Origin of the sequence: Streptomyces sp. NPDC006134 (assembly GCF_040628835.1) — a bacterium.
Taxonomy (GTDB): domain Bacteria; phylum Actinomycetota; class Actinomycetes; order Streptomycetales; family Streptomycetaceae; genus Streptomyces.
In genome coordinates this window covers 115,344-170,676 of the sequence record NZ_JBEXTV010000003.1, presented here as the reverse complement: position 1 = coordinate 170,676, position 55,333 = coordinate 115,344, and the positions used below count along the sequence as shown (strand labels likewise).

Below are 55,333 nucleotides of genomic sequence, written 5' to 3'. Positions count from 1 at the left end.
CACACGCCCATCGTACGAGCCGACACCGACACCGACACCGACGCCTCCGCGGAGGCCGAGGCAAATTCCGTACCCATGTGCTCTCGATGAGCCCCGGCGCGCCTGACGCCCCTCCCGGTCACGGAAAAGGGCGAGGCCCGAAGACCCCGCCCGCCACCGGAGAAACCCCTGAGGGAAACCCCTGCGGGGAAACCTCTGCGAGGGAACCTCGGCTCAGGGCCACACCAGGCAGTACGGCTGATGCCCCGCCTCGTGCAGCCGGTGCGAGAAGTCCTGCCACTCGTGCAGCAGCCGGTACACCGTGAACGCGTCCCGCGGCCCGCCCCGGTCCGGCACCGTCGACCAGATGAAGGCCGCCGCGCCCACCGTCTCCTCGCCGATGCCGCGCAGGGGGTCGACGACGGTCATGGGGAGTTTCACGACGGCGTAGTCGGGGTGCAGGACGACCAGCTCCAGCGGGGGCACCCGGTGCAGGGGGACGCCCTCGATGCCGGTGAGGACCATGGCAGCCATGGTCTCCGGCTTGATCTTGGTGAACATGCCGTTCATGCCGAGCTCGTCGCCGCCGAGTTCCTCGGGGCGCATCGAGATCGGGACGCGGGCCGCGGTCGCGCCGTCGGGCGCGCCGAAGTACTTGTAGGTCACCCCCACCCGGCCACCATTCCTGCTCTCCGCCCTCAGTCGGTCGGCCCCGTGATCGAGCCGGTCAGGCTCGACCGGTGTGCCGTGGGCCCGGCGTGCTTCGGTCGTTTCCTCCGCGTCGCGCCGGTGCCTTCCCCGCCGGGCGCGCCGAGGACCCAGGTCGCCGGTCCCCTCGCCCAGTCCGCCACCGCGATGCATATCTCCACCCGACTGCTTTTCTAGGACGCGTGGCCCCGGCCGCGCAACCCGATCATCGTGTCAGTGACCTCCCCCACGGCCGCGCGCCGAAACGTGCGGTGGAACATCTGTCCGCAGGAGGGCAGCCCCCGCACGCATGCCCGTGTGAACTCCGTGTATCGGCCTCCAGTCTTGCAGACGATGGGGCTCCGTGGCTGGTTGTCCGATCAGTGCCGCGACCACCGGTTCGCGGGCTCCCCGTCGCGCCGGTCCTCAGACCCCGTAGGCCCCGAATCCGTTCCCGTAGGCCCCGAGGCCGCTCCCGTACGCCACGAGGCCGCTCCCGTACGCCCCCGAAACCGTTCCCGTACGCCCCCGAAGCCGCCCCAAGCCGGGCCCGCGCCCCCCGCGCCCCGGTCCCGCCCGCCCCCCTGACCTACCCTGAGGAGGTCACTGGCAACCGGAACCCGAGAGGCCCGCGAAGCCCGAGACGCGCGAGAAGCCCGAGAAAGCAAGTCGGAGAAGGTCGGAGAAGTCGCAGGTCATGAGCGATCTGGCATATCCATACGAAGCCCCAGCCTCGCAGGCTCTGTTCGACCGCGCGGCGGCCGTCACGCCCGGCGGCGTGAACTCCCCGGTGCGGGCCTTCCGCGCCGTGGGCGGCACGCCCCGGTTCATGGTCTCCGGCACCGGGCCGTACCTGACCGACGCCGACGGGCGGGAGTACGTCGACCTGGTCTGCTCCTGGGGCCCGATGATCCTCGGGCACGCGCACCCCGAGGTGATCGCCGCCGTGCAGGACGCGGTCGCGCGCGGCACCTCCTTCGGCACGCCCGGTGAGGGCGAGGTCGCGCTCGCCGAGGAGATGGTGGCCCGGGTCGCGCCGCTGGAGCAGGTGCGGCTGGTGTCCAGCGGCACCGAGGCGACCATGTCGGCGATCCGGCTGGCCCGCGGCTTCACCCAGCGCTCCAAGGTGGTCAAGTTCGCCGGGTGCTACCACGGGCACGTCGACTCGCTGCTCGCCGCGGCCGGCAGCGGTGTGGCGACCTTCGCGCTGCCGGACACCCCGGGCGTCACCGGCGCCCAGGCCGGCGACACCATCGTCCTGCCCTACAACGACCTCGACGCGGTGCGCGCCGCCTTCGCCGCCCACCCCGGCGAGATCGCCTGCGTGATCACCGAGGCGTCGCCCGGCAACATGGGCGTCGTACCGCCGCTGCCCGGCTTCAACCAGGGGCTGAAGGACCTGTGCGCCGAGAACGGCGCGCTGTACATCTCCGACGAGGTGATGACCGGCTTCCGCACCAGCAAGGCGGGCTGGTTCGGCGTCGACGGCGTCGTCCCCGACCTGATGACCTTCGGCAAGGTGATGGGCGGCGGCTTCCCGGCCGCGGCCTTCGGCGGGCGCGCCGACGTCATGGCGCACCTCGCCCCGGCCGGCCCCGTCTACCAGGCGGGCACCCTCTCCGGGAACCCGGTCGCCACCGCCGCCGGCCTCGCCCAGCTGCGGCTGCTCGACGACGCGGCGTACGAGAAGGTGAACGCCGCCTCCGCGCAGATCCGGACCCTGGTGACCGAGGCGCTGAGCAAGGAGGGCGTGGCGCACACCCTGCAGACCGCCTCCAACATGTTCTCCGTCTTCTTCACCGACCGGCCGGTGCGCACCTACGAGGACGCCAAGACGCAGGAGGCGTTCCGCTTCAACGCCTTCTTCCACGCGATGCTCGCGCGCGGCGTCTACCTGCCGCCGTCGGCCTTCGAGTCCTGGTTCGTCTCCACCGCCCACGACGAGCGGGCGATCCAGCGGATCGCCGACGCGCTTCCGGCGGCGGCCCGGGCGGCGGCGGAGGCGACCGCGTGAGCACGGACGGCACCGGCTCCGGCGACAGCACCGGCACCGAGCGTGGCAAGGACATCACCGTCGTCCACCTGATGCGGCACGGGGAGGTCGAGAACCCCACCGGCATCCTGTACGGCCGCCTGCCCGGCTACCACCTGTCCGAGCTGGGCCGGCGCATGGCCGAGCGGGTCGCCGAGCACCTCGCCCCCCGCGACATCACGTACGTCGTCGCCTCCCCGCTGGAGCGGGCGCAGGAGACGGCGACGCCGATCGCCAAGGCGCACGGGCTGGACCTGGCCACCGACGAGCGGCTCATCGAGGCCGGCAACGTCTTCCAGGGCAAGACGTTCGGCGTCGGCGACGGCGCGCTGCGCCGCCCGGAGAACTGGAGGCACCTGGTCAACCCGTTCCGGCCGTCGTGGGGCGAGCCGTACGTCGACCAGGTGGTGCGCATGATGGGCGCGCTGGACGCGGCCAAGGACCGGGCGCGCGGCCACGAGGCGGTGCTGGTCAGCCACCAGCTCCCGATCTGGATCGTGCGCTCGTACGTCGAGCGGCGCCGCCTGTGGCACGACCCGCGCAAGCGGCAGTGCACGCTCGCGTCGCTGACGACGTTCACGTACCAGGGCGACCGGATCGTGTCCGTCGGCTACACCGAGCCGGCCCGCGACCTCGTCCCGGCCCACCTGCTGGCGGGCGCCAGGCCCGTCAAGGGGAAGGGCAAGGCGTACGGGGCGTAAGGAACGCGAGGGAGCTTAGTGAGCGCGGGGGAGCGCGGTGAGCGCGGCCGGGCCGCCCTGAACGCCGTATACGCACTGGTTTACGAGATTTCGTACTGATTTCCGGAACCTCCCCCTCCATCACGTCCTCTGACTGGGTGACCACCAGAGGACGTGACGAACGGGGATGCGATGCGCACTCTCTCCCGCAGGGGAATGCTCGGGCTCGGCGCGGGCGCCGCGGCCGCTGCCGGACTGGCCGGCTGCGGCTCCCACACGGTGACGGACGGGTCGCGGCACGCCGGCGGTTCCGGCGGCCGGCCGTCCGCGTCCGGCACCACCCCGCCGCCCGCCCGGCCCCTCGGCGACGGTTCCACGTCGTACACCGGCAAGCAGCCCCACCAGCCGGACGCGCCCGTGCCGCTGGAGCCGGGTCAGACCCCGCCGCAGTTCGTCGTCTTCTCCTGGGACGGGGCCGGCGAGGTCGGCAACGGCCTCTTCCCGCGCTTCCTCGACCTCGCCGGGGAGCACGGCGCGCACATGACCTTCTTCCTCTCGGGCCTGTACCTGCTGCCCGAGTCGAAGAAGCGCCTGTACGACCCGCCGAACAACCCGCGCGGCGCCTCCGACATCGGCTACCTCACCGACGCGCACATCAAGGAGACCCTGACGTACGTCCGCCGGGCCTGGCTGGAGGGCCACGAGATCGGCACCCACTTCAACGGGCACTTCTGCGGCGGTGCCGGCAGCGTCGCGCACTGGACGCCCGCGCAGTGGCGCAGCGAGATCGAGCAGGCGAAGTCCTTCGTGAAGGAGTGGCGGACCAACACCGGCTGGACCGGCCTGCCGTCCCTGCCCTTCGACTACGACAAGGAGCTCGTCGGCGGCCGTACGCCCTGCCTGCTCGGCCAGGAGAACCTGCTGCCCGTCGCCCGCGAGCTCGGCTGGCGCTACGACGCCTCCTCGCCCGGCGGCCGTCAGGTCTGGCCGGTCAAGCGGCGGGGGGTATGGGACCTGCCGTTGCAGCAGATACCTTTCCCCGGGCGTTCGTTCGAGGTCCTCTCGATGGACTACAACATGCTCGCCAACCAGTCGCTCAACTCCACCAAGGCGCCCGCCCACAACTACCCGGGCTGGCGCAGGCAGTCGGCGCAGGCGTACATCGCGGGCTTCAAGCGGGCGTACGAGACAAATCGGGCACCCTTCTTCATCGGCAACCACTTCGAGGAGTGGAACGGCGGCATCTACATGGACGCCGTGGAGGAGGCCCTGAAGCACATCGCGCGGGAGAGGGACAAGGGCGGGGACATCCGGCTGGTCTCCTTCCGGCAGTTCACCGACTGGCTGGACGTCCAGCGGCCGGAGACGCTGGCGAAGTGGCGCACCCTCGACGTGGGGCAGGCGCCGGCCGCGGGGTGGCGGCGGCTCTGACCGCCGTACGGGGGCGGCGGCCCTGGCGGCCGTACCGCGGAAACCGCTCTGAAATGCGGATTCCCGCCCGCGAGGGGGGTGCGAAAGATCCCCGGAACGGACATGCGAAACTTTTCACATGAGTGCCGCCAGCCGCGCCCCCCTGCGCTCGAACCGCGCCACCGCCCGCGTCCGCCGCCGCGCCGCCCTGGGCGCCGGTGCCGCCGTGGCCGCGCTGCTCGTCTCCGCGTGCGGGTCCGGTGGGACCTCCGGCGGAGGCGGTGACACCCACTTCATCACCGGCTCCGACGGCATCGCCACGGTCGGCAAGGGCGAGCGGGCCGACGCCCCCGACCTGTCCGGCGAGACCGTCGACGGCAAGCAGCTCGACGTCGGCGACTACAAGGGCAAGGTCGTCGTCCTCAACGTGTGGGGCTCCTGGTGTCCGCCCTGCCGTGCCGAGGCCAAGAACTTCCAGAAGGTCTACGAGGACGTCAAGGACCAGGGCGTCCAGTTCGTCGGCATCAACACCCGCGACACCTCCACCGGACCGGCCCGCGCCTTCGAGAAGGAGTACGGGGTCACCTACCCGAGCCTGTACGACCCGACGGGCAAGCTGATGCTCCGCTTCGAGAAGGGCACGCTCAACCCGCAGGCCATCCCGTCCACGCTCGTCATCGACCGGGACGGGAAGATCGCCGCGCGCACCCTCCAGGCACTCAGCGAGGAGAAGCTGCGCTCGATGATCGAACCGGTTCTGGCGGAGAAGTGACGTGAGCGCACTGTCCACGCTGGCCGTGGAGGGCCCCAACGGCACGGTGCTCAACGGCGCCCTGCTGGTGGCCCTGCCGATCGCGCTCCTCGGCGGTCTCGTCTCCTTCTTCTCGCCCTGCGTCCTGCCCCTGGTCCCCGGCTACCTCTCCTATGTGACCGGGGTCACCGGCACCGATCTGGCGGAGGCCCGGCGCGGCCGGATGGTCGCGGGCGCCTCGCTCTTCGTCCTCGGTTTCACCGCCGTGTTCGTCTCCAGCGGGGCGCTGTTCGGCTACTTCGGCGAGACTCTCCAGGACAACCGGGGCGTCCTCACCAAGGTGCTGGGCGTGTTCATGATCCTCATGGGCGTGTTCTTCATGGGCCTGATGCCCTGGCTCACCCAGCGCGAGTTCCGCTTCCACAAGAAGCCCGTGAGCGGGCTGATCGGTGCCCCCGTGCTGGGCGCCCTGTTCGGCATCGGCTGGACACCGTGCATCGGCCCGACCCTGTCGTCGGTGCTGATCCTCTCCTCCGAGCAGGGCACCGCCGGCCGCGGCGCCATACTGACCGTCGCCTACTGCCTCGGCCTCGGCGTGCCCTTCGTGCTCGCCGCGGTCGCCTTCCGCAAGGCTCTCGGGGCCTTCGGCTGGGTCAAACGCCACTACGTCTGGGTGATGCGCGCCGGCGGCACGATGATGATCGTGACCGGTCTGCTGCTGCTGACCGGCGCGTGGGACAGCATCGTGCAGTCCATGCAGACCTGGTCCAACGGCTTCACTGTGGGGATCTGATGAGCAAGACCACGACCGACACGTCCCCGGCCGGCAAGACTCCGCCCGGCGAGGCCCCGGACGCCGCCGAGGACCAGGTCCAGGACCAGGACCTGAGCGCCGCCGGTTCGCAGCTGTCCACGGCCCCCGGCGAGGACGCCCCGAACCTGCCCTCCCTGGGCGTCATCGGCTGGGCCCGCTGGTTCTGGCGGCAGCTCACCTCGATGCGGGTGGCGCTGCTGCTGCTCCTGCTGCTGTCGCTGGGCGCGATCCCCGGCTCGCTGATCCCGCAGTCCGGCATCGACGCCACCAAGGTCGAGGACTTCCGGCAGCGGCACGAGACCCTCGCCCCGATCTACGACAAGCTCGGCCTCTTCCACGTCTACAGCTCGGTGTGGTTCTCCGCGATCTACATCCTGCTGTTCGTCTCCCTCATCGGCTGCATCGTGCCGCGCACCTGGCAGTTCGTCGGCCAGCTGCGCGGCCGCCCGCCGAAGGCCCCCAAGCGCCTGACCCGGCTGCCCGCCTACACCACCTGGCGCACCGAGGCCGAGCCCGAGCAGGTCCGCGAGGCCGCGCTCGCCCTGCTGAAGAAGCGCCGCTTCCGCGCCCACGCCACCGGTGACGCCGTCGCCGCCGAGAAGGGCTACCTGCGCGAGGTGGGCAACCTCGTCTTCCACATCGCGCTGATCGTGATGCTGGTCGCGTTCGCCTGGGGGCAGCTGTTCAAGTTCGAGGGCAACAAGCTGATCCTGGAGGGCGACGGCTTCGCCAACACCCTCACCCAGTACGACGACAAGAAGTCCGGCACCCTGTTCACGCCGGACGACCTGGAGCCGTTCAGCTTCACCCTGAAGGACTTCAAGGGCACCTACGAGGCAACCGGCCCCAACCGCGGCACCCCGCGCACCTACGAGGCGGACCTCACCTACAGCGTCGGCGCCTACGGCAAGGAGCGGAAGACCACCGTCAAGGTCAACAAGCCGCTGGAGATCGACGGCTCGAAGGTCTACCTCGTCAGCCACGGCTACGCGCCCGTCCTCACCGTCAGGGACGGCAAGGGCAACGTCGTCATGGACCGCGAGGCCGTGCCCCTGCTGCCGCTGGACGCCAACGTCACCTCCTCCGGCGCCGTCAAGGTGATGGACGGCTACCGCAACGCCCAGGGCAAGAAGGAACAGCTCGGCTTCAACGCCTTCTTCCTGCCGACCTACGGCGGGAAGGGAACGACGATGGTGTCCCGGTTCCCGGCGCTGATCAACCCGATGCTGGCGCTGTCCGCCTACCACGGCGACCTCGGCGTCGACTCCGGCATCCCGCAGAGCGTGTACCAGCTCGACCGGAAGAACCTGAAGGAGTTCAAGGACACCGACGGCGAGCTGTTCAAGAAGCAGCTCGCGATCGGCCAGACCATGACCCTTCCCGACGGCGCCGGCTCGGTCACCTTCGAGGGCGTCAAGGAGTGGGCGGGCTTCCAGGTCACCCGCCAGCCCGCCAGCGGCTGGGCGCTCGCCGGTGCCGTCGCCGCCATCCTCGGCCTCGCCGGCTCCCTGTTCATCCAGCGCCGCCGGGTGTGGGTGCGGGCCGTCAAGGGGGCCGACGGCGTCACCGTCGTCGAGATGGCCGGCCTCGGCCGCAGCGAGTCCGCCAAGGTGCCCGAGGAGCTCGGCGACCTCGCCGGGAGCCTCTACGAGCGGGCGCCCGGCGCCCCCGAACCCGACCCGTCCGATCCCCCGGAAACCCCCGACCCCGCAGCCGCACCTGCCGAGAGGGCTGAGCAGAAGTGACTCTCGCCGCCGCCACCGATCCGGCCGCCGTGACCCACCTGGCCGCAGCGACCAACGAGAACCTCGCGAGCATCAGCAACGTGCTGATCTACTCCGCGATGGCCGTCTACACCCTGGCGTTCTTCGCCTACATCGCGGAGTGGCTCTTCGGCAGCCGCAGCAAGGTCGGCCGCACCGCCGCCGCGCTCACCGCGCAGACGCAGGCGCGGTCCAAGGCCCCGGCCGTGACCGTGAAGAAGGCGGGCTCCACCGCCGTACTGGAGCGGCCCGAGGTCGTCGTACGGGCCGCGTCCGGCTCCCGCGACGTACCCGACGGGCCGGGCGCGCACGGCGGCACGGAGAAGGGCGACCTCTACGGCCGTATCGCCGTCTCCCTCAGCGTGCTCGGCTTCCTCGTCGAGTTCGGCGGCGTGCTCGCCCGGGCCCTGTCGGTGCAGCGGGCGCCGTGGGGCAACATGTACGAGTTCAACATCACCTTCTCCACGGTCGCCGTCGGCGTGTACCTCGCGCTGCTCGCCCTGAAGAAGAACGTCCGGTGGCTCGGCCTGCCCCTGACCACCACGGTCCTGCTCGACCTGGGCCTGGCCGTCACCGTCCTGTACACCGCCAGCGACCAGCTCGTCCCCGCCCTGCACTCGTACTGGCTGTACATCCACGTCTCCACGGCGATCTTCTGCGGCGCGGTGTTCTACGTGGGCGCGGTCGCCACGATCCTGTACCTGTTCAAGGACTCCTACGAGAACAAGATCGCCTCCGGCGGCACCCCGGGCCGGTTCGCCGACTCCGTCCTGGACCGGCTGCCGTCCGCGGCCTCCCTCGACAAGTTCTCCTACCGCGTCAACGCCGCCGTCTTCCCGCTGTGGACGTTCACGATCATCGCGGGCGCGATCTGGGCCGGTGACGCCTGGGGCCGCTACTGGGGCTGGGACCCCAAGGAGACCTGGTCCTTCATCACCTGGGTCGCCTACGCCTGCTACCTGCACGCCCGCGCCACCGCCGGCTGGAAGGGCCGCAAGGCCGCCTACCTGGCGCTGCTCGCCTTCGCCTGCTGGCTGTTCAACTACTACGGCGTGAACATCTTCGTCTCCGGCAAGCACTCCTACGCCGACGTGGGCCTCGGGGCGCTCCAGACCGTCGGGTTCTGAACTCCCCCTTTCCGCCCGAAAGGCCGGTTCCCGTGACCTGGGTCACGGGAACCGGCCTTCGCCGTACGGACAGGCAAGAGGACGTGGACACGAATCTGCGGACACGCATCCGCGCGGGGGACCACGACGCCTTCGGTGAGCTCTTCGACGCGTACGCACGCTCCGTCTACAACCACGCGTTCCGGCTCACCGGCGACTGGGCCACCGCCGAGGACGTCGTCTCGCTCACCTTCCTGGACGCCTGGCGGCTGCGGGAGCGGCTGGAGGCGGAGGGCGGGTCGGTACGGCCCTGGCTGCTGGGCATCGCCACCAACGTCGCTCGCAACACCCGCCGCGCCACCCGAAGACACGCCGCCGCCGTCGCCCGGCTGCCCCGCGACACCGCCGTGCGCGACCACGCCGACGAGGTGGCCGGGCGGGTGGACGACGCCGCCCAGCTGGCCCTCGTCCGCACCGCCCTGGCGGCGCTGCGGCGCACCGAGCGGGAGGTGCTGGCGCTGTGCGTCTGGTCGGGCCTGGACTACAAGGCCGCCGCCGAGGCGCTCGGGGTGCCCGTCGGCACCGTACGGTCCCGGCTCTCCCGCGCCCGAGCGAAACTCGCGAAGGTCACAAACCATATGGAACTCCCCGAATCCCACGGACAGATGAGAGGTGACCGCACCACCGCGGTCAGGCCCATCACGGAGGGAAACCGATGAACCGCCTTCCCGAGAGAGACCTCCCGCCGGGCCGTCACCGACTCCTGAAGGAGCATCTGATGACCGAGATCCGGCACACCGACCGTCCCGCTCCCGCCCGGAAACCGTCCGGGTGGCTGCGCCCCGCGCTGGTGGCGGGCGCCGCCGCGGCCGTCGTCGCGACCCTGACCGTCGCCCTGCCGTCCGGCGAATCCGCCCCGGCCACGTCGAAGGAGGCGGTGGCCCTGCTGGAGGACATCGCGCTGGCGGCGGAGAAGGCCGACGCGCCGACGGACATCCGGGACGACCAGTTCGTGTACATCAAGAGCAAGGGCGGCTGGACCGTGCAGCGGGGCGACGACGCGCCCGCCGAGCTCGAACCCGTCCACCAGCGCGAGGTCTGGCTGTCGGTGGACGGCTCGCGGGAGGGCATGCTGCACGACCCCTACGCCAAGTCCGACCACGAGCCGCTGGAGAAGCCGACCCCCGGCATCCCGTCCAACACCGACTACCGCCACCTCCAGACGCTCCCCACCGACCCCGACGAGATGTTCGAGTGGCTGAACAGCGTCAGCGAGGGCAGTGACAGCAAGGACGAGGCCAACTTCGTCCTCGTCGGCGACCTCGCCCGCGAGTCCCTGATGCCACCGGCCCAGGCCGCCGCCCTCTACCGGGCCGCGGCGAAGATCCGGGGGGTCTTCGTCGTCGACGACGCGGTCGACGCGGCGGGCCGGCACGGGATCGCGGTCGCCCGGGTCGACGACGGGGAGCGCGTCGAGCTGATCTTCGACAAGAAGACCAAGGAGTTCCTGGGCGAGCGGGAGGTGGCCGTCGAGGACCTGCCCTGGGGCTTCGAGAAGGGCGACGTGACCGGCCGGTTCGCCGTCCTGGAGCGCGCCGTGGTGGACAAGGCGGGTCAGCGCCCCTGACCACGTGCACATTCCCCGGCCGGGGGCCACGCTGGTGACATGACCGGAATGGCAGGAATGGCCGGATCCATCGCACAGGGCACCAGCCAGACCCACGGGAACACGCACATCCTGCACTTCCTGGTGCGGCTCCCCCGGCCCATGGAGAAGGTCTGGCCCGCGCTGGCCACCGAGGTCGGGCTCGCGGCCTGGTACACCCCGGCCGACGAGCTCGAACCCCGGCTGGGCGGCGCTGTCGTCCTGCGCGGGGTCGGGGCCGGGCGGATCACCGCCTGGGACGTGGACCGGGTCGCCGAGTACACGGTCGAGGGCGGCGGGCGCATCCGCTTCCACCTGGAGCGGGACGGGGAGGAGGGCACGGCGCTCCGCTTCACCCACGAGTTCGAGGGCGAGCGGGAGTCCGAGCAGCGCTGGCGGGCACGGTTCGAGCGGCTCGTCGAGCTGCTCGAACCCGGTCCGTAGTGTCCTTCCCGCTCCCCGGGACCCGCCTCGGCCGACGGTGAGCGCGCGTCCGGCCTCGCCCGTGGGCGGGCGTGCGGGCCGACCCGCCCCGGCCGGGTCATACCGGTGACGGCCCCGGCCCGCTCGCGCCCCCATCCCCATCCCCGTCCCCGTCCCTGCCCGCGTCCGCCCGGTCCGCGCCTTCGCGACCGCCGTGACCACCGTGACCGCCGTGACCGCCGTGACCACCGTGACCGCCGAGGCCGCCGAGATGGTCGAGATGGCCGAGGTAGTCGTCCAGGTGTCCGGCTCCCGCCACCATGGCCCGCGTACGGGCCGTCAGCGCCTCGCCCCTCGCCGCCAGCGCCGCCCGCAGGGCCTCGCTGCTGCCCTCGCGGCGCAGCCCCTCCAGCACGGGCCGGATCCGGTCCAGGAGGTGGTGACTGCGGCGCAGGGCGTGGATCAGGCGGGCGTCGCGGACGTCGGCCGGGCCGTACACGCGGTACCCGGTGCCACGCTCGCGGCCGGGCGTGAGCAGCCCGGCCGCCTCCCACACCCGCAGCGCGGAGGTCCGTACGCCCAGCAGGCGGGCCACCTCCCCGATGCGCAGGCCGCCCGCGCGGGGCAGCGGTCCGGGCTCCTGCCGGGCCGGTGGTGCCTCCAGCGCCTCGCGCGCGGCCCGCAGCGACTGCCGCTCCTCGTGCAGGGCGGCGTGCGCGGCGTCCACGAGGGCGAGGGCGCCGGGGACGTCACCGGCGTGCACGGCCCGCATGATGTCCGCCGCGGGCACCGGCCCGTATCCCCGCAGCAGCGCCCGGAAGGTGAGCAGGGCACGGCGGTGCACCTCCCGGAAGGTGCGGTAGCCGGACGCGGTGCGGGCGGCCGGCGGGAGGACGCCGGCGTCCTCGTAGTTGCGGATCTGCTGCGTCGAGACGCCGGCCAGGCGGGCCAGGTCCACGGAGCGGAGGCGGGGTTCGCCGGTCATGGCTGCACGGGCCTCACACGTCTCGTAGACGGAGGAGTTGCCGGGGCGCGCCTCACGCGCGGAGGAGTCCCCGGGCCTCAGGGCTCGTCGCGCCTGCGGTCCTCGTCGTCCCGCCTCTCCTCGCCCAGCGACTTCAGGAACTCGGGGTTGTCGTCGGGCGCGACCCACTGCCGCGACCGGCCGGCGCCGCCGCGCACCCCGGACCAGCCCTCGGCGGCGGGGCTGCGGGTCTTGCCCGCGATGATCCAGGAGACCGAGCCGACCAGCGGGAAGAGCAGCACGAGGATCGCCCACAGCGGCTTGGGCATGTGACGTACGTCCTCGTCCTTCGTGCTGATGCAGTCGATGAACGCGTAGACGCTCAACGCCAGCGGCACGAGGAACATCAGCACCCGGAGCATGGGCCTCTCCAGCGAAGGTCGTCGGGGCCGGGGGCGCGGCCCCCGGGTACAGGGTCAGGGTAGCGGCTCGGGGATACTGGACCCCATGGCTTACGACGATCTTCGCTCCCTGCTCAGGGCACTGGAGCGCGAGGGAGACCTCAAGCGCATCAAGGCCGAGGTCGACCCGTATCTGGAGGTCGGGGAGATCGTCGACCGGGTCAACAAGGCCGGCGGCCCCGCCCTGCTCTTCGAGAACGTGAAGGGCTCGTCGATGCCGCTGGCGATGAACGTCTTCGGCACCGACCGGCGGCTGCTGAAGGCGCTCGGCCTGAAGTCGTACGACGACATCTCCGACAAGATCGGCGGGCTGCTGAAGCCGGAGCTGCCGCACGGGTTCGTCGGCGTGCGCGAGGCGTTCGGCAAGCTCGGCGCGATGGCGCACGTGCCGCCGAAGAAGGTCAAGCCCGACAACGCCCCCGTGCAGGAGGTCGTCCTCACCGGCGACGACGTGGACCTGGACCGGCTGCCCGCCCTGTTCACCTGGCCCAAGGACGGCGGCTCCTTCTTCAACCTGGGCCTGACCCACACCAAGGACCCGGAGACGGGCGTCCGCAACCTCGGGCTGTACCGCCTCCAGCGCCACGACAAGCGCACCATCGGCATGCACTGGCAGATCCACAAGGACAGCCGCAACCACTACCAGGTCGCCGCCCGGCGCGGCGAGCGCCTGCCGGTCGCCATCGCCTTCGGCTGCCCGCCCGCCGTGACGTACGCCTCCACCGCCCCGCTCCCCGGCGACATCGACGAGTACCTGTTCGCCGGGTTCGTCGCGGGCAAGCGGATCGAGATGGTCGACTGCAAGACGGTCCCGCTCCAGGTCCCGGCGCAGGCGGAGGTCGTGCTGGAGGGCTGGCTGGAGCCCGGCGAGATGCTGCCCGAGGGCCCCTTCGGCGACCACACCGGCTTCTACACCCCGCAGGAGCCCTTCCCGGCGCTGACCATCGACTGCGTGACCATGCGCAGGCGCCCGCTGCTCCAGTCGATCGTCGTCGGCCGCCCGCCGACGGAGGACGGCCCGCTGGGCCGCGCGACCGAGCGTTTCTTCCTCCCCCTCCTCAAGATCATCGTGCCGGACATCGTGGACTACCACCTGCCCGAGGCGGGCGGCTTCCACAACTGCGCGATCGTCTCGATCGACAAGAAGTACCCCAAGCACGCCCAGAAGGTCATGCACGCCATCTGGGGCGCCCACATGATGTCCCTGACCAAGCTGATCGTCGTCGTGGACAGCGACTGCGACGTGCACGACCTGCACGAAGTCGCCTGGCGCGCGCTCGGCAACACGGACTACGCCCGGGACCTCACCGTCGTCGAAGGCCCCGTCGACCACCTCGACCACGCCTCCTACCAGCAGTTCTGGGGCGGCAAGGCGGGCATCGACGCCACGAAGAAGTGGCCCGAGGAGGGCTACACGCGCGACGGCGGCTGGCCCGACATGGTGGAGTCCGACCCCGAGACGGCGGCCAAGGTCAGCCGCCGCTGGAAGGAGTACGGCCTGTGAGTTCGGCTTCCGCGGCGATCCCGCAGCCGGGTCGCACCAGGGCGTTCCTGCGCCTGGTCATGATCGAGCACTCGGTGTTCGCGCTGCCCTTCGCCTACATCGCCACCCTCACCGCGATGCACCGGTGGGACGGGAACATCCACTGGGGCAGGCTGCTGCTGGTCACCGTCTGCATGGTGGGCCTGCGCACCTTCGCCATGGCCGTCAACCGGATCATCGACCGCGAGATCGACGCCCGCAACCCGCGCACCGCCCACCGCGAACTGGTCACCGGCGCGATGTCGGTCAGGCACGCCTGGACGGGCGCCCTGATCGCGCTGGCCGTCTTCCTCGGCGCGGCGGCCCTGCTCAACCCGCTCTGCCTCGCCCTCGCCCCCGTCGCGGTGATCCCGATGGTGGTCTACCCCTACGGCAAGCGGTTCACGAACTTCCCCCAGGCCATCCTCGGCCTCGCCCAGGCCATGGGCCCCATCGGCGGCTGGCTCGCCGTCACCGGCGAGTGGTCCTGGGAGGCGGTGATCCTCGGCCTCGCGGTCGGCGTCTGGATCGGCGGCTTCGACCTGATCTACGCCTGCCAGGACGTGGAGACCGACCGGGAGATCGGCGTGAAGTCGGTCCCGGCCCGCTTCGGCATCCCCGCCGCGATCCGGGGCGCCCGCGCCTGCCACACCGTCACCACCGCCCTGTTCGTCTGGTACGCCCTCGCCACCGGCGCCGGCGCCTTCTTCTGGCTCGGCCTGCTGATCGTCGCGGGCGCCTTCGTCTACGAGCACACGATCGTCCGCCCGAACGACCTGTCCCGCCTGAACCGGGCGTTCTTCTCCGTCAACGGCTTCATCGGCATCGCCCTGTTCGTGTGCGCGCTGCTGGATCTGCTGGTCCGGGGCCTGACCGTCTGATCCGGCGGCGGGCCCGAGACGTGCGAAGGGGGCGGCCGGTCCTGAAGACCGAGCCCGCCACCGGTACGCTCAAGACGTGAACGCAGGGGAAACGCAGCGCACGCCTTGGATCGTGGGGGTCTCCGGAGCATCCGGCACCCCATACGCCGCCGCCGTCCTGCGCGCCCTGCTCGCCGCCGGCGAGAGCGTCGACCTCGTCGTCAGCCGGGCCTCGCGGCTCACCCTGCTCGACGAGATCGGCCTCTCCTACCGGGACGCCCACTGGCGGGACGATCTGCGGGAATGGCTGGCGCGGGGGGCGGACGGCAAGCCGGACGCCTTCGACGTGGACCTCGCGGACGTACGGCACTGGAGCGCGGGCGACCTCGCCGCCGGGCCGTCCTCGGGGTCGTACCCCGCCAAGGGCATGATCATCGTGCCGGCGTCGACGGCGTGCGTGGCCGGAGTCGCTCTCGGACTCTCCAAGGACCTGCTCCAGCGAGCGGCGAGCGTCACCCTGAAGGAGAGGCGCACGCTGGTCGTGGCCGTCCGGGAGACCCCGTTGGACGGCCGGACCCTGAGGCACCTGGTGGCGCTGGACGACGCGGGCGCGGCCGTGGTGCCCGCCTCGCCGGCCTTCTACGCGGGGGCCACGCACATCCAGGACCTCGTGGACTTCGTCGCCGGGCGGGTCCTCGACGCGGCGGGCGTCGAGCACACGCTCTACCGGCGCTGGCGAGGGGAACTCGGCGGCGGGGCGCGTACGTCGGACTGAGCACCACCCACTGAGCACCACCACACCGGACACCACGCACCGAGGACCCCTCACCGAGCACCACTCACTGGACCCCACTCCCCGAGCACGACTTCACCGAGAACGACTTCACCGAGCACCACCTCCCCCCCCCACACGTTTCAGGAACTCCTCAGGTCTCACAGACCTCTTCAGCGGAAGGCTTCGATCGCATGGACGCGGTGGACAGGCAGCTCATCCAGGCCCTGAGGGAGAACGGCCGGGCCTCCTACGCGGAGCTGGGACGCCTCGTCGGACTGTCGGGACCCAGCGTCACCGACCGCATCAACCGGCTGGAGGCGGCCGGCGTCATCACCGGCTACCGGGCCACCGTGGACTCCGCCTCGCTCGGCCTCGGCGTCACCGCCCTCATCGGCATCTCGCTCTCCGACGCCGCCGACCACGAGGACGTCGCGCGCCGGCTGAAGGACCTGCCGGAGATCGAGGACTGCTGGTTCATCGCCGGCGACGACTCCTACATGCTCAAGGTGCGTGCCACCGACGTGGACGGCCTGGAGAAGATCATCCGCCGGCTCAGCGGCACCCGGGGTGTCTCCCGCACCCGTACCACCATCGTGCTGTCCACCAAGTGGGAGAACCGGGTGGGAGAGCTGCCCGAGGAGATGTAGGGCGTGAGGCGTACGGTGGTGGAAGTCTGTCGGCAGGAAAAGAGGTAACGGCATGGACGTCGGGCTCAAGCGCGAGCTGGAGGAGAAGGTCCGCTCCGGTGAGCGGCTGTCCCGCGAGGACGGCATCGCGCTGTACGAGTCGGACGACCTGGCCTGGCTCGGCGGTCTCGCGCACGAGGTGCGGACGCGGAAGAACGGCGACGTCGTCCACTTCAACGTCAACCGCCACCTCAACATGACCAACGTCTGCACGGCCTCCTGCGCCTACTGCTCCTTCCAGCGCAAGCCGGGGGAGAAGGACGCGTACACGATGCGCATCGAGGAGGCCGTGAAGCTGGCCAAGGCGATGGAGTCGGAGAACCTCACCGAGCTGCACATCGTCAACGGGCTCCACCCCAACCTGCCGTGGCGCTACTACCCGCGCTCGCTGCGGGAGCTGAAGGCCGCCCTGCCGCACGTGTCCCTGAAGGCGTTCACCGCCACCGAGATCCACCACTTCGAGACGATCTCCGGGCTGAGCGCGAGCGAGATCCTCGACGAGCTGATCGACGCGGGGCTGGAGTCCCTCACCGGCGGCGGCGCGGAGATCTTCGACTGGGAGGTCCGGCAGCACATCGTGGACCACCGCACCCACTGGGAGGACTGGTCCCGCATCCACCGCCTGGCACACGAGAAGGGCCTGAAGACCCCGTGCACCATGCTGTACGGCCACATCGAGGAGCCCCGCCACCGCGTCGACCACGTGCTGCGCCTGCGTGAGCTCCAGGACGAGACCGGCGGCTTCCAGGTCTTCATCCCGCTGCGCTACCAGCACGACTTCGTCGACATGAAGGACGGCAAGATCCGCAACCGGCTCCAGGCCCGGACGCGGATGGCGACCGGGGCGGAGGCGCTGAAGACCTTCGCGGTCTCGCGGCTGCTGTTCGACAACGTCCCGCACGTCAAGGTCTTCTGGGTCATGCACGGCGTGCAGACCGCCCAGCTCGCCCTCCAGCACGGCGCCGACGACATGGACGGCTCGGTCGTCGAGTACAAGATCACGCACGACGCGGACAACTACGGCACGCCGAACAAGCTGACCCGCGAGGACCTGCTGGACCTGATCCGCGACGCCGGTTTCCGGCCGGTGGAGCGCAACACGCGCTACGAGATCATCCGGGAGTACGACGGTCCGGACCCGGCCCGCCGCGACTCCCCGCAGCCCATGCGGGTGTGAGCCCGGCCGGACGCGGGGGTACCCGGCGGCCATGAGCCCCCGCACCCCCGCGTCCCCGGCGGCTTCCTCGTCCTCCGAGGCTTCCGCGTCCGCGGCACCGGAGGACGCCTACACCGCCGAGCCCTTCGTCCCGGACCCGGACCACGCGGACCTCGCCGCCCTGCGCGAGGCCGCCGCCGGCTGCCGGGGCTGCCCCCTGCACCGGGACGCCACACAGACCGTGTTCGGCGCCGGGAGCGCCGACGCCCGCGTGATGCTGGTGGGCGAGCAGCCCGGCGACCAGGAGGACCGGCAGGGCCGGCCGTTCGTCGGCCCGGCGGGCAGGCTGCTGGACCGCGCCCTGGCCGAGGCGGGCATCGACCCGGGTGAGGCGTACGTCACCAACGCCGTCAAGCACTTCAAGTTCACCCAGGCCGGACCGGGCAAGCGCCGTCTCCACAAGGCGCCGACCCGGCGCGAGGCGACGGCGTGCGGGCCGTGGCTGGCCGCCGAGCTGGCGCTGCTGGAGCCCGAGCTGATCGTGGTGCTGGGCGCGACCGCCGGCAAGGCGCTGCTCGGGCCGTCGTTCCGGGTCACCCAGGTACGCGGCACGGTCCTCCAGGAGGAGATCCACGGCCGCCGGGAACGGCTGGTGCCGACCGTGCACCCGTCGGCGGTGCTGCGGGCGGAGGACCGGGAAGTGGCGTACCAGGGGCTGGTGTCGGATCTGCGGGTGGCGGCACAGGCCCTGGGGTGAACGGGCGCCCGAGACCCTTGAAGTAATGGTTACGATGGCTGCGTGTCCCTTACTTTCACTCTCGATCCCGCTGTCACGCCCGCCCTGCGCGAAGGCGTCCTCGACCTGTGGACCGACGTCTCCAACGCGGGCGGCTCCGTGGGGTTCGTACCGCCCGTGACGCGCGAGGAGGTACGACCGGAGCTGGTCAAGCACATGGTCGCCATGGCGGAGGGGCGGGCCCGGCTGCTCGTCGGCCACGACGAGGCGGGCGAGGTGGCCGCCACCGCGTTCCTCACCTTCAACACGCACCGGCTGATGGCCCACTGGGTGTGGCTCTACACGGTGATGGTGCACCCCCGTCACCAGGGCAGGGGATACGGCCGGGACCTGCTGGCCGCCGCCGAGGAGGCGGCCCGCGGCCTGGACGGCATCGAGGCGATCCGGCTGACCTGCCGGGGCGGACGCGGTCTGGAGCGGTTCTACGCCTCCTGCGGTTACAAGGAGGTCGGCCGGGTGCCCGGCGCGATCCGGGTCGCGCCCGGCGACGACCGCGACGACATCATCATGCTGCTGCCGCTGATCTGACCGCCGTACGTCTTCGTCTCACCGCCGTACGCCTCCGCCTCGTCCCCGCGCCGCCTTCGCCTCGTCGCCGGGCGGTCTCCGCGCACCACCCCTTTGCGTGATCGGGACGGCGGCGTGCTTCACTGGAGGCCGGGCGCCCCTTTGGGGACGTACGGACCTTACGGACCCTTCGGAACGGAAGAGTGGATTGAGATGCTCCGCTACACGCTGAAGCGCCTCGGGATCTTCGCGGGCTGCCTCGTGGTCGTCTGGGGCCTCGTCTACTCCGGTGTCTTCCCCCGCGGCCTCGGTGACTCCAACGGCATGTGGATCATCCTGCTCGCCCTGGTGATCTCGGCCCCGATCAGCTTCGTGGTCCTGCGCGGCGAACGGGACCGGGCCTCCGAGCAGGTGGTGCGCCGGGTGGACCGGATGAAGGCGAACCTGGAGGCCAACCGCAGCCAGGAGGACCTGGCCGACGACGCGGCCCGAAGGGCGGCGCAGGGACAGACCTCGTGAGGGCGGCCGATGGCCGCGTAAGGACCGCGTAAGGTCCGTCACACGTGACAGCGCCCCGGTTTCCGAAATCCCTGGAAACCGGGGCGCTTTGTGTTTAACGGGCGGCTTCGACCCCCAGCCTCTCAAAGAAAGGCTTTGGGGGTCTCAAAGTGCCGGTGTTAAAGTCTCATGCATGAACTCAGCAGCCGCGCCCTCCGCACCCCCGAGCGTCGCGCTCGTGGCGCGCCTGCACGTGGACCTCTGTCGGTGCGCGTCCGCGACCTGTCGTCCCTGACGTCGTTCCCCTCCCCGACCCGCCGTCCGCCACGTCAGTCTCTGCGCGTCCCCAACGGAGCTTGCCCGTGTCCACGAACACGAAGTCCTTCAAGGTGCCCTTCTGGGCCCAGATAATCGCCGGTCTCGTCCTCGGTGTCGCACTGGGCTGGATAGCCCGCAGCCAGGACGTGTCCTGGCTGGTCACCACCCTGGAGAAGATCGGCGACGTCTTCATCGGCCTGCTGAAGCTGGCCGTCGCCCCGCTCGTCTTCTTCGCGATCCTCGTCTCGATCACCAACCTGCGGAAGGTCAACAACGCGGCCCGCCTGGCGACCCGCACCCTCCTCTGGTTCATGATCACCTCGCTGATCGCGGTCGCCATCGGCCTCGCCATCGGCCTGGTCACCAACCCCGGCGCCGGCACCGGCCTCACCCCCAAGGACGGGGCGAAGCCGGAGCACACCGGCTCCTGGATCGACTTCCTCACCGGCATCGTGCCCAAGGACGTCATCACGCCGTTCACCGAGCTGAACGTGCTCCAGATCGTCTTCATGGCCGCCGTCGCCGGTATCGCCGCCCTCCAGCTCGGCGACAAGGCCAAGCCGATCCTGAACCTGAGCGAGTCCGTCCTCGAACTCCTCCAGAAGGCCCTGTGGTGGGTCATCCGCCTCGCCCCGCTCGGCACCGTCGGCCTCATCGGCAAGGCGATCGCCACCTACGGCTGGGACCTGATCGGCAAGTACGCCACCTTCACCGCCGACATCTACGTCGGCTGCGCCCTCGTGCTGTTCGTGGTCTACCCGGCGCTGCTCGCCGGTGTCGCCAAGGCCAACCCGCTCCAGTTCTTCAAGGGCGCCTGGCCCGCGATCCAGCTCGCCTTCGTCTCCCGCTCCTCCGTCGGCACCATGCCGCTGACCCAGAAGGTCACCGAGCGCCTGGGCGTCCCGAAGGAGTACGCGTCCTTCGCCGTGCCGTTCGGCGCGACGACCAAGATGGACGGCTGCGCCGCGATCTACCCGGCGATCGCCGCGATCTTCGTCGCGCAGATCTTCGACATCCCGCTCAACGTCGGCGACTACCTGCTGATCGCGTTCGTCTCGGTGGTCGGCTCCGCCGCCACGGCCGGCCTGACCGGCGCGACGGTCATGCTGACCCTCACCCTGTCCACGCTCGGCCTGCCCATGGAGGGCGTCGGTCTGCTGCTGGCGATCGACCCGATCCTGGACATGATGCGCACCGCGACCAACGTCGCCGGCCAGGCCCTGGTGCCGGTCATCGTCTCCGCCCGCGAGGGTCTGCTCGACCGCGAGGCGTACGACACCGCCCACAGCTCGCCGATCGACGAGCCGGAGCGGGAGCAGGTACGCGACCGGGAGCCGGTTCCGTCCGCCGCCTGACGGCCCGCCCGGCGGCCACCTGGCCGCCGTCCGGCGAAGCCCTGACGTCCGCCGCGAGGCGCAGGCGCTGACCGAGTCCGTCCGTGCCGGGATCGATCCCGGACTGCCCGCAGACCGCCGCCTCCGGGCCGGTCTGCGGGCCTTTTTCACGCACACCGCCCGGCACCCCCGCGGCTGGAAAGTGCTGCGCCCGCGGACCCGGCCCTCCTAGCCGTCGATGTCCAGCGCTGTTCCGTACAGACGGTCCACCTTCAACCGGATGACCACTCGGCGCTCGGCGACCAGCTGCTCCAGAAACGCATCTTCGTTCTCCGGCTTCGCGGCCTGCGGGATCATTCCGAGCAGTTCCCGGCCGACCGCATCGCCGGGAACCGTCGTGATCTCGGAGACCTCGGCCTCGCCTTCGGCGACGGCGAACGACCACACGTCGCCACCCTGCACGTGCAGCGCCGCACGCGGGTCGCGTCGCAGGTGCCCGACCTTGACGCGGTCGGCCGTCGTCGAGAACCGCACGATGCGGGCCTCGGGGTCCCAGCTGTACACCATGGTGGTCAGGTGGGGGTGGCCACTGCGCTTGACGGTGGCGAGCGTGCCGAACTGCTGCTTGCCGAGGAGGTCGGAGAGGGCTTCGTCGGACAGTGGGCGAGGCGCTGGTCCTTGTGTCATGATCCGATCAACGTCCGTGGCCACCCCGCAAGTTCCTGGACGCCGTGAGCCCGATCCCCGCTTTCGCACAGCGCCCTGGACCCGGCGATCAGGACTCCCTGGCCGCCCTGCCGGACAGCGCGGCTGGGCGGTCGCCGAGCTGGTGAACCCCGTACGGAGCGGGGACGCTTCGGGGCTCAGTGCTCGCCGCCGTCCGGCGCGGATTGGACTTTCGGCAGTGGTCGGGCAGCGCCCGATGTCCGTACCGTCGTCTCCGTGGACAGCACGATGATCAACGGTGAGACCGTGACCGGGACCGCTGTTTTACGGCGTGTTGTACGGCGGTCACGTGAGCCCGGGCCCCTCCTCACCGTGGCCACCGCGGTGGCCGCCGTTCTGAGCGTGACGAACCCGTGGTGGGCTGTCCCGACCGCCGTCGCCGCGTTCCTGGCAGGGCGGCGGCCGGGACGGACGGCGCCGACAGCGCTCGCCCTGGTCGCGGTTCTCGCGGCCGGTGTGGTGGCCTTGTCCGTCGTTCCCGCGTGGTTCCCGCTGGCCGGCCGGTTCGTGGCAGTGGTGGTCGCCGCCACGATGCTGCCCTGGTTCGCGGGCCGGTTCTGGTGCCAGTACCGGCAGCTTGTCCGGGCCGGGTGGGAACGTGCCGATCAGCTGGAACGCGAGCGCCGGCTGATCGCTGACCAAGCCCGGCTGCGCGAGCGGGCGCGCATCGCCCAGGACATGCACGACGTACTCGGCCACGACCTCAGCCTGATCGCCCTGTCGGCCGGCGCGCTCAAACTCGCGCCGGATCTCGAAGAGCACCACCGAAAGGCCGCGGGGGAGATCCGGGCCAGGGCCGCGGCCGCGGTGGAGCGTCTCGGCGAGGTGATCGGCGTCCTGCGCGAGGAGACCGGCACGACGCCCCTGGACTCCGGCGACTCCAGCCTCGCGGATCTGGTCTCCGAGGCTTCCGCGGCCGGCCTCACGGTGGAGTCGCGCATCGAGGGCGAGGAGGACGGCCCGCCGCCCGCGGTCGGACGGGCGGTCCACCGGGCCGTGCAGGAGGCTCTGACCAACGTGGCCAAGCACGCGCCCGGCGCGACCGCGACCGTCCGCGTGACGCATACGGCGGCGGAGACGGAGGTCGTCGTGGAGAACGGCCCGCCGTCGTCCGCGGCCAACCCGTGGCCCCGGCCCCGCAGCGGAGGGCGTGGCCTCATCGGTCTCGAGGAACGTGTGCGGCTGACCGGCGGTTCGTTCGACCACGGCCCGCGCGACGGGGGCTACGCGGTCGTCGCGCGTATCCCGCACACGCCCTCGCCGCCACCGCCCTCGCCACCGCCACCGCTCGCGCCCTCGGTCTCTCGCGGTCACCAGGTGCCGGAGGAACATCGCCGCGCCCGGCGCCGGGTCGGCCGGGCCCTGGTCGCCGCGGTCATGGTGCCCCTCGTGACGGGAGCTCTGCTGAGCGGAGCCCTCATGGTCTGGGAGATGCTGTCGGCGTCGCGGTCGGTCCTGGACCCACGCGACCATGCCCGGCTGCGTGTGGGGCAGGACCGTTCCGAGGTGGAGCGTCTCCTGCCGGACCGGCAGACGGACCATCGACCGCTGACCGCCGAACCGACGGGAGAGGGCACGACGTGCGAGTACTACGCGATGACGGCCGACCGGTTCGACGACCGGTCCGGCGACGCCTACCGGCTCTGCTTCCGGGAGGACACCCTGGTGTCCCTGGACACGGTCACCCCGTGAGCGCCCGATGATCCGGGTGCTGATCGCCGACGACGAGCCGATGATCCGGGCAGGGGTACGCGCCGTTCTCGCCACGGCCCCGGACATCGAGGTCGTCGCCGAGGCCGCCGACGGACACGACGCCGTGGAACTGGCCCGGCGCCACCGTCCCGCGGTGGCCGTACTCGACATCCGCATGCCGGGGCTCAACGGCATCGAGGCCGCCGCGGAGATCCGCACCGCGGTGCCGGCCACGGGCATCGTCATGCTGACGACCTTCGGCGAGGACGAGTACATCCTCAAGTCGCTCGGCGGCGGTGCGGCGGGCTTCCTGATCAAGTCGGGCGAGCCCGAGGAACTGATCACCGGAGTCCGCGCGGTGGCCGAAGGCGCCGCCTACCTCTCACCGAAAGTCGCGGCCCGGGTCGTCGCGCACCTCGCCGCGACGGGCGCGGGCACCCTGGCCGGCCGGCGCTCCGCCGCCCGCCACCGGGTCGCCGCCCTCACCGCCCGGGAAAGAGAGGTACTGGCCTTTCTCGGAAGCGGCCTGTCCAACGGGCAGATCGCCCGGCGGCTCCATGTGGTGGAGGGAACGGTCAAAGCCCACGTAAGCTCCATCCTGGCGAGACTGGGCGTCGACAACCGGGCCGCTGCCGCGGTCGTCGCCCACGAGGCCGGGATCGTCCCGCCCCCACTTTCCCAGCCGTGATGCCGCCCCCTGGGCCAAGGGCAGGAACGCGAGGAGCACCGCCGCCACGGCAGCGCCGCCGAGCACCGCGCCGGCGAGCACGTCGTGCGGGTAGTGAACCCCCACCAGCACGCGCAGCAGCGCGGCGGCCCCGGCCAGCGGCAGCGTGACCACGGCGAGGCGGGGCCGCAGCACGGCGAGGCCGACGGCCAGCCCGGCGGCCAGGGTGGCGTGGTTGCTCGGGAACGACCAGTCCCCCGCTGCGGGGCATTCCGCGACCAGTCCGGCGCCCGCGCGCAGCGCACGGCAAGGACGCTCCTCGTCCACCACGAGCTTCACCGCTTCGCTCACCGCGTAGGCCGCGACGGTGCCGAGGCCGGTCAGCACGGACCCGGCGGCCCCGCGCGCGTCCCTGCGGCGGATCGCCGCCCACCCCGTCCAGGCGAGCAGCATCCCGAGGATCACGAGAGTGCCCTCGGTGGCCACCTCCAGGAGAGGGCCCAGCCACGACGGCGCGTCCGCCACCACCCCGGTCACCGACCGGTACGCGGACGCCGAAGCCCCACCCGTGACCTCCACCGCACCGGCCTCGCCCAGCCCGCCGGGGGACAGCCGGGCGACGGCTCCCGCGCCCACGCCCAGGACGGCCGCCGCGCCGAGCAGCCGACCGGCTCGGGCTCTCGTCCGCGGTCCTCGCTGTTCTCGTTGATCTTGCCGTTCCCGCTGTTCTCGCTCCATGAGGCCCGACCGTAGAAGCGGGAACGGCCGGGAACCCGAGCCGAACGGCAACACCGGACCTTGCCGATCGTCAGGGTTGACGGCCGCGGGCACCTCCGTTTCCCGGAGATCGCCCCGCGCGTCCGGAGCAAACGTGACTTACTCGCCCGTAACCCCCGGAGCTGCACAGCTCCACCGCCGGACCGCCCCGCAATCCGCACGAACCCCCCACGACGGCACCGTACGATCCCGTTCCTGACGACCGCAGGTAACCCCTCACCTCCCCTCCTGCCGGTGACCGCCTCGCCGTACGAGGCACGTACGCCATGCAGCGCAGCCGTGCGCCGCTGCACATCCCAGGAGCCGCCCGTGACCACCCCGCTTCCCTCCTTCGCGCCCTCCGCGGCCTTCGACGACGCTCCCGGCCCCGTGCTGGTGGAGCCGGAGACCCGGCGGCTGGACGGGGTGGTGAGGGAGGCGTACGTACCACCGCTCGTGCCGCCCGTGCGCCACGGCTCCCTCGCCGACCTGCCCTTCGAGAACGCGACCGCGGTTCCCGGCGCGGTGGTGTTCAGCCGCAAGGCGGGGGACGGGCGCTGGGCGGACGTGACGGCGGCCGAGTTCGCCGCGCAGGTGCGGGCGGTGGCCAAGGGCCTGATCGCCGAGGGCCTGAAGCCGGGTGACCGCCTCGCCGTCATGGCGCGTACGACGTACGAGTGGACCCTGCTGGACTTCGCCGCGTGGGCGGCGGGCCTGGTGACCGTCCCCGTCTACCCCACCTCCTCCGCCTTCCAGACCCGCTGGATCCTCCAGGACTCGGGCGCGGTCGTCCTCGTCACCGAGACGAGTGAGCAGGCGGCGGCCCTCGGCCCGGAGCTCGACCGCCTCCCCGGCCTGCGCGGCGTGTGGGTGATGGAGGAGGGCCACGTGGAGCAGCTGGCCCGGCTGGGCGAGCACCTGCCGGACACCGAGGTGGACGTCCGCCGCGGCATGCTCGGCCCGGCCACCCTCGCGACCCTGGTCTACACCTCGGGCACGACCGGCCGCCCGAAGGGCTGCGCGCTCACCCACGGCAACTTCTTCGCCGAGGTCGACAACGCGATCGAACTCCTGTACCCGGTCTTCCGGGCGCAGGCCGGCGAGGAGCCCTCGGTCCTGCTCTTCCTCCCCCTCTCCCACATCTTCGGCCGGATGGTGGCCGTCGCCTGCGTCCGCGCCCGCGTCCGCCTGGGCCACGCGCCGAGCCTGAAGGCGGGCGACCTGCTGCCGGACCTGGCCGCCTTCAAGCCCACCTGCCTGCTGACCATCCCCTACCTGCTGGAGAAGGTCTTCAACACCGCCCGGGCCCAGGCCGAGGCGGCCGGCCGGCTGACCGCCTTCGACCGGGCGGCGTCCGTCGCCGTGCGCCACGGCGAGGCGGTGGAGGCCCGGCAGGCGGGCCGGGGCAGCGGACCGGGCGGCGCCCTGAAGACGGCCCGCGCCTTCTACGATCCCCTCGTCTACCGCCGCATCCGCGCCGCCCTGGGCGGCCGGGTCCGCTATGTGATCTGCGGCGGCTCCCCGCTCGGCCGCCGCCTGGCCGCCTTCTACGCCGGTGCCGGCATCCAGATCTTCGAGGGGTACGGCCTGACCGAGACGACCGGCGCGGCGACGGTGACCCCGCCGCTCCGCCCGCGCCTGGGCACGGTGGGCTGGCCGCTGCCCGGCACCCGCGTCCGCATAGCCGCCGACGGCGAGATCCTCGTCTCCGGCGACCAGGTGCTGCACGGCTACTGGGACCCGCAGGCCGGCCAGGTGGTCCCCGCCGCCCCCGACGGCTGGCTGCCCACCGGCGACCTCGGCAGCCTGGACGACGAGGGCTACCTGACGATCACCGGCCGCAAGAAGGAACTGCTGATCACGGCGGGCGGTACGACCGTGGCCCCGGCCCCCCCTGGAGAACTGGCTGCGCGCCCACCCCCTGATCTCCCAGTGCCTGGTCCTGGGCGACCACCGCCCCTACGTCAGCGCGCTGATCACCCTCGACCCGCACGGCGTCACCCACTGGCGCCGCATGAACGGCAAGCACCCGGTCCCGCCGGAGCTCCTGGTCGACGACCCGGAACTCCGGGCGGTCCTGCAACGCGCGGTCGACGAGGCGAACAAGCTCGTCTCCCGCCCCGAGTCCATCCGCCGCTTCGCCGTCCTCCCCCGCGACTTCACGGAGGAGGCGGGCCACCTGACCCCGTCGATGAAGCTGCGCCGGGACGCGGTGCTGCGGGACTTCGCGGACGTGGTGGAGGGCCTGTACGCGTAGGTCAGCGGGAGGCCGGCTCCCCGGCGAGGAAGGCCGACCAGGCGGTGGGGGAGAGGGTGAGGCGGGGGCCGGTGGGGTTCTTGGAGTCGCGGACGTGGACGGTGTGGGGGCAGGCGGCGACCTCGACGCATTCGCCGCCCTCGCCACCGCTGTGGCTGGACTTGCGCCAGGTGTAAGCGACTTCCAGGCAGTCGCCGCCTTCGCCGTCGCTGTAGCTGGACTTGAACCAGTCGAGTTTCTCGGCGGTCATAGTTCCCCCAGCTTCTTCTCGATCAGGGCTTGGGACTCCGTGGGAGGGAGTGCCATCGCCCGCATGATCCCATAGCGCTCGGCGATCTTCCGTACCTCTTCCAGATCGGTGACCAACCGGGGGTAACCCTGGATCTCCGTGTACGCCACGGCGGGATGTCGCTTGGGCGTCAGCAGGTTGAACGCCCCGTCCATGTTGGGGTGGTGGTCAGTGTCGGTCGGCATCACCTGGATCTCTACATTCCGCATACCGCCGATACGCAGGAGCTGCCGCAGTTGGTGCGCGTGGACTTCAGGACCGCCGATCGGGCGGTCAAGGACCACTTCCTCCAGCACGTAACTACAGACAGGTGCGGGCCACCTCTCGAACACTTGCTGACGCGCCAGGCGGTCCGCCACCCGCCTCTCGATGGTCTCCTCGTCCAGCAACGGTCGTCGGCGCGAGAACACGGCTCGCGCGTAGGCCTCCGTCTGCAACAGCCCTGGTACGCCCTGGTTGGCGTAGAAATGCAGCTCGACCGCCTCCGCCTCCAGCGCCGCGTACCCCCGGTACCACTCCGGATGCCGCGTCCGCGCCTTCGCCATCGCCTCCCGGAGTTCGGGGAGCGCGGCCTTCAGCAAGCCTCCCCCGTCCAGCAGTTCATCCGCTTTCTCCAGTACTTCCGGCCGGGGGACCCGCACCGCCCGCTCCATGGCGGACACCGCGTCCGGCCCGTACCCCACCAGTTGCCCGAACTCCTTCTGCGTGAGCCCCTTCCGCTCCCGCAGCAGCTTGAGCATCTTGCCCAGGGCGATGAACAGCCCCGTCGTTCCTTCCTCCTCGGCCGGTGTCTCCGGCCTCCGCTCCCGTTCCTCCGTCACGCACCCCACCGCCTTCGTGTCGTCGTGGTCACGAACGACGCCCCGTACGCCCCACCCAGCGCATCCGCACAACTACGCAACGTCGCGCCGTCGTCCCTGGTCAGCGTAGAGACAACCCACCACGCTCAGTCACATGAACGCCGAAATCTCCACCCTCACCGACGAACTGACCCAGCGTCTGAGCGCCACCCCGCGCGGCGCGCGCCTCGCCCGACGTCTCGCCGGGCAGTGGCTCGACGCCTGGGGCTTCCCCTACGGCGGCGAGGTGAACGACGCCGCGCAGCACGTCGTCGCGGAGCTGGCCGCCAACGCCGTCACCCACGGCCGCGTACCGGGCCGGGACTTCGAACTGCGCCTCCTGCTGGCCCTCCCCGACGCCACCCTCCGTATCGAGGTGAGCGACGCCCGGGGCGACCGCCTCCCCGTACCGGCGGCACCCGGCGACGGCGGAGGCGACGGCGACGGCGGCCGGGGGTTGTGCCTCGTGGGTGCCCTCTCCCGCGCCTGGGGGGTCGCCGGGCGCGCGGTCGGCAAGACGGTCTGGGCGGAACTCCCCCTCAAGGAGCCCGGACCGGCGGCCACCAGTATTGGACAGGCCGATGCAAAACTCTGCTAGCCTTCCCGCATGGCCCGACCGAGGACCTTCGAAGAGGAACGGGCCCTGGACGCGGCGATGCGCACGTTCTGGGAGAAGGGCTACGAGGCCACCTCCACCCAGGACCTGTGTGACGCCACCGGCCTGGGGCGCAGCAGCATCTACAACACCTTCAAGAGCAAGCACGACCTGTTCGAGCGGGCGCTCGCGCACTACCTCGACACCAAGCGGGCGGTGCAGCTGGCCCTCCTGGAGGACGCCGGGCGGCCGGCCGCCGAGCGGGTGCGGGCGCTGCTCGCCATGGTGGTGGAGGGCGAGGCCGAGCACCGGACGGCCACCGGCCGGGCGCTGGGGTGCCTCGGGGTGAACAGCGTCGTCGAACTGGGGGCGCGCGACGCGAAGACGGCGTCGCTGCTGGAACGGGACGCCGCCCTCCGCCTCGCCGCGTACCGGGCGGTGATGGAGGCGGGCCGCAGGGACGGCAGCATCACCTCCGCGCGCGACCCCGGGGCGCTGGCCCGTTTCCTCAACGCGACCGTCGCCGGCCTGCGCGTCTCCAGCCAGGGCGGCGCCGGCCGGTCCGCCCTGGAGGCGATCGCCGACACCGCGATGGACGCGCTGACCTCCTGAGAGGCCCCTCGTCCACGAGGGGCCCTTCTCGCGCCCAAGTTTTGAACTGATCAATCCATAACGAACGACGAAGGAGGCAACCGTGCCCCGAGCCGTGTACGTCCTGGCCCTCGGCATCTTCGCCATGGTGACCAGCGAGTTCGTGGTCGCCGGGCTGATGCCGCAGATGGCGGACGGCCTGAACGCCACCGTCCCGCAGATCGGCTACCTGATCACCGCCTTCGCGGTGGCCATGGCGGCCGGCGGGCCCTTCCTGACCGTCGCCCTGATGAAACTCCCGCCGCGTACGGCGCTGATGGCGCTGTTCGGCATCTTCCTGGCGGGCAACGTCCTCGCCGCCACCGCGACCGGCTACGGCGTGATGATGGCCGCCCGGATCGTCACCGGCGTCGCCTCCCAGGCGTTCTTCGGCATCGGCATCTCCCTGTGCGCCCGGCTCACCCGGCCCGAGGTGCGCGGCCGGGCGATCGCCGTCGCCATGAACGGGCTGATGCTCGGCACGCTGCTGGGCCTGCCCCTGTCCACGCTGGTCGGCGAACGGTACGGGTGGCGCGCGGCGTTCTGGGCGATCTCGGCGCTCGCCCTGGTGGCCGCCGCGGTGACCCTGGCCGGGGTACCGCGCCTGGAAGCGGCCGAAGGCGACGGCGGCTTCCGCGAACAGGCCGCCGTCTTCCGGAACCCGGCGCTGTGGCGCGTCCTGTCCACCAGCACGCTCGTCATCGGCGCCACCTTCGCCGCCTTCAGCTACCTCAACCCGATCCTCACGGAGGTCACCGGCTTCCCGGCCGGAACCGTCCCCGTCCTGCTCATCGCCTACGGCGCCGCCACCGTCGTCGGCAACACCGTGGTCGGCCGCCTCGCCGACCGGTACGCCGTCCCCGTGCTCACCGCCGGCCTGCTGCTGAACGCCGCGTTCCTGGCGGGCTTCGCGCTCCTCGCCGGGCTCCCGGCGCCCGCCGTGGTGTGCGTGCTGGGCATCGGCCTGGTCGGCGTGACCATGAACCCGGCGATGGTCACCCGGGTGCAGCGGACCGGCAACGCCGGCCCGCTGGTGAACACGGTTCACTCCTCCTTCATCACCCTCGGCATCATCCTCAGCTCCTCCCTCGGGGGCCTCGCGATCGACGCCTGGGGGCTGCGGGCGCCGCTCTGGCTCGGCGTCGCCCTGGCCCTGCTGGGCCTGGTCACCCTGGCCCCCGAACTCACCGGCGGGCGATCAGGAAAGCCTGCGGAACCGAGTCCCCGAGCGTCTCGTCCGGTCCCCGCAGCGTCCGGCTGTGAAGGGTGAAACCGGCGTCCTCCAGCAGCCCGGTCACGCGCTCCGGCCGCCGCCGCCGGAAGTCCAGCGCGACCGGGTGGCCGAAGGGGCGGCCGAGGTGCCGGGGCGCGTCGCCGACCTGGAAGGCGAGCAGCAGATGACCGCCGGGAGCCAGGACCCGCCGGAACTCGCGGAACAGACGGGGGAGTTCCTCGTCGGGCGTGTGGATGCTGGAGTACCAGGAGACCACGCCCGCCAGTGACCCGTCCGGCAGGTCCAGCTCCAGCATCGAGCCCTGCACGAACCGCAGGTGCGGGTTCTCGCGGCGGGCGATCGCGAGCATCGACTCCGACAGGTCGAGGCCGAAGACGCGCAGCCCCAGCCCGGCCAGGTGCGCGGTCACCCGGCCGGGCCCGCAGCCCAGGTCGGCGACCTCGGCCCCCGGCCCGGCGAGTGCGGCGAAGGAGGCGAGGACCTCCAGGTCCCGGGGCGCGCCCAGCAGGCCGCGGAAGTGCTCGGCGTAGTCCTCGGCGACGGCGTCGTAGAAGGTGCGGGTGGCGGTGAGGAAGTCGGTGGCGTCGGTCATGGGCGGGGACCCTACCGACCACCACCGACAACAGTCCCCTTCTTTGCTCACTTCCCCTTCTTCACTCCACCCCCACCGCCCGCAGCAGGGCCGCGACGCCCGCCGCGCCCAGGACCACCACCGCGAACGGGGCCCGCCGCCAGGCGAGTACGCCCCCCGCCAGCACCCCGGCCGGACGCGCCCAGCCCGCGAAGCCCCCGCCCTCCGTCAGCGCCCCCGTCGCCAGCAGCGCCACCAGCAGCACCACCGCACCGGCGGACAGCAGCTCCTGCGTCCGCGCCGGGAGGGTGAACCGGCCGTGCAGCGCCGGGCCGGCCAGCCGGAGGGCGTACGTGCCGACCGCCAGGGCCAGGATCACCGCGACCGTCGCGCTCATGCCGCCCGCCCCCCGTCCCGAAGCCCCTCGCGGTCCTTCCTTCCGCGAGTTCCGCGAGTTCCGCCAGTTCCGCCAGTTCCGCGAGAGCCGCGAGATCCGGGGTGGAGGACGAGCCCCGCGAGCGCCAGCAGCACCGGAACCCCCGCCGGGACGAACGGGGTCACCGCCAGCGCCAGCGCGGCGCCGGGCAGGGCCGCCCGGCGCAGGCCCGCGTCCTGGCGCAGGGCGGGCAGCACCAGGGCGACCAGGACGGCGGGGAAGGCGGCGTCCAGGCCGTAGACCGCCGTGTCGCCGAGGGCGCTTCCGGCCAGCGACCCGGCCAGGACGCCCACGTTCCACACGGCGAACAGCGCGAAGCCGGAGAGCCAGAACGCCGCCCGCTGCCGTGCCGGATCCCGCTGGGCGAGCGCGAAGGCCACCGTCTCGTCGGTGACCAGGTGGGCCCCCAGCAGCCGGGCCGGCCAGCTCCGGCCGACGATCTCGGCGACCGCCAGGCCGAAGGCCGCCAGCCGCGTGTTGAGCAGCAGGCCGGTGGCCGCCGCGGCGAGCGGGCCACCCCCGGCGAGCAGCACGCCGACCGCGCTGAACTGGGCCGACCCCGCGTACACCACCAGCGACATCACCACGGGCACCCACACCGGCAGCCCACCGGCGACGGCGATCGCGCCGAACGACACGCCGACGATCCCGCCGGCGAGGCCGACGAGGGCCACGTCCCGGAGGAGTTCCCGGTCACGGACGGGTGAAGGGCTGGGCGGAGGACCGCCGGGTGTTCGCTGTGTCGAACGCATGTTTTCTACGATGGACAGGAAGACCGCTGTTCGTCAAGGCGAACGAATTGACCGATGGAGCGAACGACATGCCGACACCGGACCCCCCTGCCTCCCCGCCGCCCTCCCGCCTCCCTCTGGACTGGCTCGCCGCCTCCCTGCGCCGCGAACGGAACCGGGCCGGGCTGTCCCTGACCGAGCTGGCCAAACGGGCCGGCATCGCCAAGTCCACGCTGTCGCAGCTGGAGGCGGCGGGCGGCAACCCGAGCATCGAGACGGTCTGGGCGCTGGCGGTGGCGCTGGGCGTGCCGTTCAGCGTGCTGGTGGAGCCGCCGGTGCCGACGGTGCAGGTGATCCGGGCCGGAGAGGGGCCGCAGGTCGCCTCGGAGCGGGCCGACTACGTCGGCACGCTGCTCGCCGCCTGCCCGCCCGGCGCCCGGCGGGACATCTACCGCGTCCGGGCCGAGCCGGGGGCGGCGCGTGAATCGGAGTCCCATATTCCGGGAACGGTCGAGCACCTCGTCGTCAGTACGGGGCGGGTGAAGGCGGGGCCGCGCGGCGCGAGCGTGGAGCTGGGCCCCGGGGACTACATGGCCTACCGCGGTGATGTGCCGCACGCCTACGAAGCGCTCGAACCGGGGACGGCGTTCGTGCTGATCATGCAGCACGTATGAGAGGAATTCGCCGGGAATTCACCGGCGGAGCCGCGGGGGGCGAGGGGGAGGAAAAAGGGCAGGAGCCCCGTCGCCGGAAAGGCACGGGGCTCCTTGGGTACTGCTTCTCAGACCGGCGTGACGTTCTCAGCCTGCGGGCCCTTCGGGCCCTGCGTGACGTCGAAGGACACCTGCTGGTTCTCCTCAAGCGACCGGAAGCCGGACGCGTTGATCGCGGAGTAGTGGACGAAGACGTCGGGGCCGCCGCCCTCCTGGGCGATGAAACCAAAGCCCTTTTCGGCGTTGAACCACTTAACGGTTCCGGTAGCCATAAGCCCTCCTTGGGCTCAAAAGGGTTGCCCTGCTCCAGAACCAGCAAGTGTGAAGAGTTGAATTCTGCACAACTGCGTACGTCCAAGAACGACGAGAGCCCGCGGTCACATGCTCCGCAGGCTCTGTACTGCAAGGGAAACCAAACTGCAACTTGCTGTGAGCGTAGCACGCGGGCACCGGAAAGCAATAGAGGTCAAGATCACGTCACCCGAATGTTTGAACGCTTCACCCGGTCGGCCGACAGCGGGGGCGGCGCCGGGCCCGCGGGAGGCGAGGGCTAGCCTCGCGATGTGGACAAATCTCGCACCCGGCCGCGCGTCGGCCACATCCAGTTCCTGAACTGCCTGCCCCTGTACTGGGGGCTCGCGAGAACGGGCACGCTCCTCGACCTCGAGCTGACGAAGGACACCCCGGAGAAGCTCAGCGAGCAGCTGGTGCAGGGAGACCTCGACATCGGGCCGGTGACCCTGGTCGAGTTCCTCAAGCACGCCGACCAGCTCGTCGCCTTCCCCGACATCGCCGTCGGCTGCGACGGTCCGGTGATGTCGTGCGTGATCGTCTCGCAGGTCCCGCTGGAGAAGCTGGACGGTGCCCGGGTCGCCCTCGGGTCGACCTCGCGCACCTCCGTCCGCCTCGCCCAGCTGCTGCTGGAGGAGCGTTTCGGCGTACGGCCCGACTACTACTCCTGCCCGCCCGACCTGGGCCTGATGATGCGGGAGGCCGAGGCGGCCGTCCTGATCGGCGACGCGGCCCTGCGCGCCAACATGATCGACGGCCCGCGGTACGGCCTCGACGTGCACGACCTGGGCGCGCTGTGGAAGGAGTGGACGGGCCTGCCGTTCGTCTTCGCGGTCTGGGCCGCCCGGCGCGACTACGTGGAGCGCGAGCCGGTCGTCGCGCGCAAGGTGCACGAGGCCTTCCTCGCCTCCCGCGACCTCTCCCTGGAGGAGGTCGACAAGGTCGCCGAGCAGGCGGCCCGCTGGGAGGCGTTCGACGAGCGGACCCTCGCCCGGTACTTCACGACCCTGGACTTCCGCTTCGGGGGCCCGCAGCTGGAGGCGGTCACCGAGTTCGCCCGCCGGGTCGGCCCGACGACGGGCTTCCCGGCGGACGTCAGGGTGGAACTGCTCCGGCCCTGAGGGCCGCGGTACGGGCGGGCGCCTCGCCGTCGCCTCGGAACATCCGACGGATCTGCACACCGTTCACTTCGAACTCATGTCTCGGCTGAATCGCAGTCAATGACCGGCCGTCGTGATCGATTTGCCACGAAAGGTCTGCCCGGCGGGCGCGGAGCCGCCCCCGCCGGGGCCGGCGGAGTGCCGGACGATGTGAAGAAAGCCGGGGGTATTCGGTGATGCATTCGTCACGCTGGTGAAATCGGTTACCCGGTGAAGCCGCACGTCGACGCCGGGTGACTGGCCGTCTCTCCTCCGGCGTGCTTTGATCACGGCATGCGGAACGCCGGCGACGAGCCCCGTTCGGGAATCCGAGCAATTCGTAAACCTCGGTGAAATCCGCCGTTATCAATTGTTTTTACGAAGGGAATTGTGCGTCGTGAACATCACTCCTCAGGTTGAGACGGCCGAGATGACCGAGGCGGACCTGGACAACATCGCCGGTGGTCTCTCCGTCGGCGCCTCCGCGGGCGTGTTCGTGGATGTCGCCTCGATCGCCGCCGTCGGTGTCGGCGTCGGTGTCGGCGTCGACGTCGAGGGTGTCTCGGCGGACGTGGCCGCCCGGGTCGCCGCTCTCTGACGAGCCGTACGAGGCCCCGGTCCCCGAGGGACCGGGGCCTCGTCGTCTTTCGGGGTCTTTTCTGCTTTCCGGATTCCGTCTCTCCGGCCTTGTCCCGGGCGCCCGGAAGAACAAGTGGAGGCCGGTGAAAGGGAATTCCGGCGCCGACGGCCGTGGTCGTCTAGGCTCGGCACACCGCGTGCCCCGCCCCAGAGCCCCCTCCCGCCCCGGACCAGCCAGGACACCCGTCATGCCGCGACGCCGTACTCCCCGCTCGTCCCGCTTCCCCCGCTCGTCCCGCTCGACGGGCGCACCGGCCGAAACCGCCGTACGGCCGCCGTCACCATCGCCATCACCTTCACCGCCCCCTTCACCGGCACGTCCCGGCGCGACCGCGTCACGGCAGCGGGATGAGTGACCTGCTGCCGATCGCCGCCGCCGCGCTGTGGGGCGCGGCGGCGGGGGCGCTGCTGCCGCGGGCCGCCTACCGGTTCTCCGTGCCGTCCGGCGAGCCGTGGCGGACGCGGTGCCCGGCCGGTCATCCGATCCGCGGCTGGCTCGGCCCGGCGCGCTGCGGGCCGTGCGCGACAACCGGCGCGCCTCCCGGCTCCGATGCGCCTCCCGGCTCCGATGCGCCTCCCGGCTCCGATGCGCCTCCCGGCTCCGGCGCGCCTCCCGGCTCCGGCGCACCGCCCATCTCGGGTACCGCGCCGTCGTACGGCCCCCGCGCCCCCGCCCTCGCCGCCGTCACCCTCCTCGTCTGCGCCGCTCTCGCCGCCGCCACCGGCACCCGGCCCGAGCTGGCCGTCTGGCTGCTGCTCGCGCCCGTCGGCGTGCTGCTGGCGGTCGTCGACCTGAAGGTGCGGCGGCTGCCCGACCCCCTCACGCTCCCGCTCGCCGCCGCCGCGCTCGTCCTCCTCGGCCCGGCGGCGCTGGCGCCCGAGCACGCCGGACGGTGGACCACCGCCCTGCTGGGCACCCTCGCGCTCGGCGGCGGCTACTTCGTGCTGTTCCTCCTCAACCCCGGCGGCATGGGCTTCGGCGACGTGAAGCTCGCCCTGGGCGCGGGCGCCGTCCTCGGCTGGTACGGCTGGGGGACGCTGATGCTGGGCGCCTCGGCCGGGTTCCTGCTCGGCGCGCTGTACGGCGGGGCGCTGGTCGCCGCGCGGCGGGCCGGACGCGGCACCGCCATCCCGTTCGGGCCGTTCCTGATCGCCGGCGCCTTCCTCGGGGTACTGGCCGGCGCCTACAGCGCCTGAGCCCTCCTGTGCGGGAACAGGCGGAGAAACCTTTCTTCAAGATTAAGACGGACGATAGTATCCGAAGGATTTATTTTCCTGTGGTTGCATATCAGCTCCTGAATGACCCTTGGATTGGATAATTATCCAGGTAACCGTTCACCCGTTTGCCGCGCATCCGGCGCAGTGGGGCTGCGTTAGTGGGGATATGACGAAGGCAGCCAGGGACGGTCTTCTCGGCCTGATCTCCAGCCCGCAGCGCGGGGGCAGGACCGCAGTGCCTGTGGTGACGCTGGGCCCCTACACCTACATTCCCGCCCCGGCGCATTCATCGCGCACTGTCAACGGCACTCTCACCAGGGGCGGTCTCCCCGTCACGCTACAGGTGACCGAGCCTATTCTGCGGCATTTCCTGAAGGTGATGACGGAATTGGAATCGGAGCTCGCCCGGCGATGGGTCGAGGATCAGGGTGAGTCCGGTCTCTCGCCGGCGGAATAGCGGGCCGCGTGTCATGCACCACGGACGAAGCAACCCACGACAAGAGCACTCGGCCAACCATATGAAGACGTCCAACGAGGTGGGCACCGGCCGGCACCGGCGGACCGCCGAAGCGTTCTCGGGACACCTGGTACCGCCGGACTGGAACTGGGACCCCGCCGAAGAGCTGGCCTTCATGCTGCAGGACGCGATGGAGGAGCAGACCCCGGCCTACACGGGCACGGAGACCTCGGTCACCGCCCCCGCGCCGGGCACGCCCCTGGGAAACCTGCAGGAGATCACGGCGGAACTGCCGCCCCTGAAGGACTCCCCGAAGGGGCACCGGAAGGCACGCGAGCAGAGAAGGCTGAGCGGCCGCCGGGCGGTCAGCCACCTCCTCGCCGCCTCGGTGGCGGCCATCGCCTGCACCGTCAGCATCTTCGGCGGGATGATGTCGTACGACTCCCTGCTGCAGTCCGCCGCGTCGCGCACTCAGAGCAGCATGGTGTCCTGGTGGCCCTTCCTGGTCTACGGGCCCTGGATGGTCGCCTCGCTCTCCGTGCTGCGCGCCGCGCTGCACCAGCGCCGCGCGGTCCACTCCTGGAGCGTCGTGCTCTTCTTCTCGTGCATGGCGATGCTCCTGTGTCTGGCGCAGCTGCCCATGACGATCGTCGACGCCGCGACGGCGACGCTGCCGGCGCTCGCCTCCCTGGCCTGCTTCCAGCAGCTCGTACGCCAGATCACCCTGACCCGCCCGCCCCGGCGCGGGATTCCCCGCCACCGCCTGCGGCCCGCTCCGGCCCAGACTCCGGCCGCCGACGAGCCGGCCCGCGCGGCGGTCCGCGAGAGCGCCTCACCGCCCCACTCACCGCCCCACGAGAACGCCGCACTGCCCAGGCAGCGCACGGGCGCCGTGGTCCGCGGCGGGTGACGAAGGGGCCCGGACACAGGGCTTGACGGCGCCTGACGTCGGCCGTGGAAAACGGCTGGCGTACGCTGGTCCGGTCCGTCCACAACCCTTACGAAAGGGACGCCCGGTGACCGAGAAGGCAGACCTCCAGCCCATCCTCGACCGTGCTGCCGCCGGTGGGCGGATCACCCCCGACGAGGCGCTCGCGCTGTACCGCGACGCCCCGCTGCACGCACTCGGCGCCGCCGCCGACGCCGTACGCCGCCGCAGGTACGCGGGCACCGAGCACATCGCGACGTACATCATCGAGCGCAACATCAACTACACCAACGTGTGCGTCACGGCGTGCAAGTTCTGCGCCTTCTACGCCCCGCCCAAGAGCGACAAGGGCTGGACCCGCGACCTGGACGACATCCTGCGCCGCTGCGCGGAGACCGTCGAGCTCGGCGGTACGCAGATCATGTTCCAGGGCGGCCACCACCCCGACTTCGGCGTCGAGTACTACGAGGAGCACTTCTCCGCCATCAAGAAGGAGTTCCCGCAGCTCGTCATCCACAGCCTGGGGGCGAGCGAGGTCGAGCACATGGCCCGGATCTCCGGCGTGAGCGTGGAGGAGGCCATCACCCGCATCCGCGACGCGGGGCTGGACTCCTTCGCCGGGGCCGGCGCGGAGCTGCTGCCCGAGCGCCCGCGCAAGGCCATCGCGCCGCTGAAGGAGTCCGGCGAGCGCTGGCTGGAGATCATGGAGACCGCGCACCGGCTGGGCGTGGAGTCCACGTCGACGATGCTGATGGGCACCGGCGAGACCAACGCCGAGCGCATCGAGCACCTGCGGATGATCCGCGACGTGCAGGACCGCACCGGCGGCTTCCGCGCTTTCATCCCGTACACCTACCAGCCCGAGAACAACCATCTGAAGGGCCGCACCCAGGCGACCATCTTCGAGTACCTGCGGATGATCGCCATCGCCCGCCTGTTCCTCGACAACGTGGCCCACATCCAGGGCTCCTGGCTGACCACGGGCAAGGAGATCGGCCAGCTCTCCCTGCACTACGGCGCCGACGACCTCGGCTCGATCATGCTGGAGGAGAACGTCGTCTCCTCGGCCGGTGCCAGGCACCGCTCCAACCGGCTGGAGATCATCGACCTGATCCGCAAGGCGGGCCGCGTCCCGGCCCAGCGGTCGACGACGTACGAGCACCTCGTCGTCCACGACGACCCGGCGAACGACCCCGTCGACGACCGGGTGGTCTCCCACATCTCCTCCACGGCGATCGAGGGCGGCACCGCGCACCCCGAGCTGAAGCTGCTCACCTCCAACTGATCCGCCCGTGCTCACCCTTCACGCGGACGCGCGGGGCCGGGCGCTGGCCGTCGAGGGCGCCTGGATCGTCGCGGCCGGCCCGCTGGACGAACTCGCCGCCGCCCGCCCGGGAGCCCGGCTGCGCCGGTGGCCCGGCATCCTCACCCCCGGACTCGTCAACCCGTACGGGAACGAGCTGCTGGAGGAGGCCTACCACCCCGACCCGCGCGAGGCCGGTGAGCTCGGCACCGAGCCGCTGACCGGGGAGGCGCTCGCCGCCCTGGCGCTCGACGAGACCCGCCGGGGCGCGAGCGCCCGGCGCGGGGTGCAGCGCATGCTGGCGCACGGCACGGTGGCGGTGGCCTGCGAGGAACTGCGCAGCCGCGCGGTACGGGACGCCGTGCACCGCTCCGGCATCGCGGTGGTGGGCCGGACCGGGCGCCCCGGCGGGACGCCCTCGCTCGACCCGTACGCCTGTGGCCTGCCGGTGACGTTCGCGCCCCCCAGGGAGCGCGGCTCCGCGGCCCGGTTCGCCGTCTTCGACGTCCCCGACGAGGCGGCGCTCGCCGCACGCGGGGCCGCGGCCTGCGTGGCGACCGTCGTCGAGGGGCGTCTGGTGTACCGGCGCCGCTGAACGCCCGGGGCCGCGACGGCCGGATGCGGTGGCGACGCGCGGGCCGGGCAGGCCCGGTGCCGCCCGGCCGGATACGGCACGTACGGCCCCGGCGCCGCCCCGCCCGCGCAGACCCTGCGGCCGGCGGGCTCCGCGGCGCCGCCGGACGTGGGCCGAGGCGCGGCCGGACGCCGCCGGGCCCGCCCGGGGCACAGGACGCGCGGCGCGGCGCAAGCCGAGGCTGCTGCCGTGCCGCCGTACCCCTTGCTGCCACAATGGGCCCGTGACCCGCGCCTCCCTGGACAAGCAGCCGCACGAAGTCGCCTCGATGTTCGACGACGTGGCGGAACGGTACGACCTGACCAACGACGTGCTCTCGCTGGGCCAGGCCCGGCTGTGGCGCAGGGAGGTCGCCCGGGCCGTCGACGCCCGCCCGGCGCAGAAGGTGCTGGACCTGGCCGCCGGCACGGCCACCTCCTCCCTCCCCTTCGCCCGCACCGGCGCCTACGTCGTCCCCTGCGACTTCTCCCTCGGCATGCTGCGGGTCGGCAAGCAGCGGCACGCCTGGCTGCCGTTCACCGCCGGCGACGCCACGCGGCTGCCGTTCAAGGACGACACCTTCGACGCGGTGACGATCTCCTTCGGGCTGCGCAACGTGCACGACACGGACGCCGCCCTGCGCGAGCTGCACCGGGTGACGCGGCCCGGCGGACGCGTCGTCATCTGCGAGTTCTCGCATCCGACGTGGGCGCCGTTCCGCACCGTCTACACCGAGTACCTGATGCGCGCCCTGCCGCCGGTCGCCCGCGCCGTCTCCTCCAGCCCGGACGCCTACGTCTACCTCGCCGAGTCCATCCGCGCCTGGCCCGACCAGCCCGCCCTCGCCGCGCGCCTGCGCGACGCCGGCTGGACGAAGGTGGCCTGGCGCAACCTCACCGGCGGGGTCGTGGCGCTGCACCGGGGGTTCAAGGCGGGCTGAGGCCCCGCAGGGATCCTCCGGCCCCTCTTTCCCGGGTGCCGGGCGCACGGACGCCCCCGGCGGTACGGCGGCGCGACCTGCCGCCGTACCGTCCGGAAGCGCCGGGGCACCCGCCGTCACAGGGTGAGGCGGTAGCAGTGCCCCTCCCGCCGGGACTCCGGCGTCGTGTAGACCTCCGCGAGGCGCATGCCCAGTCGCCGCGTGACCGCGACGGAGCGGGTGTTGCGGGCGTCGACCATGGCCACCACGCCCGGCACGCCCGCCGCGCGCACCCGCCGCAGCGTCTCCCGGGCCGCCGCCGTGACGTACCCCTTGCCCCAGTGCTCCCGCCCCAGCCGCCAGCCGATCTCGATCTCGCCCTTCGGGCCCCACTCCCGCGGCCAGGGCTGGGCGCCCGTGAAGCCGACGACGTCCCCGGCCTCGTCGAGCACGGTCCACAGGCAGAAGCCGTACTCGGCGTCGTGCCGGCGCTGGCGGGCGGTCAGCTCCTCGTAGACGGACAACTCGGCGGACCTGCCGCCGTGGAACTCCATGACGTCCGGGTGGTCGAACACCCGGTGCCAGGCGAGGGCGTCCTCGTGGGTGGGGACACGCAGCCGTACCACGGGGAGAGTTCGGTTCACGGGGCAGCCCTTCAGCCGGTGATCGGTGACGCTGAATAGACTGCCCATGTCCTGTGCCGGTCGGCACGCAGATTTCGAGCCTGGGGAGATCCCGCCGTGACCGAGCCCCTCTCCGACAACACCGCCGATGTGATCGTCGTGGGCGCGGGGCCAGCCGGCTCCACGACCGCGTACCACCTGGCCAGGGCAGGGCTCGACGTGCTGCTGCTGGAGAAGACCGCGTTCCCGCGCGAGAAGGTCTGCGGCGACGGGCTCACCCCGCGCGCCGTCAAGCAGCTCGTGGCCATGGGCATCGACATCTCCGAGGAGGCCGGCTGGCTGCGCAACAAGGGCCTGCGCATCATCGGCGGCGGCGTCCGCCTCCAGCTCGACTGGCCGGATCTCGCCTCCTTCCCCGACTACGGCCTCGTCCGCAAGCGCGACGACTTCGACGAGCAGCTCGCCCGGCAGGCGCAGAAGGCGGGCGCCCGCCTCCACGAGCGCTGCAACGTGAGCGCGCCGATCGTCGACGACCGCACCGGCCGCATCACCGGCGTGCGCGCCAAGCTGGGGGAGGAGAAGCGGGAGGTCGCCTTCCACGCGCCGCTGGTCGTCGCCGCCGACGGCAACTCCACCCGCCTGTCCCTGGCGATGGGCCTGCACCGCCGCGAGGACCGCCCGATGGGCGTCGCGGTCCGCACGTACTTCACCTCCCCGCGCCACGACGACGACTACCTGGAGTCCTGGCTGGAACTGTGGGACCGCCGCGGCCCCCAGGACCGCCTGCTGCCCGGCTACGGCTGGATCTTCGGCATGGGCGACGGCACCTCCAACGTCGGCCTCGGCGTCCTGAACACCTCCGACTCCTTCAAGGAGCTCGACTGGCGCGAGGTCCTCAAGGCATGGTGCGCCTCCATGCCCGAGGACTGGGGCTACACGCCGGAGAACATGACCGGCCCGATCCGCGGCGCGGCCCTCCCCATGGCCTTCAACCGCCAGCCGCACTACACGCGCGGGCTGCTCCTGGTCGGCGACGCCGGCGGTCTGGTGAACCCCTTCAACGGCGAGGGCATCGCCTACGCCATGGAGTCCGGCCAGATCGCCGCCGACGTCATCGTCCAGGCCCACGCCCGCCCGACGCCGGACGGGCGCGAGAAGGCCCTCCAGCGCTACCCGCGCGTCCTGAAGGACACCTACGGCGGCTACTACACGCTCGGCCGCGCCTTCGTGAAGCTCATCGGCAACCCGAAGGTCATGCAGATCGCGGCCCAGCGCGGCCTCACCCACCCGCTGCTGATGAAGTTCACGCTCAAGCTCCTCGCCAACCTGACCGACCCGACCGGCGGCGACGCGATGGACCGCATCATCAACGGCCTGAGCAAGGTGGCGCCGAAGGCGTGACCCCTACGCGGTGAGCCGCGCGGCTCTGGCGGCCCGGCGCGCCAGGACCTCCTCGCGCCGGTCCGCCGACTGCCGCAGCGCCGCCTTGCGCTCCCGCGTGGGGAGCCGGTCCAGACACAGGTGCCCGTTCACGTGGTCGGTCTCGTGGGCCAGGCAGCGGGCGAAGCAGCCCGTGCCCTCGACGACGAGCGGGGCGCCGTCCTTGTCGAGGCCCCGCACCACCGCCCGGTCCGGACGCGGCACGTCCATCACGGCGCCCGGCACCGACAGACACCCCTCGCCCTCGTCCAGCAGCCGCCGCCCGGCCGGGCCGAGCGGCTCCAGCACCGGGTTGACGATGTGCCCGGCATGCCGGGCACCGTCGTCGTCCAGGCAGTCGTAGACGAACACGTCGTCCAGGCAGTCGTAGACGAACAGGCGCAGGCCGACGCCGACCTGGTTGGCCGCCAGTCCCGCTCCTTCGGCCACGTACATCGTGAGGAACATGTCGTCGACGAGCGCGGCGAGGTCGGGCCCGAACTCGGTGACGTCCCGGCACGGCTTGTGCAGCACCTCCTCGCCGACCTCGGTGACGCGCCGGACCGTCCCGTGCCGGGACTCGGGCGCGAGCGGGGGGTAGGAGGCGACGGGCCGCCCCTGTACGAAGACGCTCGGCATGGCGTTCTCTCCTTCGGCTCATGGCTCGTGGACTGGGCCGGCGGAGCACCGGCCCGCGCCGAGCATGCCAGGAACGCCCGAAGGGCCGCCGTCCTCGGTGGACAACGGCCCTTCGCCGGAGGTGTGCCCGCGCTCGCGTCGGAGCGGGTGCGGTCAGAGCACGCGCACCGCGCCGCTCGGCGGGTCGTACGACAGCGGCTTCAGGACGACGCCGGTGGACGGGTTCTGCGCGCCGACGAACATGCCGTCGCCGACGTACACGCCCACGTGGTAGGCGCTGCCCGCGCCGCCCCAGTAGAGGATGTCGCCCGGCTGGAGGCTGCCCAGCGACACCTGCGTGCCGGCGGTCGACTGGGCCTGCGAGACGCGCGGCAGGTCGATGCCGACCTGGCGGAAGGCGGCCTGCACGAGGCCGGAGCAGTCCCAGGAGTTGGGGCCGGTGCCGCCGGAGACGTAGGCGTCGCCGACCTGCGCCCGCACGAAGGAGACGACCGCGGCGGCCGAACCGGTGGCGGTGGAGGTGCTCACGCTCGCGCCGGCGCTCACGGAGCCGGAACCGGAGGAGCCGGACCCGGAGGAGACCTCCACGGAGGCGCTGAGCGTGGCCCGCTGGGCATCGCGCGCGGCGCGCTCGGCACGCTCGGCGGCGGCCTTGCGGGCGGCCTCCTCGGCCTTCTTCTTCTCCTCCTCCGCCTTCTTCTTGGCCTCGGCCAGGTCCGCCTTGGCCTCCTTGGCGGCCTGGGCGGCGGCCGCGTCACGCTCGGCCTGCAGCTCGTAGTTCGCGGCGGCCTGCTGGGTGACGTCCGCGGACTGCGCGACCTGGGCGGCCAGGTCGGCCGTCAGGGTGGGCAGCTCGAGGGTCTGCGTCACCGGCTCGGCCGCGTTGGCCGAACCGGACGCCCCGGTCACTGCCAGGGTGCCGAGAACGCCACCGGCAACTCCGGCCCGCATGGCGATTTTCGACGCGCTGCGACGGGGCTTCCGGTGGCTGCGTATGTGAGCGGTGTGGGACATGAGTACAAGCGGTACCAGGGCCTCCTTCATCCCTTCAAGAAACGTGTTGTCCGCCACAGTTGCCCGCCCGGGCCCTCGAATCCCGGGCGTGTCGCCCTTTATTGACGCCGTAACGGACATTGCGGACGCGATGTAACCCCCCTGTGATCACGGACTTTCGTCGATACGCCCGAATTGCCCTCCGCTTACCACTGGTTGGGGTGGATGGCCAAGCCCGGTTCTCAGGGGACTCTCATGAATGTGGCGGAGGTCACGGAACGGTTACCGCGGCGACCGCGTCCGGTGCGCGCGCGCCCGCCGGGAGGAGTTCGTGAACGCGTGCACGCGCCCGCGGGGCGTCCGGCGCCCCCTCCGGTGCGTGGGCGCGCCCTCTATCAAGAGATCGACTCCAATGCCAATTTGCATGCAGGGGAAGATTCTTGATAGTGAGACGACCTTCCTGACCAGCGATGACAAGCGGATATGTCACATATCGTGACCGCTCGGATGCTTCCTGTGTGAAGATCGCCGCTCATCCGACTTCATGATCCTTCGTCAGGTGGTGGAGATCACAAAGCTCGTGCGATACCCCGTGTCGCAGATCACAGAGCGGCGGGCATAAGATGCGAGGCAGTTGGGCTTGTGACCTGCTTCACATGTTCGCGATCTTCGCCGGGACGAGCGGGGCTCGTGGGACTGCTGGGGCGGCTGTGAGCCCGGCACAGAACCGCCACCAGTCAGTGCCGACTGAGAGGAGCGAGGAGCGGTGAACGCGTATGCGCCCATCCTCGTACTGGGAGCCCTCGGGGCAGGCTTTGCGATCTTCTCCGTGGTGATGGCCACGCTGATCGGTCCGAAGCGGTACAACCGGGCCAAGCTCGAGGCCTACGAGTGCGGCATCGAGCCGACCCCCACGCCGGCCGGCGGCGGGCGCTTCCCCATCAAGTACTACCTGACGGCGATGCTCTTCATCGTCTTCGACATCGAGATCGTCTTCCTCTACCCCTGGGCCGTCAGCTTCGACGCCCTGGGGCTTTTCGGGCTCGTGGAGATGCTGCTCTTCGTGCTCACCGTCTTCGTCGCGTACGCGTACGTATGGCGGCGCGGCGGCCTGGAATGGGACTGAGGGGCCTTTAGTCATGGGACTCGAAGAAAAGCTGCCGAGCGGATTCCTGCTCACCACCGTCGAGCAGGCCACGGGCTGGGTGCGCAAGGCGTCGGTCTTCCCCGCCACGTTCGGCCTCGCCTGCTGCGCCATCGAGATGATGACCACCGGCGCCGGCCGCTACGACCTGGCGCGCTTCGGCATGGAGGTCTTCCGCGGCTCGCCGCGCCAGGCGGACCTGATGATCGTCGCGGGGCGGGTCAGCCAGAAGATGGCGCCGGTGCTGCGGCAGGTCTACGACCAGATGCCGAACCCCAAGTGGGTGATCTCGATGGGCGTGTGCGCCTCCTCGGGCGGCATGTTCAACAACTACGCGATCGTCCAGGGCGTCGACCACATCGTCCCGGTCGACATCTACCTCCCCGGCTGCCCGCCGCGGCCCGAGATGCTGATGGACGCCATCCTCAAGCTCCACCACAAGATCCAGAACTCCAAGCTGGGCGTGAACGCGGAGGAGGCGGCCCGCGAGGCGGAGGAAGCGGCGCTCAAGGCCCTGCCCACGATCGAGATGAAGGGGCTGCTGCGGTGAGCGACGCCCACCACGAGGGGGTCAACCCCGAAAAGGACCTCAGCGCGTCGAACCTCCCCGGCCAGCGCGGCCAGGGCGGCGAGGAGATCCGCGTCCAGCGCGGCATGTTCGGCGCGAACAACGGCGGGGACACCTCCGGCTACGGCGGCCTGGTCCGCTCGATCCGGCTCCCGGGGCCGGCGAGCAGGCCGTACGGCGGCTGGTTCGACGAGGTCGCCGACGAGCTGGAGGGCGCCCTGGAAGAACAGGGACTCCTCCCGGAGAACGCCATCGGGAAGACGGTCGTCGACCGCGGCGAGATCACCTTCCACATCGAACGCGAGCACCTGGTCCGCGTCGCCAGGACCCTGCGCGACGACCCGGCCCTGCGCTTCGAGCTGTGCACCGGCGTCAGCGGCGTCCACTACCCGAACGACAAGGGCCGCGAGCTGCACGCCGTCTACCACCTGCGCTCGATCACCCACAACCGGGTGATCCGCCTGGAGGTGAGCTGCCCCGACGGCGACCCGCACATCCCGTCGCTGTTCTCGGTCTACCCGACCAACGACTGGCACGAGCGCGAGACGTACGACTTCTTCGGCATCGTCTTCGACGGCCACCCGGCCCTGACGCGGATCATGATGCCCGACGACTGGCAGGGCCACCCGCAGCGCAAGGACTACCCCCTCGGCGGCATCCCCGTCGAGTACAAGGGCGCCCAGATCCCGGCTCCGGACCAGCGGAGGTCGTACTCGTGAGCACTCCCCACGCAACCCCCCGCGAGACCACCGAGGGCACCGTCTACACGGTCACCGGCGGCGACTGGGACGAGGTCGTCCAGTCCGCGGCCCGCGCCGACGACGAGCGGCTGATCGTCAACATGGGCCCGCAGCACCCGTCCACCCACGGTGTGCTCCGCCTGATCCTGGAGATCGAGGGCGAGACGGTCACCGAGGCCCGCTGCGGCATCGGCTACCTGCACACCGGCATCGAGAAGAACCTCGAGTACCGCACGTGGACGCAGGGCACCACGTTCGTGACGCGCATGGACTACCTGACGTCGTTCTTCAACGAGACGGCGTACTGCCTCGGCGTCGAGAAGCTCCTCGGCATCGAGGACCAGGTCCCGGACCGGGCCTCGGTCATCCGCGTGCTGCTGATGGAGCTCAACCGGATGTCGTCGCACCTGGTGTGCATCGCCACCGGCGGCATGGAGCTCGGCGCCACCACCATCATGATCTACGGCTTCCGCGACCGGGAGCTGATCCTCGACCTCTACGAGCTGATCACCGGCCTGCGGATGAACCACGCCTACATCCGCCCCGGCGGACTCGCCCAGGACCTGCCGCCCGGCGCGGTGGACCAGATCCGCGAGTTCGTGAAGAAGATGAAGAAGAACCTCCCGGAGTACGACAAGCTCGCCACCGGGAACCCCGTCTTCAAGGCCCGCATGCAGGACGTCGGCTACCTGGACCTGGCCGGCTGCATGGCCCTCGGCGTGACGGGCCCGATCCTGCGCTCCACCGGCCTGCCGCACGACCTGCGCAAGGCCCAGCCGTACTGCGGCTACGAGACGTACGACTTCGACGTCCCGACCGCCGACACCTGCGACGCCTACGGCCGCTTCCTGATCCGCCTGGAGGAGATGCGCCAGTCGCTCAGGATCATCGAGCAGTGCCTGGACCGGCTCCGGCCCGGCCCGGTGATGGTCGCCGACAAGAAGATCGCCTGGCCCGCCCAGCTCGCCCTGGGACCGGACGGCCTCGGCAACTCCCTCGACCACATCAAGAAGATCATGGGCACCTCCATGGAGGCCCTGATCCACCACTTCAAGCTGGTCACCGAGGGCTTCCGCGTCCCGCCGGGACAGGCGTACGCGGCGGTCGAGTCGCCCAAGGGCGAGCTCGGGGCGCACGTCGTCTCCGACGGCGGCACCCGCCCCTACCGGGTCCACTTCCGCGACCCGTCCTTCACCAACCTTCAGGCCATGGCGGCGATGTGCGAGGGCGGCCAGGTCGCCGACGTCATCGTCGCCGTCGCGTCCATCGACCCCGTGATGGGAGGCGTCGACCGGTGACCACCAGTCCTTCGGAGCGGGAAGTCAGCCTGGGCATGCCCGAGCTGCCCGCGCCCGACTACCCGGACGACGTCCGCGCCCGCCTGGAGACCGACGCGCGCGAGATCATCGCCCGCTACCCGGACTCCCGGTCCGCCCTGCTGCCGATGCTGCACCTCGTGCAGTCGGAGGAAGGGCACGTCACCCGCACCGGCATGCGGTTCTGCGCCGACATGCTCGGCCTGACCACCGCCGAGGTCACCGCGGTCGCCACCTTCTACACCATGTACCGGCGCAAGCCGAGCGGCGACTACCAGGTGGGCGTGTGCACCAACACGCTGTGCGCCGTCATGGGCGGCGACGCCATCTTCGAAGAGCTCCAGGAGCACCTGGGCGTCGGCAACGGCGAGACCACCGGCGACGGCAAGGTCACCCTGGAGCACATCGAGTGCAACGCCGCCTGCGACTACGCGCCGGTCGTGATGGTCAACTGGGAGTTCTTCGACAACCAGACCCCGGCCAGTGCCAAGCGCCTCGTCGACGACCTGCGCGCGGGACGGCCGGTCACGCCCACGCGCGGGGCGCCGCTGTGCACCTTCAAGGAGACCGCGCGCATCCTGGCCGGCTTCCCCGACGAGCGGGAGGGCGCCGTCGAGGCGGGCGGAAGCGCGGGACCCGCCTCCCTGATCGGCCTGAGGCTGGCCAAGGGCGAGGCCGCTCCCGCGCGCGTGGTGCACCCGCGCGGCGCGGCCCCCCAGGACGCGCCGCCCCACGAGCCGTCCCCGGCCGAGCACCTCAGCTCCCACGACGCGCCCCAGGACACATCGGCCTCCGACCCCGCGCACCCCGCGGGACCCACCGCCGAGGAGGGGGAGTGATGACCTTGGCAACCGAGATCAAGGACACCAGCCCGGAGAAGCTGCTCGCACCCGTGCTGTCGGCCTTCTGGGACGAGGACAGGTCCTGGACCCTGGACGTCTACCGGCGGCACGAGGGGTACGAGGGGCTCCGCAAGGCGCTGGCCATGTCACCGGACGACGTGATCGCCTACGTGAAGGACTCCGGTCTGCGCGGTCGCGGCGGCGCCGGCTTCCCCACCGGGATGAAGTGGCAGTTCATCCCGCAAGGGGACGGCAAGCCGCACTATCTCGTTGTCAACGCCGACGAGTCGGAGCCCGGGACCTGCAAGGACATCCCGCTCCTCTTCGCGAACCCGCACAGCCTCATCGAGGGCATCGTGATCGCGTGCCACGCCATCCGGTCGTCGCACGCCTTCATCTATCTGCGGGGTGAAGTCGTCCCCGTCCTGCGGCGGTTGCACGCGGCCGTACGCGAGGCCTACGCGGCGGGCTACCTCGGCACGAACATCCTCGGCAGCGGACTCGACCTCGACCTCACCGTGCACGCGGGCGCGGGCGCGTACATCTGCGGTGAGGAGACCGCGCTGCTGGACTCGCTCGAAGGCCGCCGTGGTCAACCGCGGCTGCGTCCCCCCTTCCCTGCCGTCGCGGGCCTCTACGCGTGCCCGACTGTGGTGAACAACGTCGAGTCGATCGCGTCGGTTCCCGCGATCATGCACCGGGGCAAGGAGTGGTTCCGCTCGATGGGGAGCGAGAAGTCCCCGGGCTTCACGCTCTACTCCCTGTCCGGCCACGTCGCCAACCCCGGCCAGTACGAGGCGCCGCTCGGGATCACCCTGCGCCAGCTGCTCGACATGAGCGGCGGCATGCGCCCCGGGCACCGCCTGAAGTTCTGGACGCCGGGCGGCTCCTCGACCCCGATGTTCACCGACGAGCATCTCGACGTCCCTCTCGATTACGAAGGAGTGGGCGCCGCGGGTTCCATGCTCGGCACGAAAGCCCTCCAGTGCTTCGACGAGACGACCTGCGTCGTCCGCGCCGTCACCCGCTGGACCGAGTTCTACGCCCACGAGTCCTGCGGCAAGTGCACGCCCTGCCGCGAGGGCACGTACTGGCTCGTCCAGCTCCTGCGCGACATCGAGGCCGGCAAGGGCGCCATGTCCGACCTCGACAAGCTGGGCGACATCGCCGACAACATCAACGGCAAGTCCTTCTGCGCCCTCGGCGACGGCGCCGCCTCGCCGATCTTCTCCTCGCTCAAGTACTTCCGCGAGGAGTACGAGCAGCACATCACGGGCCGCGGCTGCCCCTTCGACCCGGCCAGGTCCACGGCCTGGGCCGACCACCGTACGGAGGTGAACGCATGACGGTGACCACCAGCGCTCCCTCCTCGGGGGGCGAGGCGGCACTCCCGCCGGAAGACCTCGTGACGCTGACGATCGACGGCATCGAGATCAGCGTGCCCAAGGGCACCCTGGTCATCCGCGCCGCCGAGCAGCTCGGCATCGAGATCCCCCGCTTCTGCGACCACCCGCTCCTCGCCCCGGCCGGCGCCTGCCGCCAGTGCATCGTCGAGGTGGAGGGCCAGCGCAAGCCCATGGCGTCCTGCACCATCACGTGCACGGACGGGATGGTGGTGAAGACGCACCTGACCTCGCCCGTCGCCGAGAAGGCGCAGAAGGGCGTGATGGAGCTGCTGCTCATCAACCACCCGCTGGACTGCCCGGTCTGCGACAAGGGCGGCGAGTGCCCGCTGCAGAACCAGGCGATGTCGCACGGCGACGCCGAGTCCCGCTTCGAGGGGAAGAAGCGGACCTACGCCAAGCCCGTGCCGATCTCCACGCAGGTGCTGCTCGACCGGGAGCGGTGCGTGCTGTGCGCCCGCTGCACCCGCTTCTCGAACCAGATCGCGGGCGACCCGATGATCGAGCTGATCGAGCGGGGCGCGCTCCAGCAGGTCGGCACCGGCGAGGGCGACCCCTTCGAGTCGTACTTCTCCGGCAACACCATCCAGATCTGCCCCGTCGGCGCGCTGACCTCGGCGGCGTACCGGTTCCGCTCCCGCCCCTTCGACCTGGTCTCCTCGCCGTCGGTGTGCGAGCACTGCTCCGGCGGCTGCGCCACCCGCACCGACCACCGGCGCGGCAAGGTCATGCGGCGGCTCGCGGCGAACGACCCCGAGGTCAACGAGGAGTGGATCTGCGACAAGGGGCGCTTCGCGTTCCGGTACGCGCAGCTGCGGGACCGGCTCACCACGCCGCTGGTGCGCGACGCCGAGGGCGAGCTGCGGCCGGCGTCCTGGCCGGACGCCCTCCAGATCGCCGCGCAGGGGCTGCTCGCCTCCCGGGGCCGTACCGGTGTCCTGACCGGCGGGCGGCTCACCGTGGAGGACGCCTACGCGTACAGCAAGTTCGCGCGCGTGGCGCTCGACACCAACGACATCGACTTCCGCGCGCGCGTGCACAGCGGCGAGGAGGCCGACTTCCTGGCCGCCCGGGTCGCCGGACGCGGCCGCGACCTCGACGGTACGGGCGTCACGTACACCACGCTGGAGAAGGCGCCCGCCGTCCTGCTGGCCGGGTTCGAGTCCGAGGAGGAGGCGCCCGGCGTCTTCCTGCGGCTGCGCAAGGCGTGGCGGGGACACGGGCAGCAGGTGTTCGCGCTGGCCACGCACGCCACGCGCGGCCTGCGCAAGGCCGGGGGCACGCTGCTGCCGGCCGCTCCCGGCACCGAGACCGAGTGGCTGGACGCGCTCGCGAGCGGCGTCGGCCTGGAGGGGGACGGGGCCCGGGCCGCCGAGGCGCTGCGCGCCGAGGGCGCGGTGATCGTCGTCGGCGAGCGGCTGGCCGGTGTGGCCGGCGGCCTGACCGCCGCCGTCCGGTTCGCCTCCGCGACCGGCGCCCGCCTGGTGTGGATCCCGCGCCGGGCGGGGGAGCGCGGCGCGGTCGAGGCGGGCGCGCTGCCGTCGCTGCTGCCGGGCGGGCGCCCGGCCACCGACCCGCGCGCGCGGGAGGAGGTCGCCGCCGTCTGGGGCGTCGCCGGCCTGCCGCACCGCTACGGCCGCGACACAGGCCAGATCATCGAGGCCGCCGCGACCGGCGAACTCCAGGCGCTGCTGGTGGCGGGCGTGGAGGTGGCCGACCTGCCCGACCCGGCCCGCGCGCGTGCCGCTCTCGCCGAGGCCGGCTTCCTGGTCTCGCTGGAGCTGCGGCCCAGCGAGGTCACCGCACTCGCCGACGTGGTGCTGCCGGTGGCGGCGGTCGCCGAGAAGGCCGGCACCTTCCTCAACTGGGAGGGCCGGGCCCGCTTCTTCGAGGCCGCGCTCAAGCCCGACCAGATGACGCACCGCCCGTCGCCCACCGACGCGCGGGTGCTGCAGATGCTGGCCGACGCCATGGACGTCCACCTGGGGCTGCCGGATGTGCGGACCGTGCGCGCGGAGCTGGACCGGCTCGGCACCTGGGACGGGCCCCGGGCCACCGAACCGCTCCGGACGGCGGGCGTGCTGCCCCGGCCGGCCGCCGGGGAGGCCGTGCTCGCCGGGCACCGGCTGCTGCTCGACCAGGGCGTCCTCCAGGAGGGCGACGAGGCGCTCGCCGGCACCCGGCACGCCGCACGCGCGCGCGTGTCGCCCGCCACGGCCGCCGAGGCCGGTGTCGAGGAAGGTGATCTCCTCGCCGTGACCGGTCCCGCCGGGACCGTCGCACTCCCGCTGGAGATCACCGAGATGCCCGACCGCGTGGTGTGGCTCCCGCTGAACTCCACCGGCGGCGGCGTCCCCTCCGACACCGGGGCGCTGCCCGGCTCCCTCGTCCGCATCGGCCCGGCGAAGTCCGCCGCCGGAGCCCCCCAGGAGGTGGAGGCATGAGCCCGTACCTCGCCGCTGAAGACCTCTCGATGTTCGGCCGCGACCCGTGGTGGCTGGTCGTCGTCAAGGCGGTGTTCTGCTTCGCCTTCCTGATGGTGACCGTGCTGATCGCCATCGTCATGGAACGCAAGATCGTCGCCTGGATGCAGCTGCGCATCGGCCCCAACCGGCACGGCCCCTGGGGCATGCTCCAGTCGCTCGCCGACGGCATCAAGCTGATGCTCAAGGAGGACATCGTCGTCAAGCGCGCGGACAAGGCGGTCTACGTCCTCGCGCCGATCGTCGCGGCCGTTCCGGCCTTCATGGCGATCGCGGTGATCCCCTTCGGCCCGTCCGGCAACGAGATCTCGATCTTCGGCCAGCGCACCACCATGCAGCTCACCGATCTGCCGATCGCGATGCTCTACATCCTCGCGGTCGCCTCGGTCGGCATCTACGGCATCGTGCTGGCGGGCTGGAGCTCCGGCTCGACGTACCCGCTGCTCGGCGGGCTCCGCTCCTGCGCGCAGATGATCTCCTACGAGATCGCCATGGGCGCGGCGTTCGCCTCCGTCTTCCTCTACTCGGGGTCGATGTCGACGTCGGCGATCGTGGAGCAGCAGGCCGACCGCTGGTACATCCTGCTGCTGCCGGTCTCCTTCGTCCTCTACATCGTCACCATGGTCGGCGAGACCAACCGGGCCCCCTTCGACATGCCGGAGTCCGAGGGCGACCTGGTCGGCGGCTTCAACACCGAGTACTCGTCGATCAAGTTCGCGATGTTCATGCTCGCCGAGTACGTGAACATGGTGACGGTCTCGGCGGTCGCCACCACCCTCTTCCTCGGCGGCTGGCGGGCCCCGTGGCCGGTCAGCACCTTCTGGGAGGGCGCGAACCACGGCTGGTGGCCGCTGCTCTGGTTCGTCGTCAAGGTCCAGCTCCTGCTGTTCTTCTTCGTCTGGCTGCGCGGCACCCTCCCGCGGGTCCGCTACGACCAGCTGATGAAGCTGGGCTGGAAGGTCCTCATCCCGGTCTCCCTGGTGTGGCTGATGCTCGTCGCCACCATCCGGGCCCTCAGGAACGAGAACTACGACTTCACCGACATCGCCCTCTACGTCTGCGGCGGCGTCCTCGTGGTGCTGCTGCTGTCCTTCGTCGCCGACATGTACCGCGACAAGGCGAAGCGGGCCGAGCCGCCCGCGGCGGAACCGGCCGCCTTCGACCCGATGGCCGGCGGGTTCCCCGTACCGCCGCTGCCCGGGCAGGACCTGCCGCCGGTGCCGCGCCGCCGCCCGCGCCGGGAGCGGGAGCTGATTGTCAGTGGCGGGCCCGATACTCAGAGTGACGGACCTCTGGGCGGATCTACGGATGGAAAGGAGGCGTCCGATGGCTGAGGAGCCCCAGGAGGCCGGGCGGGCCAAGCCCGGCTTCCAGAACCCCGTGGCCGGCTTCGGCGTGACCTTCAAGGCCATGTTCAAGAAGCGGCTGACCGAGCAGTACCCGGAGCAGGGCAAGACCACCGCTCCGCGCTTCCACGGACGGCACCAGCTCAACCGCCATCCGGACGGCCTGGAGAAGTGCGTCGGCTGCGAACTGTGCGCCTGGGCGTGCCCCGCCGACGCCATCTACGTCGAAGGCGCGGACAACACGGACGAGGAGCGCTACTCGCCGGGCGAGCGGTACGGCCGCGTCTACCAGATCAACTACGCCCGCTGCATCCTGTGCGGGCTGTGCATCGAGGCGTGCCCCACGCGCGCGCTGACGATGACCAACGAGTTCGAGCTGGCGGACTCCAGCCGCGCCGACCTCATCTACACCAAGGAGCAGCTCCTGGCCGGCCTGGAGGAGGGCATGGTCGAGCCGCCGCACGCCATGTACCCCGGCACGGACGAACAGGACTACTACCGGGGCGCGGTGACCGGGGCCGCGCCCGGTACGGAGCGGCAGACCGCCCACTCCCAGGGCGAGGCCGTCCAGGAGGCCGCCTCGACCTTCGGCGGGGAGGAACCGGCGTCGGAGAAGGTGATCGGCCGATGACCGCGCAGCTCGCCGCCTACTCCACCTCCACCGGAGAGGCCGTCCAGTTCTGGGTCCTCGGCACGGTCGCCGTGATCGGCGCCCTGTGCACCGTCTTCATGAAGAAGGCCGTGCACAGCGCGCTCTGCCTCGCCGGGACCATGATCATCCTCGCGGTGTTCTACCTCGCCAACGGCGCCTACTTCCTCGGCGTCGTGCAGATCGTCGTCTACACCGGCGCGATCATGATGCTGTTCCTGTTCGTGGTGATGCTCGTCGGCGTCACCGCGGCGGACTCCCTGAAGGAGACCATCCGCGGCCAGCGCTGGCTGGCCCTGCTGTGCGGGCTCGGCTTCGGCATCCTGCTGATCGCGGGCATCGGCAACGCCTCCCTCAA

General features: G+C 71.5%; 58 protein-coding genes and 4 pseudogenes (2 of these 62 only partly in view). 47 read left to right on the top strand and 15 right to left on the bottom strand.

What is annotated here, in order from left to right:
• On the bottom strand, positions 1–3 hold the 5' end (the start) of the coding sequence (locus tag ABZ340_RS03370) for a DUF6153 family protein (RefSeq protein ID WP_358780032.1). It extends 399 nt beyond the left edge of the window; only the first 3 of its 402 coding nucleotides appear in the window; it begins with the start codon at positions 1–3; the stop codon falls past the left edge of the window.
• Between the two features lie 210 nt (positions 4–213).
• Positions 214–840 carry a hypothetical protein gene (locus tag ABZ340_RS03365; RefSeq protein WP_358780031.1) on the bottom strand — a complete coding sequence of 209 codons (627 nt, stop codon included), beginning with the start codon at positions 838–840 and terminating at the stop codon, positions 214–216.
• A gap of 523 nt (positions 841–1,363) precedes the next feature.
• Between ABZ340_RS03365 and hemL the strand changes: the two genes are divergently transcribed.
• The 10 genes from hemL to ABZ340_RS03315 all read left to right on the top strand — a co-directional run bounded on the left by hemL (position 1,364) and on the right by ABZ340_RS03315 (position 11,311).
• Entirely contained in the window at positions 1,364–2,680 is a 1,317-nt protein-coding gene (gene hemL / locus ABZ340_RS03360) for a glutamate-1-semialdehyde 2,1-aminomutase (protein ID WP_358780030.1), read from the top strand.
• Between the two features lie 71 nt (positions 2,681–2,751).
• On the top strand, positions 2,752–3,399 hold the full coding sequence (locus ABZ340_RS03355) for a histidine phosphatase family protein (RefSeq protein ID WP_358780080.1): 648 nt from the start codon (positions 2,752–2,754) through the stop codon (positions 3,397–3,399).
• A gap of 195 nt (positions 3,400–3,594) precedes the next feature.
• A complete protein-coding gene (locus ABZ340_RS03350) occupies positions 3,595–4,809 on the top strand; it encodes a hypothetical protein (RefSeq protein ID WP_358780079.1) in 1,215 nt (404 codons plus the stop codon).
• A 118-nt stretch (positions 4,810–4,927) separates the two neighbouring features.
• Positions 4,928–5,560, top strand: a complete 633-nt coding sequence (locus tag ABZ340_RS03345; protein ID WP_358780029.1) for a TlpA disulfide reductase family protein — start codon at positions 4,928–4,930, stop codon at positions 5,558–5,560.
• A gap of 1 nt (position 5,561) precedes the next feature.
• Complete coding sequence (locus ABZ340_RS03340; RefSeq protein ID WP_358780028.1) at positions 5,562–6,332, top strand: cytochrome c biogenesis protein CcdA; 771 nt, start codon at positions 5,562–5,564, stop codon at positions 6,330–6,332.
• On the top strand, positions 6,332–8,098 hold the full coding sequence (locus ABZ340_RS03335) for a cytochrome c biogenesis protein ResB (RefSeq protein WP_358780027.1): 1,767 nt from the start codon (positions 6,332–6,334) through the stop codon (positions 8,096–8,098). Before ABZ340_RS03340 ends, ABZ340_RS03335 begins: the two co-directional genes overlap by 1 nt.
• Entirely contained in the window at positions 8,095–9,243 is a 1,149-nt protein-coding gene (ccsB, locus tag ABZ340_RS03330) for a c-type cytochrome biogenesis protein CcsB (protein ID WP_358780026.1), read from the top strand. The genes ABZ340_RS03335 and ccsB overlap by 4 nt, the downstream gene beginning before the upstream one ends.
• Before the next feature lie 83 nt (positions 9,244–9,326).
• Positions 9,327–9,941: an RNA polymerase sigma factor gene (locus ABZ340_RS03325; protein ID WP_358780025.1), complete on the top strand. Its 615-nt coding sequence runs from the start codon at positions 9,327–9,329 to the stop codon at positions 9,939–9,941.
• The gene (locus ABZ340_RS03320; RefSeq protein ID WP_358780024.1) at positions 9,938–10,849 is read left to right on the top strand and encodes a CU044_5270 family protein; all 912 of its coding nucleotides are present in this window, start codon (positions 9,938–9,940) and stop codon (positions 10,847–10,849) included. Before ABZ340_RS03325 ends, ABZ340_RS03320 begins: the two co-directional genes overlap by 4 nt.
• A gap of 57 nt (positions 10,850–10,906) precedes the next feature.
• Entirely contained in the window at positions 10,907–11,311 is a 405-nt protein-coding gene (locus tag ABZ340_RS03315) for an SRPBCC domain-containing protein (protein ID WP_358780078.1), read from the top strand.
• 265 nt (positions 11,312–11,576) lie between these two features.
• Here ABZ340_RS03315 and ABZ340_RS03310 read toward each other — a convergent pair.
• Positions 11,577–12,275 (bottom strand): annotated as a pseudogene (locus tag ABZ340_RS03310) (MerR family transcriptional regulator); the annotation flags it as partial.
• Positions 12,276–12,352: 77 nt separating this feature from the next.
• Positions 12,353–12,676 (bottom strand): PLD nuclease N-terminal domain-containing protein, encoded by a 324-nt coding sequence (locus tag ABZ340_RS03305; protein WP_358780023.1) that lies wholly within the window; start codon positions 12,674–12,676, stop codon positions 12,353–12,355.
• A gap of 85 nt (positions 12,677–12,761) precedes the next feature.
• Here ABZ340_RS03305 and ABZ340_RS03300 point away from each other — a divergent pair, with 85 nt between their 5' ends.
• From ABZ340_RS03300 to ABZ340_RS03250, 11 genes and pseudogenes are all read left to right on the top strand, one after another.
• Positions 12,762–14,219, top strand: a complete 1,458-nt coding sequence (locus ABZ340_RS03300) for a menaquinone biosynthesis decarboxylase (RefSeq protein ID WP_358780022.1) — start codon at positions 12,762–12,764, stop codon at positions 14,217–14,219.
• Entirely contained in the window at positions 14,216–15,118 is a 903-nt protein-coding gene (gene mqnP / locus ABZ340_RS03295) for a menaquinone biosynthesis prenyltransferase MqnP (protein ID WP_358780021.1), read from the top strand. Before ABZ340_RS03300 ends, mqnP begins: the two co-directional genes overlap by 4 nt.
• A 76-nt stretch (positions 15,119–15,194) precedes the next feature.
• A complete protein-coding gene (locus ABZ340_RS03290; RefSeq protein ID WP_358780020.1) occupies positions 15,195–15,872 on the top strand; it encodes a UbiX family flavin prenyltransferase in 678 nt (225 codons plus the stop codon).
• A 191-nt stretch (positions 15,873–16,063) separates the two neighbouring features.
• Complete coding sequence (locus ABZ340_RS03285) at positions 16,064–16,519, top strand: Lrp/AsnC family transcriptional regulator (protein ID WP_358780019.1); 456 nt, start codon at positions 16,064–16,066, stop codon at positions 16,517–16,519.
• A 52-nt stretch (positions 16,520–16,571) separates the two neighbouring features.
• Complete coding sequence (mqnE, locus tag ABZ340_RS03280) at positions 16,572–17,735, top strand: aminofutalosine synthase MqnE (RefSeq protein ID WP_358780018.1); 1,164 nt, start codon at positions 16,572–16,574, stop codon at positions 17,733–17,735.
• 31 nt (positions 17,736–17,766) lie between these two features.
• Positions 17,767–18,471: a UdgX family uracil-DNA binding protein gene (locus tag ABZ340_RS03275; protein ID WP_358780017.1), complete on the top strand. Its 705-nt coding sequence runs from the start codon at positions 17,767–17,769 to the stop codon at positions 18,469–18,471.
• A 42-nt stretch (positions 18,472–18,513) separates the two neighbouring features.
• Positions 18,514–19,038 carry a GNAT family N-acetyltransferase gene (locus ABZ340_RS03270; RefSeq protein ID WP_358780016.1) on the top strand — a complete coding sequence of 175 codons (525 nt, stop codon included), beginning with the start codon at positions 18,514–18,516 and terminating at the stop codon, positions 19,036–19,038.
• A gap of 192 nt (positions 19,039–19,230) precedes the next feature.
• Positions 19,231–19,536, top strand: a complete 306-nt coding sequence (locus ABZ340_RS03265; protein WP_358780015.1) for a DUF4229 domain-containing protein — start codon at positions 19,231–19,233, stop codon at positions 19,534–19,536.
• Positions 19,537–19,708: 172 nt separating this feature from the next.
• The gene (locus ABZ340_RS03260) at positions 19,709–19,810 is read left to right on the top strand and encodes a putative leader peptide (protein WP_358780014.1); all 102 of its coding nucleotides are present in this window, start codon (positions 19,709–19,711) and stop codon (positions 19,808–19,810) included.
• A 61-nt stretch (positions 19,811–19,871) separates the two neighbouring features.
• Positions 19,872–21,188, top strand: coding sequence for a dicarboxylate/amino acid:cation symporter (locus ABZ340_RS03255; protein WP_358780013.1), 1,317 nt, complete (start codon positions 19,872–19,874; stop codon positions 21,186–21,188).
• Positions 21,189–21,234: 46 nt separating this feature from the next.
• Positions 21,235–21,375, top strand: a pseudogene (locus ABZ340_RS03250) (TetR/AcrR family transcriptional regulator); the annotation flags it as partial.
• A gap of 20 nt (positions 21,376–21,395) precedes the next feature.
• Here ABZ340_RS03250 and ABZ340_RS03245 read toward each other — a convergent pair.
• Positions 21,396–21,854 carry a PPOX class F420-dependent oxidoreductase gene (locus ABZ340_RS03245; protein WP_358780077.1) on the bottom strand — a complete coding sequence of 153 codons (459 nt, stop codon included), beginning with the start codon at positions 21,852–21,854 and terminating at the stop codon, positions 21,396–21,398.
• A gap of 267 nt (positions 21,855–22,121) precedes the next feature.
• Here ABZ340_RS03245 and ABZ340_RS03240 point away from each other — a divergent pair, with 267 nt between their 5' ends.
• Both ABZ340_RS03240 and ABZ340_RS03235 read left to right on the top strand, forming a co-directional pair.
• On the top strand, positions 22,122–23,585 hold the full coding sequence (locus ABZ340_RS03240; protein ID WP_358780076.1) for a histidine kinase: 1,464 nt from the start codon (positions 22,122–22,124) through the stop codon (positions 23,583–23,585).
• 7 nt (positions 23,586–23,592) lie between these two features.
• Complete coding sequence (locus ABZ340_RS03235; protein WP_358780012.1) at positions 23,593–24,273, top strand: response regulator transcription factor; 681 nt, start codon at positions 23,593–23,595, stop codon at positions 24,271–24,273.
• 42 nt (positions 24,274–24,315) lie between these two features.
• Here the strand turns inward: ABZ340_RS03235 and ABZ340_RS03230 are convergent.
• Positions 24,316–24,705: pseudogene (locus tag ABZ340_RS03230) on the bottom strand (phosphatase PAP2 family protein); the annotation flags it as partial.
• 633 nt (positions 24,706–25,338) lie between these two features.
• Between ABZ340_RS03230 and ABZ340_RS03225 the strand changes: the two are divergent.
• Positions 25,339–27,265: pseudogene (locus ABZ340_RS03225) on the top strand (AMP-binding protein).
• A 1-nt stretch (position 27,266) separates the two neighbouring features.
• On the opposite strand, the gene ABZ340_RS03220 reads toward ABZ340_RS03225, so the two are convergent.
• Together ABZ340_RS03220 and ABZ340_RS03215 are read right to left on the bottom strand one after the other, a co-directional pair.
• Positions 27,267–27,515 (bottom strand): DUF397 domain-containing protein, encoded by a 249-nt coding sequence (locus tag ABZ340_RS03220; RefSeq protein WP_358780011.1) that lies wholly within the window; start codon positions 27,513–27,515, stop codon positions 27,267–27,269.
• On the bottom strand, positions 27,512–28,375 hold the full coding sequence (locus ABZ340_RS03215) for a helix-turn-helix transcriptional regulator (protein ID WP_358780010.1): 864 nt from the start codon (positions 28,373–28,375) through the stop codon (positions 27,512–27,514). The genes ABZ340_RS03220 and ABZ340_RS03215 overlap by 4 nt, the downstream gene beginning before the upstream one ends.
• Before the next feature lie 133 nt (positions 28,376–28,508).
• Here ABZ340_RS03215 and ABZ340_RS03210 point away from each other — a divergent pair, with 133 nt between their 5' ends.
• The 3 genes from ABZ340_RS03210 to ABZ340_RS03200 all read left to right on the top strand — a co-directional run bounded on the left by ABZ340_RS03210 (position 28,509) and on the right by ABZ340_RS03200 (position 30,888).
• The gene (locus tag ABZ340_RS03210) at positions 28,509–28,991 is read left to right on the top strand and encodes an ATP-binding protein (protein ID WP_358780009.1); all 483 of its coding nucleotides are present in this window, start codon (positions 28,509–28,511) and stop codon (positions 28,989–28,991) included.
• Positions 28,992–29,000: 9 nt separating this feature from the next.
• Positions 29,001–29,600, top strand: a complete 600-nt coding sequence (locus tag ABZ340_RS03205) for a helix-turn-helix domain-containing protein (RefSeq protein ID WP_358780008.1) — start codon at positions 29,001–29,003, stop codon at positions 29,598–29,600.
• An 82-nt stretch (positions 29,601–29,682) separates the two neighbouring features.
• Positions 29,683–30,888 (top strand): MFS transporter, encoded by a 1,206-nt coding sequence (locus ABZ340_RS03200; RefSeq protein WP_358780007.1) that lies wholly within the window; start codon positions 29,683–29,685, stop codon positions 30,886–30,888.
• Here ABZ340_RS03200 and ABZ340_RS03195 read toward each other — a convergent pair.
• The 3 genes from ABZ340_RS03195 to ABZ340_RS03185 form a co-directional block, all read right to left on the bottom strand.
• Entirely contained in the window at positions 30,803–31,444 is a 642-nt protein-coding gene (locus tag ABZ340_RS03195; protein ID WP_358780006.1) for a class I SAM-dependent methyltransferase, read from the bottom strand. The two genes, ABZ340_RS03200 and ABZ340_RS03195, sit on opposite strands and share 86 nt — an antisense overlap.
• Before the next feature lie 61 nt (positions 31,445–31,505).
• Positions 31,506–31,820, bottom strand: coding sequence for an AzlD domain-containing protein (locus ABZ340_RS03190; protein WP_358780005.1), 315 nt, complete (start codon positions 31,818–31,820; stop codon positions 31,506–31,508).
• On the bottom strand, positions 31,817–32,611 hold the full coding sequence (locus ABZ340_RS03185) for an AzlC family ABC transporter permease (protein ID WP_358780004.1): 795 nt from the start codon (positions 32,609–32,611) through the stop codon (positions 31,817–31,819). Before ABZ340_RS03185 ends, ABZ340_RS03190 begins: the two co-directional genes overlap by 4 nt.
• 68 nt (positions 32,612–32,679) lie before the next feature.
• On the opposite strand from ABZ340_RS03185, the gene ABZ340_RS03180 reads away from it, so the two are divergent.
• The gene (locus ABZ340_RS03180; RefSeq protein WP_358780003.1) at positions 32,680–33,264 is read left to right on the top strand and encodes a helix-turn-helix domain-containing protein; all 585 of its coding nucleotides are present in this window, start codon (positions 32,680–32,682) and stop codon (positions 33,262–33,264) included.
• 107 nt (positions 33,265–33,371) lie between these two features.
• Here the strand turns inward: ABZ340_RS03180 and ABZ340_RS03175 are convergent, their stop codons facing one another.
• Complete coding sequence (locus ABZ340_RS03175) at positions 33,372–33,575, bottom strand: cold-shock protein (protein WP_003992177.1); 204 nt, start codon at positions 33,573–33,575, stop codon at positions 33,372–33,374.
• A gap of 291 nt (positions 33,576–33,866) precedes the next feature.
• Between ABZ340_RS03175 and ABZ340_RS03170 the strand changes: the two genes are divergently transcribed.
• From ABZ340_RS03170 to ABZ340_RS03135, 8 genes are all read left to right on the top strand, one after another.
• Complete coding sequence (locus ABZ340_RS03170) at positions 33,867–34,715, top strand: menaquinone biosynthesis protein (RefSeq protein ID WP_358780002.1); 849 nt, start codon at positions 33,867–33,869, stop codon at positions 34,713–34,715.
• Between the two features lie 415 nt (positions 34,716–35,130).
• Positions 35,131–35,331, top strand: coding sequence for a hypothetical protein (locus tag ABZ340_RS03165; protein WP_358780001.1), 201 nt, complete (start codon positions 35,131–35,133; stop codon positions 35,329–35,331).
• A gap of 389 nt (positions 35,332–35,720) precedes the next feature.
• Positions 35,721–36,569: a prepilin peptidase gene (locus ABZ340_RS03160; RefSeq protein ID WP_358780000.1), complete on the top strand. Its 849-nt coding sequence runs from the start codon at positions 35,721–35,723 to the stop codon at positions 36,567–36,569.
• A gap of 187 nt (positions 36,570–36,756) precedes the next feature.
• A complete protein-coding gene (locus ABZ340_RS03155) occupies positions 36,757–37,047 on the top strand; it encodes a hypothetical protein (RefSeq protein WP_358779999.1) in 291 nt (96 codons plus the stop codon).
• A 61-nt stretch (positions 37,048–37,108) separates the two neighbouring features.
• Entirely contained in the window at positions 37,109–37,957 is an 849-nt protein-coding gene (locus ABZ340_RS03150; RefSeq protein WP_358779998.1) for a DUF2637 domain-containing protein, read from the top strand.
• Between the two features lie 106 nt (positions 37,958–38,063).
• Positions 38,064–39,260 (top strand): cyclic dehypoxanthinyl futalosine synthase, encoded by a 1,197-nt coding sequence (gene mqnC / locus ABZ340_RS03145; protein ID WP_358779997.1) that lies wholly within the window; start codon positions 38,064–38,066, stop codon positions 39,258–39,260.
• A 7-nt stretch (positions 39,261–39,267) separates the two neighbouring features.
• Positions 39,268–39,873: a hypothetical protein gene (locus tag ABZ340_RS03140; RefSeq protein ID WP_358779996.1), complete on the top strand. Its 606-nt coding sequence runs from the start codon at positions 39,268–39,270 to the stop codon at positions 39,871–39,873.
• A gap of 262 nt (positions 39,874–40,135) precedes the next feature.
• The gene (locus ABZ340_RS03135) at positions 40,136–40,831 is read left to right on the top strand and encodes a demethylmenaquinone methyltransferase (RefSeq protein ID WP_358779995.1); all 696 of its coding nucleotides are present in this window, start codon (positions 40,136–40,138) and stop codon (positions 40,829–40,831) included.
• A 116-nt stretch (positions 40,832–40,947) separates the two neighbouring features.
• On the opposite strand, the gene ABZ340_RS03130 is transcribed toward ABZ340_RS03135, so the two are convergent.
• Positions 40,948–41,454: a GNAT family N-acetyltransferase gene (locus ABZ340_RS03130; protein ID WP_358779994.1), complete on the bottom strand. Its 507-nt coding sequence runs from the start codon at positions 41,452–41,454 to the stop codon at positions 40,948–40,950.
• A 96-nt stretch (positions 41,455–41,550) separates the two neighbouring features.
• Here ABZ340_RS03130 and ABZ340_RS03125 point away from each other — a divergent pair, with 96 nt between their 5' ends.
• Positions 41,551–42,834, top strand: coding sequence for a geranylgeranyl reductase family protein (locus tag ABZ340_RS03125; RefSeq protein ID WP_358779993.1), 1,284 nt, complete (start codon positions 41,551–41,553; stop codon positions 42,832–42,834).
• Between the two features lie 3 nt (positions 42,835–42,837).
• Here the strand turns inward: ABZ340_RS03125 and ABZ340_RS03120 are convergent, their stop codons facing one another.
• Both ABZ340_RS03120 and ABZ340_RS03115 read right to left on the bottom strand, forming a co-directional pair.
• On the bottom strand, positions 42,838–43,491 hold the full coding sequence (locus tag ABZ340_RS03120; RefSeq protein ID WP_358779992.1) for a peptide deformylase: 654 nt from the start codon (positions 43,489–43,491) through the stop codon (positions 42,838–42,840).
• 153 nt (positions 43,492–43,644) lie between these two features.
• A complete protein-coding gene (locus tag ABZ340_RS03115) occupies positions 43,645–44,505 on the bottom strand; it encodes a C40 family peptidase (RefSeq protein WP_358779991.1) in 861 nt (286 codons plus the stop codon).
• 745 nt (positions 44,506–45,250) lie between these two features.
• Here ABZ340_RS03115 and ABZ340_RS03110 point away from each other — a divergent pair.
• The 10 genes in view from ABZ340_RS03110 to ABZ340_RS03065 are tightly spaced (at most 13 nt apart) and all read left to right on the top strand, a layout consistent with a single transcriptional unit that may run on beyond the window.
• Positions 45,251–45,610 (top strand): NADH-quinone oxidoreductase subunit A, encoded by a 360-nt coding sequence (locus tag ABZ340_RS03110; RefSeq protein WP_003956195.1) that lies wholly within the window; start codon positions 45,251–45,253, stop codon positions 45,608–45,610.
• A gap of 13 nt (positions 45,611–45,623) precedes the next feature.
• Complete coding sequence (locus tag ABZ340_RS03105) at positions 45,624–46,178, top strand: NADH-quinone oxidoreductase subunit B family protein (RefSeq protein WP_358779990.1); 555 nt, start codon at positions 45,624–45,626, stop codon at positions 46,176–46,178.
• On the top strand, positions 46,175–46,915 hold the full coding sequence (locus tag ABZ340_RS03100) for an NADH-quinone oxidoreductase subunit C (RefSeq protein ID WP_358779989.1): 741 nt from the start codon (positions 46,175–46,177) through the stop codon (positions 46,913–46,915). The genes ABZ340_RS03105 and ABZ340_RS03100 overlap by 4 nt, the downstream gene beginning before the upstream one ends.
• On the top strand, positions 46,912–48,234 hold the full coding sequence (locus ABZ340_RS03095; RefSeq protein ID WP_358779988.1) for an NADH-quinone oxidoreductase subunit D: 1,323 nt from the start codon (positions 46,912–46,914) through the stop codon (positions 48,232–48,234). Before ABZ340_RS03100 ends, ABZ340_RS03095 begins: the two co-directional genes overlap by 4 nt.
• The gene (gene nuoE, locus ABZ340_RS03090; RefSeq protein ID WP_358779987.1) at positions 48,231–49,091 is read left to right on the top strand and encodes an NADH-quinone oxidoreductase subunit NuoE; all 861 of its coding nucleotides are present in this window, start codon (positions 48,231–48,233) and stop codon (positions 49,089–49,091) included. Before ABZ340_RS03095 ends, nuoE begins: the two co-directional genes overlap by 4 nt.
• Positions 49,088–50,440: an NADH-quinone oxidoreductase subunit NuoF gene (gene nuoF, locus ABZ340_RS03085; protein WP_358779986.1), complete on the top strand. Its 1,353-nt coding sequence runs from the start codon at positions 49,088–49,090 to the stop codon at positions 50,438–50,440. Before nuoE ends, nuoF begins: the two co-directional genes overlap by 4 nt.
• Positions 50,437–52,941 (top strand): NADH-quinone oxidoreductase subunit G, encoded by a 2,505-nt coding sequence (locus tag ABZ340_RS03080; protein WP_358779985.1) that lies wholly within the window; start codon positions 50,437–50,439, stop codon positions 52,939–52,941. Before nuoF ends, ABZ340_RS03080 begins: the two co-directional genes overlap by 4 nt.
• The gene (gene nuoH / locus ABZ340_RS03075; RefSeq protein WP_358779984.1) at positions 52,938–54,314 is read left to right on the top strand and encodes an NADH-quinone oxidoreductase subunit NuoH; all 1,377 of its coding nucleotides are present in this window, start codon (positions 52,938–52,940) and stop codon (positions 54,312–54,314) included. The genes ABZ340_RS03080 and nuoH overlap by 4 nt, the downstream gene beginning before the upstream one ends.
• Complete coding sequence (gene nuoI / locus ABZ340_RS03070; protein ID WP_358779983.1) at positions 54,307–54,957, top strand: NADH-quinone oxidoreductase subunit NuoI; 651 nt, start codon at positions 54,307–54,309, stop codon at positions 54,955–54,957. Before nuoH ends, nuoI begins: the two co-directional genes overlap by 8 nt.
• On the top strand, positions 54,954–55,333 hold the 5' end (the start) of the coding sequence (locus ABZ340_RS03065) for an NADH-quinone oxidoreductase subunit J (protein WP_358779982.1). Its footprint extends 463 nt past the window's final position; only the first 380 of its 843 coding nucleotides appear in the window; its start codon is at positions 54,954–54,956; its stop codon lies off the right edge, out of view. Before nuoI ends, ABZ340_RS03065 begins: the two co-directional genes overlap by 4 nt.

What these genes read in the sequence shown, in the direction of transcription:
- ABZ340_RS03275 (WP_358780017.1), top strand. Translation starts at nt 17,767, where the DNA reads ATGAGCCCCCGCACCCCCGCGTCCCCGGCGGCTTCCTCGTCCTCCGAG.
- ABZ340_RS03245 (WP_358780077.1), bottom strand. Translation starts at nt 21,854, where the DNA reads ATGACACAAGGACCAGCGCCTCGCCCACTGTCCGACGAAGCCCTCTCC.
- ABZ340_RS03350 (WP_358780079.1), top strand. Translation starts at nt 3,595, where the DNA reads ATGCTCGGGCTCGGCGCGGGCGCCGCGGCCGCTGCCGGACTGGCCGGC.
- ABZ340_RS03150 (WP_358779998.1), top strand. Translation starts at nt 37,109, where the DNA reads ATGAAGACGTCCAACGAGGTGGGCACCGGCCGGCACCGGCGGACCGCC.
- ABZ340_RS03305 (WP_358780023.1), bottom strand. Translation starts at nt 12,676, where the DNA reads ATGCTCCGGGTGCTGATGTTCCTCGTGCCGCTGGCGTTGAGCGTCTAC.
- ABZ340_RS03180 (WP_358780003.1), top strand. Translation starts at nt 32,680, where the DNA reads ATGCCGACACCGGACCCCCCTGCCTCCCCGCCGCCCTCCCGCCTCCCT.
- ABZ340_RS03080 (WP_358779985.1), top strand. Translation starts at nt 50,437, where the DNA reads ATGACGGTGACCACCAGCGCTCCCTCCTCGGGGGGCGAGGCGGCACTC.
- ABZ340_RS03315 (WP_358780078.1), top strand. Translation starts at nt 10,907, where the DNA reads ATGGCCGGATCCATCGCACAGGGCACCAGCCAGACCCACGGGAACACG.
- ABZ340_RS03235 (WP_358780012.1), top strand. Translation starts at nt 23,593, where the DNA reads ATGATCCGGGTGCTGATCGCCGACGACGAGCCGATGATCCGGGCAGGG.
- ABZ340_RS03105 (WP_358779990.1), top strand. Translation starts at nt 45,624, where the DNA reads ATGGGACTCGAAGAAAAGCTGCCGAGCGGATTCCTGCTCACCACCGTC.
- ABZ340_RS03120 (WP_358779992.1), bottom strand. Translation starts at nt 43,491, where the DNA reads ATGCCGAGCGTCTTCGTACAGGGGCGGCCCGTCGCCTCCTACCCCCCG.
- ABZ340_RS03365 (WP_358780031.1), bottom strand. Translation starts at nt 840, where the DNA reads ATGCATCGCGGTGGCGGACTGGGCGAGGGGACCGGCGACCTGGGTCCT.
- ABZ340_RS03355 (WP_358780080.1), top strand. Translation starts at nt 2,752, where the DNA reads ATGCGGCACGGGGAGGTCGAGAACCCCACCGGCATCCTGTACGGCCGC.
- ABZ340_RS03335 (WP_358780027.1), top strand. Translation starts at nt 6,332, where the DNA reads ATGAGCAAGACCACGACCGACACGTCCCCGGCCGGCAAGACTCCGCCC.
- ABZ340_RS03285 (WP_358780019.1), top strand. Translation starts at nt 16,064, where the DNA reads ATGGACGCGGTGGACAGGCAGCTCATCCAGGCCCTGAGGGAGAACGGC.
- nuoI (WP_358779983.1), top strand. Translation starts at nt 54,307, where the DNA reads ATGGCTGAGGAGCCCCAGGAGGCCGGGCGGGCCAAGCCCGGCTTCCAG.
- mqnE (WP_358780018.1), top strand. Translation starts at nt 16,572, where the DNA reads ATGGACGTCGGGCTCAAGCGCGAGCTGGAGGAGAAGGTCCGCTCCGGT.
- ABZ340_RS03190 (WP_358780005.1), bottom strand. Translation starts at nt 31,820, where the DNA reads ATGAGCGCGACGGTCGCGGTGATCCTGGCCCTGGCGGTCGGCACGTAC.
- ABZ340_RS03220 (WP_358780011.1), bottom strand. Translation starts at nt 27,515, where the DNA reads ATGACCGCCGAGAAACTCGACTGGTTCAAGTCCAGCTACAGCGACGGC.
- ABZ340_RS03320 (WP_358780024.1), top strand. Translation starts at nt 9,938, where the DNA reads ATGAACCGCCTTCCCGAGAGAGACCTCCCGCCGGGCCGTCACCGACTC.
- hemL (WP_358780030.1), top strand. Translation starts at nt 1,364, where the DNA reads ATGAGCGATCTGGCATATCCATACGAAGCCCCAGCCTCGCAGGCTCTG.
- ABZ340_RS03160 (WP_358780000.1), top strand. Translation starts at nt 35,721, where the DNA reads ATGAGTGACCTGCTGCCGATCGCCGCCGCCGCGCTGTGGGGCGCGGCG.
- ABZ340_RS03265 (WP_358780015.1), top strand. Translation starts at nt 19,231, where the DNA reads ATGCTCCGCTACACGCTGAAGCGCCTCGGGATCTTCGCGGGCTGCCTC.
- ABZ340_RS03195 (WP_358780006.1), bottom strand. Translation starts at nt 31,444, where the DNA reads ATGACCGACGCCACCGACTTCCTCACCGCCACCCGCACCTTCTACGAC.
- nuoH (WP_358779984.1), top strand. Translation starts at nt 52,938, where the DNA reads ATGAGCCCGTACCTCGCCGCTGAAGACCTCTCGATGTTCGGCCGCGAC.
- ABZ340_RS03115 (WP_358779991.1), bottom strand. Translation starts at nt 44,505, where the DNA reads ATGTCCCACACCGCTCACATACGCAGCCACCGGAAGCCCCGTCGCAGC.
- ABZ340_RS03175 (WP_003992177.1), bottom strand. Translation starts at nt 33,575, where the DNA reads ATGGCTACCGGAACCGTTAAGTGGTTCAACGCCGAAAAGGGCTTTGGT.
- ABZ340_RS03345 (WP_358780029.1), top strand. Translation starts at nt 4,928, where the DNA reads ATGAGTGCCGCCAGCCGCGCCCCCCTGCGCTCGAACCGCGCCACCGCC.
- ABZ340_RS03240 (WP_358780076.1), top strand. Translation starts at nt 22,122, where the DNA reads ATGATCAACGGTGAGACCGTGACCGGGACCGCTGTTTTACGGCGTGTT.
- ABZ340_RS03185 (WP_358780004.1), bottom strand. Translation starts at nt 32,611, where the DNA reads ATGCGTTCGACACAGCGAACACCCGGCGGTCCTCCGCCCAGCCCTTCA.
- ABZ340_RS03205 (WP_358780008.1), top strand. Translation starts at nt 29,001, where the DNA reads ATGGCCCGACCGAGGACCTTCGAAGAGGAACGGGCCCTGGACGCGGCG.
- ABZ340_RS03155 (WP_358779999.1), top strand. Translation starts at nt 36,757, where the DNA reads ATGACGAAGGCAGCCAGGGACGGTCTTCTCGGCCTGATCTCCAGCCCG.
- ABZ340_RS03300 (WP_358780022.1), top strand. Translation starts at nt 12,762, where the DNA reads ATGGCTTACGACGATCTTCGCTCCCTGCTCAGGGCACTGGAGCGCGAG.
- ABZ340_RS03260 (WP_358780014.1), top strand. Translation starts at nt 19,709, where the DNA reads ATGAACTCAGCAGCCGCGCCCTCCGCACCCCCGAGCGTCGCGCTCGTG.
- ABZ340_RS03210 (WP_358780009.1), top strand. Translation starts at nt 28,509, where the DNA reads ATGAACGCCGAAATCTCCACCCTCACCGACGAACTGACCCAGCGTCTG.